The 56,660-nt window shown below is 60.0% G+C and carries 53 protein-coding genes, 4 tRNA genes and 1 riboswitch (2 of these 58 cut by a window edge); of the genes, 41 read left to right on the top strand and 16 right to left on the bottom strand.

The genetic code is table 11. From position 1 onward, the window contains the following. From alaS to QVF59_RS20725, 16 genes are all read left to right on the top strand, one after another. Positions 1-1,952: the 3' portion of an alanine--tRNA ligase gene (alaS, locus tag QVF59_RS20800; RefSeq protein ID WP_287882461.1), read on the top strand. The gene continues 682 nt to the left of window position 1, outside the view; the window shows 1,952 of its 2,634 coding nt (coding positions 683-2,634); its start codon lies off the left edge, out of view; it ends in the stop codon at positions 1,950-1,952. A gap of 95 nt (positions 1,953-2,047) precedes the next feature. Next, entirely contained in the window at positions 2,048-2,791 is a 744-nt protein-coding gene (locus QVF59_RS20795; protein WP_287882458.1) for a substrate-binding periplasmic protein, read from the top strand. 361 nt (positions 2,792-3,152) lie between these two features. Further along, positions 3,153-3,920 carry an oxygen-binding di-iron domain-containing protein gene (locus QVF59_RS20790; protein ID WP_159875518.1) on the top strand — a complete coding sequence of 256 codons (768 nt, stop codon included), beginning with the start codon at positions 3,153-3,155 and terminating at the stop codon, positions 3,918-3,920. A gap of 11 nt (positions 3,921-3,931) precedes the next feature. Continuing rightward, a complete protein-coding gene (locus QVF59_RS20785) occupies positions 3,932-5,449 on the top strand; it encodes a hypothetical protein (RefSeq protein WP_159875517.1) in 1,518 nt (505 codons plus the stop codon). Between the two features lie 11 nt (positions 5,450-5,460). After that, a complete protein-coding gene (locus QVF59_RS20780; protein WP_287882455.1) occupies positions 5,461-6,897 on the top strand; it encodes a hypothetical protein in 1,437 nt (478 codons plus the stop codon). Between the two features lie 18 nt (positions 6,898-6,915). Beyond that, a complete protein-coding gene (locus tag QVF59_RS20775; protein WP_159875515.1) occupies positions 6,916-7,458 on the top strand; it encodes a GTP-binding protein in 543 nt (180 codons plus the stop codon). Between the two features lie 2 nt (positions 7,459-7,460). Next, positions 7,461-8,093 carry a roadblock/LC7 domain-containing protein gene (locus tag QVF59_RS20770; protein ID WP_159875514.1) on the top strand — a complete coding sequence of 211 codons (633 nt, stop codon included), beginning with the start codon at positions 7,461-7,463 and terminating at the stop codon, positions 8,091-8,093. A 49-nt stretch (positions 8,094-8,142) separates the two neighbouring features. Further along, positions 8,143-8,505 (top strand): roadblock/LC7 domain-containing protein, encoded by a 363-nt coding sequence (locus QVF59_RS20765; protein WP_159875513.1) that lies wholly within the window; start codon positions 8,143-8,145, stop codon positions 8,503-8,505. Between the two features lie 338 nt (positions 8,506-8,843). Further along, on the top strand, positions 8,844-10,289 hold the full coding sequence (locus QVF59_RS20760; RefSeq protein WP_287882453.1) for a circularly permuted type 2 ATP-grasp protein: 1,446 nt from the start codon (positions 8,844-8,846) through the stop codon (positions 10,287-10,289). Further along, entirely contained in the window at positions 10,283-11,215 is a 933-nt protein-coding gene (locus QVF59_RS20755; protein ID WP_287882451.1) for an alpha-E domain-containing protein, read from the top strand. The genes QVF59_RS20760 and QVF59_RS20755 overlap by 7 nt, the downstream gene beginning before the upstream one ends. A gap of 36 nt (positions 11,216-11,251) precedes the next feature. Then, positions 11,252-12,040, top strand: coding sequence for a transglutaminase family protein (locus QVF59_RS20750; protein ID WP_287882449.1), 789 nt, complete (start codon positions 11,252-11,254; stop codon positions 12,038-12,040). A gap of 46 nt (positions 12,041-12,086) precedes the next feature. Further along, positions 12,087-12,827, top strand: coding sequence for a proteasome-type protease (locus QVF59_RS20745; RefSeq protein ID WP_287882448.1), 741 nt, complete (start codon positions 12,087-12,089; stop codon positions 12,825-12,827). A 73-nt stretch (positions 12,828-12,900) separates the two neighbouring features. Continuing rightward, entirely contained in the window at positions 12,901-13,524 is a 624-nt protein-coding gene (locus tag QVF59_RS20740; RefSeq protein WP_287882446.1) for a YecA/YgfB family protein, read from the top strand. Between the two features lie 208 nt (positions 13,525-13,732). Further along, the gene (locus tag QVF59_RS20735; protein WP_287882444.1) at positions 13,733-14,560 is read left to right on the top strand and encodes an undecaprenyl-diphosphate phosphatase; all 828 of its coding nucleotides are present in this window, start codon (positions 13,733-13,735) and stop codon (positions 14,558-14,560) included. A gap of 171 nt (positions 14,561-14,731) precedes the next feature. Further along, entirely contained in the window at positions 14,732-15,205 is a 474-nt protein-coding gene (locus tag QVF59_RS20730; RefSeq protein ID WP_159875506.1) for an NUDIX hydrolase, read from the top strand. A gap of 6 nt (positions 15,206-15,211) precedes the next feature. Next, positions 15,212-15,559 (top strand): thioredoxin family protein, encoded by a 348-nt coding sequence (locus tag QVF59_RS20725; RefSeq protein ID WP_287882442.1) that lies wholly within the window; start codon positions 15,212-15,214, stop codon positions 15,557-15,559. Between the two features lie 73 nt (positions 15,560-15,632). Here QVF59_RS20725 and QVF59_RS20720 read toward each other — a convergent pair whose 3' ends face one another. The 3 genes from QVF59_RS20720 to folD all read right to left on the bottom strand — a co-directional run bounded on the left by QVF59_RS20720 (position 15,633) and on the right by folD (position 18,118). Next, positions 15,633-16,238, bottom strand: coding sequence for a hypothetical protein (locus tag QVF59_RS20720; RefSeq protein WP_287882441.1), 606 nt, complete (start codon positions 16,236-16,238; stop codon positions 15,633-15,635). 9 nt (positions 16,239-16,247) lie between these two features. Further along, complete coding sequence (gene purU, locus QVF59_RS20715) at positions 16,248-17,111, bottom strand: formyltetrahydrofolate deformylase (RefSeq protein ID WP_287882439.1); 864 nt, start codon at positions 17,109-17,111, stop codon at positions 16,248-16,250. 155 nt (positions 17,112-17,266) lie between these two features. Beyond that, a complete protein-coding gene (gene folD, locus QVF59_RS20710; protein ID WP_159875503.1) occupies positions 17,267-18,118 on the bottom strand; it encodes a bifunctional methylenetetrahydrofolate dehydrogenase/methenyltetrahydrofolate cyclohydrolase FolD in 852 nt (283 codons plus the stop codon). A gap of 261 nt (positions 18,119-18,379) precedes the next feature. Here folD and QVF59_RS20705 point away from each other — a divergent pair. The 5 genes from QVF59_RS20705 (at position 18,380) to QVF59_RS20685 (ending at position 19,640) form a co-directional block, all read left to right on the top strand. Continuing rightward, positions 18,380-18,456, top strand: a tRNA-Pro gene (locus QVF59_RS20705). A 19-nt stretch (positions 18,457-18,475) separates the two neighbouring features. Next, a tRNA-Arg gene (locus QVF59_RS20700) sits at positions 18,476-18,552 on the top strand. Between the two features lie 49 nt (positions 18,553-18,601). Further along, positions 18,602-18,677: transfer RNA gene (locus tag QVF59_RS20695), tRNA-His, on the top strand. Between the two features lie 50 nt (positions 18,678-18,727). Beyond that, positions 18,728-18,803: transfer RNA gene (locus QVF59_RS20690), tRNA-His, on the top strand. Between the two features lie 165 nt (positions 18,804-18,968). Then, positions 18,969-19,640: a GntR family transcriptional regulator gene (locus QVF59_RS20685; protein ID WP_159875502.1), complete on the top strand. Its 672-nt coding sequence runs from the start codon at positions 18,969-18,971 to the stop codon at positions 19,638-19,640. 64 nt (positions 19,641-19,704) lie between these two features. Here QVF59_RS20685 and QVF59_RS20680 read toward each other — a convergent pair whose 3' ends face one another. Then, on the bottom strand, positions 19,705-20,625 hold the full coding sequence (locus QVF59_RS20680; protein ID WP_287882436.1) for a LysR family transcriptional regulator: 921 nt from the start codon (positions 20,623-20,625) through the stop codon (positions 19,705-19,707). Positions 20,626-20,753: 128 nt separating this feature from the next. Between QVF59_RS20680 and QVF59_RS20675 the strand changes: the two genes are divergently transcribed. Next, positions 20,754-21,608: a pirin family protein gene (locus QVF59_RS20675; protein ID WP_287882434.1), complete on the top strand. Its 855-nt coding sequence runs from the start codon at positions 20,754-20,756 to the stop codon at positions 21,606-21,608. A gap of 64 nt (positions 21,609-21,672) precedes the next feature. Continuing rightward, entirely contained in the window at positions 21,673-22,548 is an 876-nt protein-coding gene (locus QVF59_RS20670) for a pirin family protein (protein WP_287882432.1), read from the top strand. 5 nt (positions 22,549-22,553) lie between these two features. Here QVF59_RS20670 and QVF59_RS20665 read toward each other — a convergent pair whose 3' ends face one another. Continuing rightward, positions 22,554-23,735, bottom strand: a complete 1,182-nt coding sequence (locus tag QVF59_RS20665) for an ABC transporter substrate-binding protein (protein ID WP_287882430.1) — start codon at positions 23,733-23,735, stop codon at positions 22,554-22,556. 210 nt (positions 23,736-23,945) lie between these two features. Here QVF59_RS20665 and QVF59_RS20660 point away from each other — a divergent pair, with 210 nt between their 5' ends. Further along, positions 23,946-26,591 (top strand): PAS domain-containing sensor histidine kinase, encoded by a 2,646-nt coding sequence (locus QVF59_RS20660; protein WP_287882428.1) that lies wholly within the window; start codon positions 23,946-23,948, stop codon positions 26,589-26,591. Further along, a complete protein-coding gene (locus tag QVF59_RS20655; protein WP_287882425.1) occupies positions 26,588-27,196 on the top strand; it encodes a response regulator transcription factor in 609 nt (202 codons plus the stop codon). The genes QVF59_RS20660 and QVF59_RS20655 overlap by 4 nt, the downstream gene beginning before the upstream one ends. 231 nt (positions 27,197-27,427) lie before the next feature. On the opposite strand, the gene QVF59_RS20650 is transcribed toward QVF59_RS20655, so the two are convergent. From QVF59_RS20650 to QVF59_RS20640, 3 genes are all read right to left on the bottom strand, one after another. Then, on the bottom strand, positions 27,428-27,838 hold the full coding sequence (locus QVF59_RS20650; protein ID WP_287882423.1) for a hypothetical protein: 411 nt from the start codon (positions 27,836-27,838) through the stop codon (positions 27,428-27,430). 230 nt (positions 27,839-28,068) lie between these two features. Beyond that, a complete protein-coding gene (gene alr, locus QVF59_RS20645; protein ID WP_287882421.1) occupies positions 28,069-29,136 on the bottom strand; it encodes an alanine racemase in 1,068 nt (355 codons plus the stop codon). Between the two features lie 4 nt (positions 29,137-29,140). Beyond that, positions 29,141-30,451 (bottom strand): D-amino acid dehydrogenase, encoded by a 1,311-nt coding sequence (locus QVF59_RS20640; protein ID WP_287882418.1) that lies wholly within the window; start codon positions 30,449-30,451, stop codon positions 29,141-29,143. A gap of 135 nt (positions 30,452-30,586) precedes the next feature. On the opposite strand from QVF59_RS20640, the gene QVF59_RS20635 reads away from it, so the two are divergent. From QVF59_RS20635 to QVF59_RS20625, 3 genes are all read left to right on the top strand, one after another. Beyond that, positions 30,587-31,075 (top strand): Lrp/AsnC ligand binding domain-containing protein, encoded by a 489-nt coding sequence (locus QVF59_RS20635; RefSeq protein ID WP_045846107.1) that lies wholly within the window; start codon positions 30,587-30,589, stop codon positions 31,073-31,075. Positions 31,076-31,307: 232 nt separating this feature from the next. Next, complete coding sequence (locus QVF59_RS20630; RefSeq protein WP_287882414.1) at positions 31,308-32,432, top strand: methyl-accepting chemotaxis protein; 1,125 nt, start codon at positions 31,308-31,310, stop codon at positions 32,430-32,432. 92 nt (positions 32,433-32,524) lie between these two features. Beyond that, a complete protein-coding gene (locus tag QVF59_RS20625; protein WP_287882411.1) occupies positions 32,525-33,031 on the top strand; it encodes a YbaK/EbsC family protein in 507 nt (168 codons plus the stop codon). Between the two features lie 8 nt (positions 33,032-33,039). Here the strand turns inward: QVF59_RS20625 and QVF59_RS20620 are convergent, their stop codons facing one another. Genes QVF59_RS20620 through QVF59_RS20605 form a run of 4 tightly spaced genes read right to left on the bottom strand, consistent with a single transcriptional unit; the run spans position 33,040 to position 37,115 of the window. Continuing rightward, a complete protein-coding gene (locus QVF59_RS20620) occupies positions 33,040-33,993 on the bottom strand; it encodes an ABC transporter ATP-binding protein (RefSeq protein ID WP_287882410.1) in 954 nt (317 codons plus the stop codon). A 1-nt stretch (position 33,994) separates the two neighbouring features. Continuing rightward, on the bottom strand, positions 33,995-35,542 hold the full coding sequence (locus tag QVF59_RS20615) for an ABC transporter permease (RefSeq protein WP_287882408.1): 1,548 nt from the start codon (positions 35,540-35,542) through the stop codon (positions 33,995-33,997). Continuing rightward, on the bottom strand, positions 35,539-36,108 hold the full coding sequence (locus QVF59_RS20610; protein WP_287882406.1) for a GNAT family N-acetyltransferase: 570 nt from the start codon (positions 36,106-36,108) through the stop codon (positions 35,539-35,541). The genes QVF59_RS20615 and QVF59_RS20610 overlap by 4 nt, the downstream gene beginning before the upstream one ends. Next, entirely contained in the window at positions 36,108-37,115 is a 1,008-nt protein-coding gene (locus QVF59_RS20605; RefSeq protein ID WP_287882403.1) for a thiamine ABC transporter substrate-binding protein, read from the bottom strand. The genes QVF59_RS20610 and QVF59_RS20605 overlap by 1 nt, the downstream gene beginning before the upstream one ends. A gap of 56 nt (positions 37,116-37,171) precedes the next feature. Beyond that, a riboswitch (TPP riboswitch) is annotated at positions 37,172-37,263 on the bottom strand. 178 nt (positions 37,264-37,441) lie between these two features. Between QVF59_RS20605 and QVF59_RS20600 the strand changes: the two genes are divergently transcribed. The 3 genes from QVF59_RS20600 (at position 37,442) to QVF59_RS20590 (ending at position 40,535) form a co-directional block, all read left to right on the top strand. Continuing rightward, positions 37,442-37,777, top strand: a complete 336-nt coding sequence (locus QVF59_RS20600) for a hypothetical protein (protein ID WP_287882400.1) — start codon at positions 37,442-37,444, stop codon at positions 37,775-37,777. 106 nt (positions 37,778-37,883) lie between these two features. Further along, on the top strand, positions 37,884-39,326 hold the full coding sequence (locus QVF59_RS20595; RefSeq protein WP_287882398.1) for a DUF1800 domain-containing protein: 1,443 nt from the start codon (positions 37,884-37,886) through the stop codon (positions 39,324-39,326). Between the two features lie 21 nt (positions 39,327-39,347). Further along, positions 39,348-40,535: a DUF1501 domain-containing protein gene (locus tag QVF59_RS20590; RefSeq protein ID WP_287882397.1), complete on the top strand. Its 1,188-nt coding sequence runs from the start codon at positions 39,348-39,350 to the stop codon at positions 40,533-40,535. Here the strand turns inward: QVF59_RS20590 and QVF59_RS20585 are convergent. After that, positions 40,532-41,200 (bottom strand): BRO-N domain-containing protein, encoded by a 669-nt coding sequence (locus tag QVF59_RS20585; RefSeq protein ID WP_287882395.1) that lies wholly within the window; start codon positions 41,198-41,200, stop codon positions 40,532-40,534. The genes QVF59_RS20590 and QVF59_RS20585 overlap by 4 nt on opposite strands. A gap of 226 nt (positions 41,201-41,426) precedes the next feature. On the opposite strand from QVF59_RS20585, the gene QVF59_RS20580 reads away from it, so the two are divergent. The 3 genes from QVF59_RS20580 (at position 41,427) to QVF59_RS20570 (ending at position 42,913) form a co-directional block, all read left to right on the top strand. Beyond that, positions 41,427-41,639, top strand: coding sequence for a hypothetical protein (locus QVF59_RS20580; protein ID WP_287882393.1), 213 nt, complete (start codon positions 41,427-41,429; stop codon positions 41,637-41,639). 105 nt (positions 41,640-41,744) lie between these two features. After that, a complete protein-coding gene (locus tag QVF59_RS20575) occupies positions 41,745-42,368 on the top strand; it encodes a helix-turn-helix domain-containing protein (RefSeq protein WP_287882391.1) in 624 nt (207 codons plus the stop codon). Between the two features lie 278 nt (positions 42,369-42,646). After that, on the top strand, positions 42,647-42,913 hold the full coding sequence (locus QVF59_RS20570) for a hypothetical protein (RefSeq protein ID WP_287882389.1): 267 nt from the start codon (positions 42,647-42,649) through the stop codon (positions 42,911-42,913). Between the two features lie 401 nt (positions 42,914-43,314). On the opposite strand, the gene QVF59_RS20565 is transcribed toward QVF59_RS20570, so the two are convergent. Both QVF59_RS20565 and QVF59_RS20560 read right to left on the bottom strand, forming a co-directional pair. Next, entirely contained in the window at positions 43,315-43,716 is a 402-nt protein-coding gene (locus QVF59_RS20565; RefSeq protein ID WP_287882387.1) for a hypothetical protein, read from the bottom strand. 412 nt (positions 43,717-44,128) lie between these two features. Next, positions 44,129-45,454, bottom strand: coding sequence for a nucleotide disphospho-sugar-binding domain-containing protein (locus tag QVF59_RS20560; protein ID WP_287882385.1), 1,326 nt, complete (start codon positions 45,452-45,454; stop codon positions 44,129-44,131). 724 nt (positions 45,455-46,178) lie between these two features. Here QVF59_RS20560 and QVF59_RS20555 point away from each other — a divergent pair. The 6 genes from QVF59_RS20555 (at position 46,179) to QVF59_RS20530 (ending at position 55,142) form a co-directional block, all read left to right on the top strand. Beyond that, complete coding sequence (locus QVF59_RS20555) at positions 46,179-47,000, top strand: hypothetical protein (protein ID WP_159875482.1); 822 nt, start codon at positions 46,179-46,181, stop codon at positions 46,998-47,000. A gap of 255 nt (positions 47,001-47,255) precedes the next feature. Then, positions 47,256-48,944, top strand: coding sequence for a sensor histidine kinase (locus QVF59_RS20550; protein WP_287882383.1), 1,689 nt, complete (start codon positions 47,256-47,258; stop codon positions 48,942-48,944). After that, positions 48,941-49,309 carry a response regulator gene (locus QVF59_RS20545; RefSeq protein WP_159875480.1) on the top strand — a complete coding sequence of 123 codons (369 nt, stop codon included), beginning with the start codon at positions 48,941-48,943 and terminating at the stop codon, positions 49,307-49,309. Before QVF59_RS20550 ends, QVF59_RS20545 begins: the two co-directional genes overlap by 4 nt. 108 nt (positions 49,310-49,417) lie before the next feature. Further along, the gene (locus QVF59_RS20540) at positions 49,418-52,159 is read left to right on the top strand and encodes a hybrid sensor histidine kinase/response regulator (protein ID WP_287882381.1); all 2,742 of its coding nucleotides are present in this window, start codon (positions 49,418-49,420) and stop codon (positions 52,157-52,159) included. A 3-nt stretch (positions 52,160-52,162) separates the two neighbouring features. Next, on the top strand, positions 52,163-53,248 hold the full coding sequence (locus QVF59_RS20535) for an HD domain-containing phosphohydrolase (protein ID WP_159875478.1): 1,086 nt from the start codon (positions 52,163-52,165) through the stop codon (positions 53,246-53,248). Further along, on the top strand, positions 53,241-55,142 hold the full coding sequence (locus tag QVF59_RS20530; RefSeq protein WP_159875477.1) for a diguanylate cyclase: 1,902 nt from the start codon (positions 53,241-53,243) through the stop codon (positions 55,140-55,142). Before QVF59_RS20535 ends, QVF59_RS20530 begins: the two co-directional genes overlap by 8 nt. A 78-nt stretch (positions 55,143-55,220) precedes the next feature. Here QVF59_RS20530 and phhA read toward each other — a convergent pair whose 3' ends face one another. Further along, complete coding sequence (gene phhA / locus QVF59_RS20525; protein ID WP_287882378.1) at positions 55,221-56,114, bottom strand: phenylalanine 4-monooxygenase; 894 nt, start codon at positions 56,112-56,114, stop codon at positions 55,221-55,223. Positions 56,115-56,252: 138 nt separating this feature from the next. Here phhA and QVF59_RS20520 point away from each other — a divergent pair, with 138 nt between their 5' ends. Beyond that, positions 56,253-56,660, top strand: partial view of an Lrp/AsnC family transcriptional regulator gene (locus tag QVF59_RS20520; protein ID WP_287882377.1) — the 5' portion only. The gene runs 66 nt beyond the window's last position; the window shows 408 of its 474 coding nt (coding positions 1-408); its start codon is at positions 56,253-56,255; its stop codon lies off the right edge, out of view.

Here is a 56,660-nt window from a genome sequence, read left to right as displayed (position 1 = left end):
TGCCCAAGCCGTCGGTGGATACCGGCATGGGCCTGGAGCGTATCTCGGCCGTACTGCAACACGTGCACGCCAACTACGAGATCGACCTGTTCCAGAACCTGCTGAAAGCCGCCGCCCGCGAAACCGGCGTGGCCTTCAGCATGGACGTGCCGTCGCTCAAGGTGATTGCCGACCACATCCGCGCCTGTTCCTTCCTGATTGCCGACGGCGTGATTCCGTCCAATGACGGTCGTGGCTATGTACTGCGCCGCATCATCCGCCGTGCCATCCGCCACGGTTACAAGCTGGGTCAGAAGGGTCTGTTCTTCTACAAACTGGTAGCCGATCTGGCCGAGGAAATGGGCCAGGCCTACCCGGAACTGCGTCAGAAGCAGGCCGAAATCGAAGACACCCTGCGCCAGGAAGAACTGCGCTTTGCCGAAACCCTGGACAAGGGCATGGCCCTGCTGGAAACCGCCCTGGCGGCCAATAGCAAGGTGCTGGATGGCGAAACCGCCTTCAAGCTGTACGACACCTTCGGCTTCCCGCTGGACCTGACCGCCGACATCTGCCGTGAACGCGAAGTGGAAGTCGATCAGGACGGTTTCGACAAGGCAATGGAAGCCCAGCGCGAACGCGCCCGTGCTGCTTCGTCCTTCAAGATGGCCGGCAATGTGGACTATAGCGGTGCTGACACCGTGTTCAACGGCTACGAATCCACCAGCGTGGATGCCAAGGTACTGGCACTGTACAAGGGTAATGAAGCCGTGCAGCAGCTGGAAGCCGGCGACGAAGGCATCGTGGTGCTGGACAATACCGCCTTCTACGCCGAAGGCGGCGGTCAGGTGGGCGATGTGGGTGAAATCTCCGCCCAGGGCGGCGTGGCTGCACTGTTCGACGTGGCCGACACCCAGAAGGTGCAGGCTGCGGTGTTCGGTCACAAGGGCCGTCTGGCACGTGGCAACCTGAAGGTGGGCGACAGCGTTACCGCCACCATCGACCTGCACAAGCGTGCCGCCACCGCGCGTAATCACTCTGCCACCCACCTGCTGCATGCTGCCCTGCGTCATGTTCTGGGTGAACACGTGGCGCAGAAGGGTTCGCTGGTGAACCCGGAACGTGCCCGCTTCGACTTTGCCCACAACGAGCCGGTTTCCGCCGAGCAGATCGCAGAAGTGGAACGCATCGTCAACCGCGTGGTGATTCACAACGTGGAAGTCAGCGTGGGCCACATGTCCTACGACGACGCCATCAAGGCAGGTGCCATTGCCCTGTTCGGCGAGAAGTACGGCGACACCGTGCGCGTGCTGAAAATGGGCAATTTCTCCACCGAGCTGTGCGGCGGTACTCACGTCAAGCGTACCGGTGACATCGGCCTGTTCAAGATCATCGCCGAAACCGGCGTGGCCGCTGGCGTGCGCCGTATCGAAGCCGTTACCGGTGAAGGTGCGGTAGCGCTGGTGCAGGCGCAGGATGGCGAACTGAAAGCCGCTGCTGCCATCGCCCAGGCCCAGCCGGGTGAACTGCTGTCCAAGCTGGAAAAACTGCAGGCCGAACTGAAAGCCGCGCAGAAACAGGCTCAGCAGCTGAAGGGCCAACTGGCTCTGGGTCAGCTCGACCAGTTGCTGGCCAGCCAGCAGCAAAGCATCAAGGGCGTGGCCTGCCTGATCAGCAAGATCGAGGATATCGATGCCGCCACCCTGCGTGACATGAGCGACAAGGTCATGGACAAGCTGGAAAGCGGCGTGGCTCTGCTGGCCTGCGTGGCCGACGGCAAGGTCAGCCTGATTGCCCGCGTCTCCAAGGACCTGACCGGCAAGGTCAAGGCCGGTGAGCTGGTGAATCAGGTTGCCCTGCAAGTGGGTGGCAAGGGCGGTGGCCGTCCGGACATGGCCCAAGCCGGTGGTACCCAGCCGGAAAACCTGGCCGCAGCACTGGCAAGCCTGCCGTCCTGGCTGGAAGGCAAGCTGTAAGCTATAAGCTGCCGCAAGCAAGCCGCAGGGGCAACCCTGCGGCTTTTGTCGTTTATAGTGTTTATAACCACCCTGCCAACCGGAGAGCACTGCGCATGACCGTCTTCCGCTCCCGCCTGACATTGCTGCGCCAGCGACTACCCTGGCTGCTCCTGCTGTGCGCCTGCCTGTCGCCAGCAGCGCTTGCTGACGGCAAACTGCTGGTGGTCACCGAGAATTCGTCCTGGCTCAGCACCATCGACCCCCAGGGCAATGTCGCCGGGCGCAGTACCCAGCTGGTGAAGGATATTCTGACCCGCGCCGGCCTGAAGGCCAATTTCCAGGTTTTGCCCTGGGCCAGGGCTTACCGCGTGGCGGCCACCCGCCCCAACACGCTGATTTATTCGATCGCCCGTACCAATACCCGCGAAAACCTGTTTGTCTGGCTGGGCCAGATTGGTCATATGCAAAGGGTGTTCTACCGCCTGAATGGCGAAACCGGCATTGCACCCCAATCACTGGAGCAAGTGAAAAGCTGCTGCAAGGTATGCGTGGGCAATCATGATGTGCAGGAAGAGTTTCTGGTCAAGTCCGGCTTTGCGCCAGGCAGCCAGTACATCACCACCAACAGCCAGCAGGAATGCCCGCGTCTGCTGCAAAGCGGTGCTGCCCAGCTGTTGATTGCCGACCCGGACCAGCTACGCAGTCAGTTGGCCAAGCTGAAAGTCCCGGAACAACAATTCCAGGCGATATTCAGCCTGCCGCAGGGCGATCCGCTGTATCTGGCCGCCAACCCCGCTACCGACCCTCGCATTATCCAAGCCATCACCGAAGCCATGCATCCACCGCACGCTCACTAAGCACCGCAGCAAGCCATTCTCCGCCTCTGCCTGTCACAACTACCCACCACGTGCCACCCCGCCCACAGGCCACTGCATCACAACCGCAGCATGGCCACCGTACGTGGCTGCGACAGGAAGTAACTGAAAACACATGCACATTTTACAGTGCATTTTTTCTTATATTCCAAACAAATATTCAGCCTGCATTTTCGTCATCCTTGACTCATATCAAAACGATTTAGAGCCAAATGAAAATAATAAACACCTTCTCACAAGTCTTGATGACAGCGGCAAGCATACTCATGCCGAGTTACGCCCTGTCAGCAGATTTGCCGCTAAAACCCGTGTTCTGGCGGCAATCCTTACGCAAGGAACAGCCATGGCCCTGGTGCTTTATGATGACGGCAATCACAAATGCGTCGCCTTTACCGAACTGGTACAAGGTGAAGGCATTCAGTCCAACCAGTTTGCCATCATCGACAAAGGTGACGGCATGCTGCTGGACCCGGGTGGCAACCTTACCTACAAACACCTGATTGCCGAGCTGGCCGATTATTTCCTGCCCTCGCATACCCGTTATATCTTTGCCTCTCACCAGGACCCGGACATCATCGCCTCGGCCAATGGCTGGCTGCTGATTACCGATGCCCAGATCATCATTGCCCAGGAATGGGTGCGCTTTCTGCCCCACTTCTGCATGCGCGGTGCCACCGAAGGCCGGCTGATTCCCATTCCGCCACGCGGCATGGACATCACCCTGGGTGGCTCCACGCTCAAGATCATTCCGGCACATTACCTGCATACCGTCGGTTTCTTCCAGATCTACGATCCGCTCAGCAAAATCCTGTTCTCCGGCGACATCGGCGCATCGCTGATGGATGGCCACAATGCCGGCAAGCCGGTGGTCGATTTTGATGCCCACCTGATCGACAGTCACATGCTGGGCTTTCACAAGCGCTACATGACCAATAACAAAGCCTGCCGGCTGTGGGTGCAGATGGTCCGCCAGCTGGATATAGAGTGGATTGTTCCGCAGCATGGCGGCTCGTTCAAGGGCAAGGAAATGGTGACACGCTTCCTTGACTGGTTTGAAACCCTGGAATGCGGCACGGACCTGATCACCGCTGCTGACTTCACCCTGGACTGAGCCTGCTGCCCATGGACACCATCGCCGCCCTGTTAAGCCAGTTGAGCGCCTCTCCCGAAGCCATGGCGGCCAGCGCCGTATTGCTGCTGCTGATCGGCACCTTGCTGATCACCCTGCTACGCCGCCAGTCCGGGCCGACCACAACCGACACCAGCCATCAGCCGCAATTACTGCCCGAAGCAGTCATCCGTCGACCGCAACCGTCAGCCACCGAACAGGCCATGATCCAGCCAGCAACTCCTGTAGTAGCGGCTGATGCCGAGGACGATACCAGCCTGGACGAGGATGATGCCGATGAGCAGACCCTGAGCTATGAAGTGGATGATCTGGACGTACTGGCCGAAATCGAAGTATTCCTGGAGTTCGGCTACCTGGAACAGGCGGCCATTGCACTACGCAGCTATGTGGATGGCAGCTCGATCAATGCACCCAGCCAGCTCAAGCGCCTGTCCGAACTGTATCTGGCCCTGCGCTGGATCGACGACTACAGCGACATGCTGGAGCGCCTGCACGAGCGCAGCATGCTGGACCGTCAGCAACTGACCGACGCCGTGTTTCTCGGCCTGCAGGAAGACCCGCAAAACCTGTCCCTGCGCGTACTGGCAGAAAGCAGGTTGGGCCTGGGCATAGAGGAAGTCAACCAGCAACTGGGCGATCATCTGCCGGCGGCAGGTCATGAGGAAATCCTGCTGCGCGCCGTGGTACAGACACCGGGCCAGCCGGCAGTGTCCGCCATAGAAGCTGTACAGCTGGCGGCCCATCTGCCACGCGTCCCGCTGGTGGAAGGCCGTGCCGAGCTGGCACCACTCAGCCCCCGCGAGATCACCCTGCTCACCACCATGCTGCCGCGCCCGCGTCAGGCAAGCATCTTGCTGGCCTGTCACGAACCGGCTGCTGCCCTGCCGGCACTGCAGGACATGGCCAGCGAAGAAGGTGTGTCGCTGTCGCGTCTGATTGACACCCTGCGCGCCTGTTACATGACGCGCCGGCTGTCTTTGTTCTGCCGCTATCTGTGGCAGTTTCATGTCGGTATCGGCAATGCCGGTCACAGCCTGAAACAGCAGTTGTTCCAGCTGGGCTGCCAGTTGGGCGAACACCCGGTCCTGCTGGCACTGGAAAGCCAACCCGACCGACTGGAACTGGAAGAAATCGGACGTCGTTTCGCCTACATCACTCCGATCAGCCAACCGGCAGCACCGCTGCTGCTGGTTACCTCCAGACAGGCCGAAAACACGGCATCACCGCTGAACAACGCACTGTCCGAAGCGGAAGAATTCATCGAGTTCGGCCAGATAGACATGGCGATCCAGACGCTGGAAACCGCGATTCTGGCCAGCCCGGCCGAAGCCGAACTATATCCGCCCTTGCTCAAACTGTACGAACACCTGGGCGATCTGGCCCGCTTCACCTGGCTGACCAGACAGATTCGCGAGCGGCTGGCCAACCCGCCAGATGAAATTACCGCCATGCTCAGCCGTTTCGTGCAATCCATGCAGCAACGCCTGAACCAGCAACGTCTTGCGGCCTGAGAAACCAGACCATGATGCTTAGCAACACCACCCAGCCTCAACTCGTCACCGTATTGCCCGTGGGGATGGACCCCCGCAAGCTGTCGGTATTTCGCATGGCGTTCCGCATGCACCATTCGCACCAGCTTTACCAATTGCTGGATGAAGCCCCCGGCCAGCTACCAGATTTGGCCATTGTGGATGTCGACAGTGTAGACGGCTGGAATGCCTGGCATGATTTTCGGGCCGAGCATCCACACCTGCCGGCACTGATTGTCACCACCACACCTCCCGGAGAAGCTCCGGCAGCAGTACTGCGCAAACCGGTCCGGATTGAAACCCTGTTCCCGCAAATGCGCGAACTGCTCGGCAAGACACAGCGTCCGCGGCCCGGCGCAACCATGCAGGCAACCACGGTAGCGCTGCACCATGAAGTCAGCCTTACGACGCCGCAAACCAGACCTGCCGCAGCGGCAGCCCCAGAGGCCATCAGCGCAGCCGCTGCCTATGTCGCCAGCGTGGCACCAACGCTGTCCGAGGTCATCACCCAGTCCCAGGAGGCTCACCGCGCCGCCACGGCAGCCCTGCAGAATGCCGCAGTGGCACCTGCATCCGACCTGCCGCAGTTAATGGATTTGCCAGATGCCGAGACAGTAACGGACAGCACCGCAGCAAACCACGACAACAAGGTAAACGTGGTGCGCAGCATGCTGCCTCCGGAACGTCCGGCCAGTGCGACGGCAGAACCGCACCTTGATGCCAGCAAGGTCGATTACGCCAAAATCAGCTTTGCCCGGTTCGACCCCAATGCCGGCCTGTTCGGCATGGTGGCCCGCTTGCTGCGCCAGCGCAGCGCTGCCGTGGTACGAGTAAGGGAAATACCGGTACTGGTATTGCTGCCAGCACAGGACAAAGCTCTGTTGTTGCAGCCGCTGGACAGCCTGCAGGCATTGTGTGCGGCCCCCAGCCAGGATGTGGATCAGCAAGCCTATGCCAACGAACCCCTGCCAACGGTCAGTCAGGAACTTCGCCCGCAAACCCTGGCCTGGCAGCTGGCCATCTGGACTTGTCAGGGCCGCCTGATGCGTGGCATCAGTGCCGACACCCCGATCCGCCTGCGCTTCTGGCCTAACCTGACCCGGCTGGCTCCCATTCCGGAAGCCATGCGCATTACCGCCTTCCTCACCCGGACCCCGGTCAATCTCAAGCTGATCACCCGCCTGCTCAAGGTGCCGCCAGAACATCTGTTCAACTATCTGGCTGCCGCCTACGGCATCGGGATTCTCGACCTCCCCAACCGCAGCGGCAATCTGTCGGTCATCACCACCGAGCCGGTAAGGCCCGCCGCCAAGGCCGAAGCCGCCAGCAGCGACAACACCAGCAACGCCCCCGGCGCAGCGGTGGTGAAACCGGCACCGGGCAGTGGCAACCTGCTGTCCCGCTTGCTGAAAAAAGTCATCGGCCTGTAAACAGGAAAACTCGAATCCATGCGTGCTTACGATAACAAGATCATCTTTGCCGGCCCGGTCGGCGCAGGCAAAACCACGGCCATCGGTGCCATCAGCGATATTGCACCGGTTACCACCGATGCCCGTGCGTCTGACATGACACTCAACCGCAAGGACACCACCACGGTGGCACTGGACTACGGCGTGCTGATGCTGGATGAAACCACCAAGGTCCATCTCTATGGCACACCCGGCCAGGAGCGGTTTGATTTCATGTGGGACATCCTCAGCCAGGGCGGCATCGGTCTGATCCTGCTGCTGGACAATACCCGTACCAATCCGGTGAAGGATCTGCAGTTCTTTCTGAACGCCTTCCGCGACATGCTCAAGGACGCCCCACTGGTGATCGGTGTCACCAAGACCGATATGCGCGCCACACCCAGCATCGAAACCTATGCCGCCCTGCTGGAAAAATTTGACATGCGGCCACCCATTTTCGAAATTGATGCCCGCTCCCGGGAGGACGTCAAAAAGCTGGTACTGGCCCTGCTGTTCTCCATTGATCCCGGGCTGGAAAGCTGATCATGTCAGACAACCTTTCGCTCAAGGACGCGCTGTACCCGATTGCCAGCCCGGCCGGGGCCTACTATGCCGTGTCCAGCCCGGAACAGGATGCCGCCCGCGTGCTGCTGACCCAGATTCTGCGGCTGGGCCATTCCGTTCCGCTGACTGAGTCCCTGCTGACCGAGTGGAGCAACAATGACCTGGACAAGGGACTGGAGACCCTATACCGGCTGCAGCGACTGGACTTTGTCCACGGCACCGAAGAGCCGCGCCCTTCGCTGGCAGTCAATCTGGAAAGCCAGCTGCCATCGCTGCTGGCCGCGCTGTCGGACAACGGTCGGGCCCTGCTGGCCGACGACAACGGTCTGTATTACGCCACGGCGGGCTTTCATCACGAATCCGCCGAGGAAATCGCCGCCCTGGCCGGCGACATCATGTCGCTGAACCGTCGCCACGCCCTGCTGCTGAAGAACAACCTCAACATCAGCAGCCTGGCCTGGTCGGTCAGCAATCCTGCCGGACAGAGTGAGCTGGGATTTTTCCCCCTGCATGTCGGGCAGCAGTCTTTCGTGCTGGTGATCGGCGGCATCCCGCGCCTGCAGGACGAACACTTCGTGACGCTGATCGAATTGCTCAGCCGTCGTTACGCTTGAATAAACAGCAGACCCGATACGGGCCACAGAATACCCACTGGAGAAAACCATGCGTGAACAGATGCTCAAGTCCATCCTGAGTGACCTTAACGGTGCCTCGGCCGATATCGAAGCCTCGGCCATCATCTCATCCGACGGCCTGACCATGGCCGCCCTGCTGCCGCAGGATGTAGATGAAGACCGGGTTGGTGCCATGGCTGCCGCCATGCTGTCGCTGGGTGAACGCACCGCCAAGGAGCTGACGCGAGGCGAGCTGGAACAGGTGATGGTAAAGGGCGATAACGGTTACATCCTGATGAGCTATGCCGGCAAGGATGCCGTACTCACCGTGATTGCCCGGCGTGAAGCCAAGCTGGGCCTGATTTTCCTGGATGCCAAGCGCGCCGCGCGCAATATTGCCGAAATCCTCTGACCATCACGGCCCGGCCTCGGGCCATGACCAGCCGGCAGCGATGGGCCTCACGCCCCGTGGCTGCCGGCATTGTCTCTGCCACTGCCCGCCCGCCTTGTGCCTGCACCATTGTCAGGCCGCTTGCGCACCACGCCTTGCCGCCTTGTTTCATTGCGGTGCAGCACCGTCTTCACCCGACATGGTAATTCCCCCTTCCGACCCTGACAGTGCCTGCATCCGGTGCATAAGGGCTCCGACACTGCACCACAGCCTGCCGTATTGCCGGCCACAACGGCTACTCTTTGCCGGGCATGCTTATTGCGTAATGCATTGCACAAGCCATCAAGGGGGAATGCGCGATGCACCGGATCACACCGCTAGACCACACCCACTACGACGAAATGCTGGCACCGGATCAGAACACCCGTCCGTCCTACCAGCACTTCGCCAACTGGCTTAACCAGGCACCGCTGGCCTGGCTGCGCGACAAGCAGAGCGAGGCCGACACCCTGTTTCGCCGCGTCGGCATCACCTTTGCCGTGTACGGCGACGAGAGCGGCTCCGAACGGCTGATCCCGTTCGATACCATTCCACGCATCATCTCCGCCAGTGAGTGGAAAACGCTGGAAGCAGGCTGCATCCAGCGCGTCACGGCACTCAACCGCTTTCTGCACGACATCTACCACGAGCAGAACATCCTCAAGGCCGGCATCATCCCGCCGGAGCAGATTCTCACCAATGCCGGCTACCAGTTGGCCATGCAGGGCATAGATCTGCCACGCCAGGTGTACGCCCATATCGCCGGGGTGGACATCATCCGCCACAGCGACGGCGGCTTTTACGTGCTGGAAGACAATCTGCGCACCCCGTCCGGGGTGAGCTACATGCTGGAAAACCGCAAGATGATGATGCGGCTGTTTCCCGAGCTGTTTGCCAACCACGACATCACGCCGGTGGAACACTACCCCAATATGCTGCTGGACACCCTGCGCTCGGTGGCACCGGCCGAGGTGGATAATCCCACCGTGGTGGTGCTCACCCCCGGCCAGTACAACAGCGCCTATTTCGAGCACGCCTTTCTGGCCAGCCAGATGGGGGTGGAGCTGGTGGAAGGGCAGGACCTGTTCGTCAAGAACGGCCATGTCTACATGCGCACCACCTCGGGCCCGCAGCGGGTGGATGTGATCTACCGTCGGCTGGACGATGCCTATCTGGACCCGCTGGCCTTCAATGCCGGCTCCATGCTGGGCGTGCCGGGTCTGATGTCGGTGTACCGCGAAGGCCGCGTCAGCGTGTGCAATGCGGTGGGCACCGGTGTGGCGGATGACAAGTCCATCTACCCCTATGTGCCGGACATGATCCGCTTTTATCTGGGCGAAGAACCCATCCTGCACAATGTGCCCACCTGGCAGTTGCGCAAGCCGGATGATCTGGCCTACGTGCTGGACCACCTGCCCGAGCTGGTGGTGAAGGAAGTCCACGGTGCCGGCGGCTACGGCATGCTGGTTGGCCCGGCCGCCACCCAGGCGGAAATCGAAGCCTATCGCCTGCGCATTCTGGAAGACCCGGCCAACTTCATCGCCCAGCCCACACTATCCTTGTCCACCTGCCCCACTTTTGTCGAATCCGGCATTGCGCCGCGCCATATCGACCTGCGCCCCTTTGTGCTGTCGGGCAAGAAAGTGCAGCTGGTAGCCGGCGGCCTCACCCGCGTGGCCCTGCGCGAAGGCTCGCTGGTGGTCAACTCGTCGCAAGGCGGCGGCACCAAGGACACCTGGATCCTGAAGGAGGACATCACATGCTAAGCCGAATGGCAGGGTGCCTGTACTGGATGGCACGCAATATGGAACGCGCCGAAAACACCGCGCGCTTGCTGGATGTCAGCTTGCAGATGTCGCTGCTGCATGCGTCCTCGCAGGACGACCTACTGGTGCCGCTGGATGTCACCGGCAGCACGGCGGATTTTCTGCGCCATCACCACACCCCCACCCCGCAAGCCGTGCTGCACTACCTGGCACTGGATGGCGAAAACCCGGGCAGCATTTACAACTGCATGCGCAGTGCGCGGGAAAACGCCCATGTGGTGCGGGTAAAAATCACCACCGAGATGTGGGAGCAGGTGAACGGAACCTGGCTGGAAATGCGCGAATGGCAGGCTCGAGGCCTGGACACCCGCAGCGCCTCGGCCTTTCTGGAATGGGTGCGCGAGCGCTCGCACCTGTTCCGTGGCGCAGGCTACGGCACCATGTTGCGCAATGACACCTTCCACTTTTCCCGGCTGGGCACCTTCATCGAACGCGCCGACAACACCGCGCGCATCCTGAATGTGAAAACCAAGCAGATCAGTGACAACGAGCCGGAAGCAGAAAACATCCTGGACTACTACCAGTGGGCGGCGCTGCTGCGTTCGGTGTCCGGCTTCGAGGCCTATCGCGACATCTACCGCGACAGCATTACCCCGGAGCGGGTGGCCGAACTGCTGATCCTGCGCCACGACATGCCGCGCAGCCTGCGCGCCTGCTTTGGTGAAATCAACAAGGTGCTGGGCCGCATCGAAGGCCATGCCGGGCGCAGTGCGCGGCGGCGCGCCAGCGAAATCCAGGCGCGGCTGACCTACAGCAGCATCGAGGACATCTTTGCCGACGGGCTGGAACAGACACTGGACAGCCTGATCGACGACATCATCCTGCTGGGCAACACCATTCACCACAGTTATCTGGAAGCTGCCTGAGCACAGGCCGGTTCGCATCATCAGAAAGGGATAGCCATGAGACTCGCCATCAGTCATGAGACGCTGTACCGCTACGACAGCCCGGTCCGTCACAGCACCCAGTACCTGCGCCTGACGCCGCAAGGCGGCAACGGCCTGCAAATTCTGGACTGGCAGCTGGAACTGCCGGTGGCCGCCCATCGCAGTACCGACAGCTACGGCAATATCCTGCATGTGCTGACGCTGGACTACCCGCACCAGGAAATCCGCATCAAGGTCAGCGGCACAGTGGAGACCGATGTCACCGCCCCGCTGAGCGACGATCTGCCGCCACTGTTTTTCCTGCGCCAGACCGAACTGACCACCCCGGACGAGGCCCTGCGCCGCTTTGCCGCCGCTTACCGCCAGCCCGTACCCAGCCTGGGCCAGCTCCAAGCGCTGGTGGAAGGCATTCGCGAGCACATGCCCTTTTTGCCTGGCGAAACCCAAAGCCATACCCCGGCTGCCGCCGCCTTTGCCAAAGGGGCTGGCGTGTGCCAGGACCACACCCATGTCTTCCTCAGCTGCGCCCGCCAGCTGGGCATCCCGGCACGCTATGTCAGCGGCTATGTCTACTCGCCGGCCCACGCCACCGACCACGTCTCCAGCCATGCCTGGGCCGAAGCCTGGGTGGGTGGGGCCTGGCACAGCTTTGACGTGGCCAATGCCGTAGCCGCCAACGAGCACCACCTGAAACTGGCCATCGGCATGGATTACCTGGATGCCTGCCCGGTACGCGGCGTGCGCTTTGGCGGTGGCACCGAAAGCATGAGCGCCCAGGCGCGCGTCTGGCTGGACGGACAGTAACAAGCCAGCTAGATTGGTTTAACTCCACTTTTCAAGTAGCTGCATCATGACTTACTGCGTCGCCATGAATCTTGCGTCCGGCATGCTGTTTGCCTCGGACTCCCGTACCAATGCCGGGGTGGACCACGTATCCACCTTTCGCAAGATGCAATTTTTCCAGCAACCGGACGAGCGGCTGCTGGTGATGCTGTCCGCCGGCAACCTGGCCACCACCCAAAGCGTGGTCAGCCTGCTGCGCCAGCGCGCCAACGCCAGTAGCGGCAAGGGCGAGCGCAACATCCTGAATGTACCGTCGATGTACGACGCCGCCTGTCTGGTGGGCGATACCCTGCGTGAAATTGTCGAGCGCGACGGCCCCACCCTCAGCCAGTCCAAGATCGAAGTCGGCTGTTCCTTCCTGCTGGGCGGGCAAATCCGGGGAGAGGCACCACGGCTGTTCAATATCTATCCGCAGGGCAATTTCATCGAAGCCACCCAGGACACACCGTATTTCCAGATCGGCGAAGCCAAGTACGGCAAGCCCATCATCGACCGGGTGGTCAGCTATGACACCCCGGTGGAAGACGCCGCCAAATGCGCGCTGATCAGCTTTGACTCCACCATGAAGAGCAATCTGTCAGTCGGCCTGCCCATCGACATGCTGGTTTATGACAAGGACGACTTCGGCCCCGGCATCCACCAGCGCATTACCGAGCACGACCCCTACTTCCAGCAATTGCACACCGGCTGGGGTGAGGCCTTGCGCGAAGCCTTTGCCGCCCTGCCGCCGATGCGCTGGAAGGAATAAGACCACAACGTGATTGGTCAGCCAGGGGGCTGATCGGTAATAATGCGGCATTACCACTGAAAGACCACTGTTGATGAAACACGCTCCGCTGACTGAGGCCGACTACCAGCGCCTGTCTGCCACCCTGCAACGCTTTGAAAGCCTGCAGTGCATGAACCTGGAAAAGCTGGACGGTTTCTTCACCGCCCTGCTGTGCGGCCCGGAAGCCATCAGGCCCACCGAATGTCTGCCACTGATCCTGGGCGAGGCCTTTGACGACGAGCAGGCCTTTCGCAGCGAAAAGGATCTGGAGAAATTTGTCTCGCTGCTGATGGGCCACTGGCTGGACATCACGCACACCCTGCAACAGGGCGCAGAATTCCAACCCTGGCTGGATGCCGATGAACAAGGCGTGGTGCACGGCAATGACTGGGCCGAAGGCTTTGTCGAAGGCATGCAGCTGCTACAGGACGACTGGAATCTGCTGTTTGACGATGCCGAGCATGCCGGCGCGCTGGAAGCCATCATGGCCCTGGCGTTCGAACGCCATCCCGACCCGGAAATGCGCCCCTACATCGACAGCAGTGATACCACCCAGCGCGAACAATGGCTGGCCGCTATCTCCCCTGCCGTGCAGGAAATCCACCAGTTCTTTGCCAGCATTCGTGCCGCCATGGAAGCCGAGCTGGAGCAGGATGCGCTCGATCCCAAGCACTGAAAGCTGCTGACAACATACCTGCCGTGGCCTGGTGCCTGCTTGCCCTACGGCGGATAGTGTCGGCATCGGCGCACCGTATCCTGGGTGCCCTGCCAGGTTTTGTTAGCGACACCCAGCCCCGCAGCCATCCATGACACGTCATCAAAACGACATCCTTGCATGATAAAACTGTGCGTTTTCATTTTTTGCGCACACCGCCCCCGTCACGATGAATCCTGTTGAAGCACTGCTGTTTGCGGTTATCCAAGGTATCAGCGAACTGTTTCCGGTCAGCAGCCTGGGACATGGCATCCTGATTCCGGACTGGCTGCACTGGTCGCTCAATCGCAGCAACCCGGACTTTCTGCCCTTCATGGTCATGCTGCATCTGGGGACTGCCCTGGCCCTGCTACTGTTTTTCTATCGCGACTGGTTGCAGTTGATTGCCGGCTTCATCCGCGCCAAAGGCGGCAGCAGCAACCCGGAAGCACGGCTGATGTGGCGACTGCTAGCCGGTACCATCCCTGCTGGCCTGCTGGGGCTGCTGCTGGAAAAACAACTGCGCGTACTGTTTGGCAGCGCCACTGCCGTACTGGTTTTTCTCAGCATCAATGGCCTGCTGCTGTTGTGGGGTGAGCGTCTGGGTCAGCGTCGGGCACACAAGAGCCTGGATGAGTTGAGCATTACGGGTGCCATCAAGATCGGCAGCGGTCAGGCACTGGCGCTGTTGCCGGGCATTTCCCGCTCTGGCGTGACCTTGATCAGCGGACTGGCGCATGGCCTGGATCATGCCTCTGCCGCCCGCTTTTCCTTCTTGCTGGCAACCCCCATCATCCTGGCGGCCGGGATACTGGAAATCCCCAAGCTGGCCCACGCCGGCCATGCCCAACCCTGGGGTCTGCTACTTGCCTGCGGTGCCGTTGCCGGCCTGTGTGCCTACGCGAGCACCTGGTTTCTCATGCGTTATTTCAAGAAAACCGAAATCGAATCGCTGCGCCCCTTTGGCTGGTATTGCCTGCTGCTTGGCCTGGGTGGACTGGTTTACCGCCTGGTTTGACACGCCGTGAACTTGACTCCGCCTGACGCTGCGGTCAGGCATGTATGCCACGGATCAAGACATTACAGGTATAAAGAAGCATTGACTGTTTGTCGCTACCGGAGGCTTACATTAGAATAGCCAACAGAACTGGGCCGCCATTTGCGGCCCGTATCTGTTATATAGAGACGCATGAGAAATCTGGACGACAAAAAGCCCGATCAACGCCTGCCGGCTGATCTGGCAAGACGTGCCACCGCCATTATCGAATTGCCGGATGGTGTGCTGGTCACCGCAGCACGTGGCAGTCGCTACAACCTGCCTGGCGGCAAGGCCAACCGGGGCGAATTGCGCTCCCAGGCCCTGATCCGCGAAATTCGGGAAGAAACCGGGCTGCGCATCAACTCCATGCTCTACCTGTTCGACCACATCACCCCCCACAATGCCCACAAGGTATACCTGTGCATTGCGCAGGGCCAGGCAAAGCCACAAGGTGAAATCGAGCGTATTGCCCTGGTTTCCTCCCCGGAAACCGATCTCGACCTGTTTGTGGAAAGCCGCGCCATCCTGCGGCGCTACGCCCGCTTGCGCAATGAGGAAACGGCCAAGGGGCAGGCCTTGCGTGCCATTCTGGGGCTGGCCCGTTACATCGCCAAGGTAGACTGAACCATCATGGCCAGTACTCCCTGGCTGCTGCTGGACGAGTTTGGTTTCTACCAGCGGCTGGCCGCCCTGCCCGGCAATACCCTGGTCCTGTTCGGCCAACCCGGTTGCTCAGCCTGTCGCGCATGGCGGCAACTGCTGCAGGATTGGCAGCCCGACGGCCTGCAGCAACTGGCCTATGTTGATGTACAGCAAAGCATGGCACTGGCCCATGCCTTCGAAATCTTTCATCTCCCTACCCTGTTGCTGTTTGTCGACGGCCACTATCACGGCCAATTGCGCAGTGCCATGCAACGCCAGAGCGTGCAACAGGCCCTGAGCACACTGCTGGCCAGCCCAGCGGAGGAAGAGCCCTGAGCAGGACGCTTGCCGCAACAGAAAAGGGCTGCCCGCAGGCAGCCCTTTTCTGTGACAACGACAACACAGTTACTTACAAATCACTATTGCCCTTGCTCACAGCCGGGGTATCGCTGGCAGGTGCCGTCGCCTCACTGACCGGACCCAGCATGTCTTGCGGAATGGTCACCCAACCCATGCTGCCCGCCAATTGCAAGGTCATGGCCAGTGTCAGCATGGCAACCGGGGCAAACAGCATCACCCCCAGTAGCACCCGCACGCGGCCTACACCGGAGACAAGAGCCAGCCCGTTGACCATCAGGGCAATGGTCAGCAAGGACAGGGCCAGATCCGCACCCAGCGCGACGTCATCCGGCAGCCAACTGGTCAGCGGCTCGACAAACTGCAGGCTGTTGCACAGCACGATCAGGCTAAACAGCGAACCGGACGGCTGCCACTTGGCCAGCCGCAGCCATACCGTCATGAACTGGGTGAACAACAGGGTTTCCAGCCAGGTAAACAGCAGCATGAACAGCATGCGGCCAGCGATATTGCCACCCAGCTCGCCGGTGCCGCCACTGGCGACAAGTCCAAGCACGGTAAGCAGCAGTGCGGGTACCCAGCGTGGATACTGATACTGCTCCAGTGGCCCCACCCGGAAACGCAGCAGGCCCAGCAAGTCATCAATCAGACGGTGCATGGTGCCGGCTCAGTCAAAGACAACGGTCTTGTTGCTGTAAGACAGGATGCGGTCGTCCAGATGCCAGCGCACGGCACGGGACAGCACCACTTTTTCCAGATCACGGCCTTTCTGGATCAGGTCTTCCACATCGTCGCGATGCGAAATGCGGGTGACCTCCTGCTCGATGATCGGACCTTCGTCCAGATCCTCGGTCACGTAATGGCTGGTGGCACCGATCAGCTTCACGCCACGGGCAAAGGCACGGTGATACGGCTTGGCCCCATCGAATGCCGGCAGGAAGCTGTGGTGGATGTTGATGACGCGGTCCGGGTAGCGCTTGACGAACTCACCGGACAATACCTGCATATAACGCGCCAGCACGATGAAATCGACACCGGCTTCTTCCAGCAGGCGGAACTGCTCGGCCTCGGCTTTCTCCTTGTTGTCGCGGGTAACCGGCAGCACATGGAAAGGAATGCCGTTGAATTCCACCAGCCGGCGGCAATCTTCGTGATTGGAAATCACCAGCGGAATATCACAGTTCAGCTCGCCAATGCGCCAGCGGTGCAGCAAATCCACCAGGCAGTGTTCGTACTTGGACACAAAAATGGCCATGCGCGGCTTGCGGCTGGACAGGGAGACCTTCCAGTTCATATTGTGCTCGGAGGCAATCGGCTGAAAAGCGGCGGCAAACGCGTCCATCGGCAGGGTAAAGCCGGCCAGATCCCACTGGATGCGCATCAGGAACAGGTTTTCACTGCCGTCCTGATGCTGGTCAGCGTGCATGATGTTGGCGTTGTAGGTCATCAGGAAATTGGCCAGGGCCGCTACCAGGCCCTTCTTGTCCGGTGCACTGATCAACAGCGTGGCCGACTGGGGGGAATTGCTCATTATTACAGTCTCTTTGTCTTTACATGATCAACGGCAGCCTTGCGGCTGTCACTTGCCAATTCTGTTCTGCCCGTACCCACACTGCCAATGACAAACGCCACACGCGACAGGGGCAAGCCCCTGCAGCCTGTGGCGCTGTATGCCGGTGAACGGGATCAGGCGTTCAGATTGGCCGAATCCAGCGTATTCTGCAACAGCGTTGCCACGGTCATCGGACCGACACCACCCGGAACCGGGGTGATGAAACTGGCGCGCTCGGCAGCAGCGGCAAACTCCACATCGCCGGCCAGCTTGCCGGTATCCAGACGATTGATGCCCACATCAATCACCACCGCACCGGGCTTGATCCACTCGCCCTTGATAAAGCCGGGAATTCCCACCGCAGCCACCACGATGTCGGCCTCGCCCACTTCGCGCGCCAGATCCTGCGTAGCACTGTGACACACGGTAACGGTGGCACGCGCCAGCAGCATTTCCAGCGCCTGCGGACGACCCACGATATTGGAAGCACCCACGATCACGGCTTTCTTGCCCTTGGGGTCGATGCCGTATTCTTCCAGCAGGGTCATCACACCGCGCGGCGTGCACGGACGCAGCAGCGGCATCTTGATGGCCAGCCGGCCCATATTATAGGGATGGAAACCGTCGACATCCTTTTTGGGGTCGATGCGCTCGATCACGGCTTGCGGGTCGATCTGCTTGGGCAGCGGCAGCTGAACCAGGATGCCGTCCACGGTGGCATCGGCATTCAGGGTATCGATGATATCCAGCAATTCCTGCTGGCTGGTTTCAGCCGGCAGATCGTAGGCAACCGAACGGATGCCCGCCTTTTCGCAAGAGCGCTTCTTGCTGCCTACATATACGCTGGAGGCCGGATCGTTACCGACCAGGATGACCGCCAACGCCGGTGCGCGCTTGCCTGCAGCCACACGCTGCTTTACACCTTCGCCTACCTTGGCGATGAGTTGTTCTGCTACTGCCTTACCATCAATGAGTTGCGCCGCCATGCCTGATTCCGTATGGAACTTGAAAAGAGGCGGCAATTTTCTCATTTTTTGGCTTTTTACGAAACCACAAAAATACATTAGGAATAATTTCACGTAAAGAAAAATTAGCAAAATAAGCATCTATATATCATGCAGTTAGTCATGCCAGTGTTACAGCCGAATGTCGGCTCCACCATAGCCAGCCCACAAGCACCCAAAAAAAGATTGCAACACGGTGTTGACAGAAAACAGGCCTGTCCGTATAGTTGCGTTCTCTGTCGTCGGGGCGTAGCGCAGCCTGGTAGCGCACCTGATTTGGGATCAGGGGGTCGCGAGTTCGAATCCCGCCGCCCCGACCAGAAAAAGCCCGATACGTGTGTGCCCGTAGCTCAACTGGATAGAGCACCGGCCTTCTAAGCCGGGGGTTACAGGTTCGATTCCTGTCGGGCGCGCCAGTGCTCAAGCAGTACTGGCAACAGTTGTAGTAGAATGCAGTACCCTGTGGTGGATGTAGCTCAGTTGGTAGAGTCCAGGATTGTGATTCCTGTTGTCGTGGGTTCGAGCCCCATCATCCACCCCACCCTCTTTCAGACGGTCAGCTCATGGCTGACAGGTCAACCCGCTTCGGCGGTGGATGTAGCTCAGTTGGTAGAGTCCAGGATTGTGATTCCTGTTGTCGTGGGTTCGAGCCCCATCATCCACCCCAGTCTTGCAAGAAAAACCCGGCTTCGGCCGGGTTTTTCTTTTCCAATGGCAAAATCTTTCACTTTTGCGACAAAAACCTTCGCAATGCCCTCTTGTCTGACAATGGAAGCACCGTATAATCGAATACATTTGCATTTATCCGATTGACTGACAGACCCTAAAAACCATGACTACCCTGCAGCCGATCAAGCGCCAGACGCTGACCAGTGCCGTAACCGAATCGCTTCGCCAGCGACTGCTTTCCGGAGAATTCGTCGACGGACAGCAATTGCGCCAGGAAGCGCTATCCAATGAATACGGCGTCAGCCGCGTGCCGGTACGCGAAGCCCTGCGCCAGCTGGAGGCCGAAGGGCTGATCCAGATCATCGACCACAAGGGTGCCGTGGTTTCCAAGCTGTCGCTGGAAGACGTGCTGGAACTGCTGGAAATCCGCGCCATGCTGGAAGGATCGGTGCTCAAGGCATCGATTCCCTGTCAGACCCCGGCCGACATTGCCCTGGCCGAGCAGACCCTGCATGAATTCGAAGTAGCCCTGCAAAAGAACGACGTGCGCCACTGGGGTGAGCTGAACTCGCGCTTTCACCTGGCCTTGTACCGCGCAGCCAAGCGCCCCAACACGCTGGCGCTGATCGAACAGCTGCACAACAAGACCGACCGCTACACCCGCATGCAGATCCTGTTTACCCGCACCATGGAGCGCGCCCACGAGGAGCACACCCGGCTGCTGGAACTGTGCAAGCAAGGCGCAGCCGAGGAAGCCGCAGAGTTCATCCGCTTCCACATCCTGTCTGCCGGCCACGCACTGGAGCACTACCTGCAGGGGCAGCAGGGCCACTAAGTCCGGCCACACACCACACCCGCCACGACCAGCCCAGCGCTGGTCGTTTTGCTTATGGCACGGGCTAAACCCCTTGGTACGGCTGGTAGCTGCTGCGCCAGTGCTCTGCCTCTGCCCGCAGGCAATCAGCCAGTTGCAGGGTAGCCGGTCCGGCAACCGGCGGATCCGCCAGAATCAGATATAGCGCCGCCTTGCGCAAACCACCATGAGCCAACGGCAATGGCTGCAACCGCCCGGCGGCCACGCCGGCGGCAATGCGGTGCCAGGCCAGCCAGCCAAAAGCAAAGCCCTGCTCCACCGCGGCAATGGCCGTATCCGGCTGCGATACAGTCCAGCGCTGCCACGCCCCCAGCCAGCCCTCATCGCGCGGCTGTCGCTGACCCGAATCACGCAGCACCACCTGCACATGCTGCTGCAAATCCTCCATCTCCAGCTGCCGGCCCAAGCCATGCAGGGGATGATGTGGCGCGGCACAGGCAACAAACTCCGCCTCCAGCAACCAGTCACCCAGAAATCCCTGTGGCACCCGTCCCGCCACGGCCAGTTCCACCTGCTGGCCATGCAGCGCATCATCCGCGCCGGACATCACCACCTCGTGCATTTGCAGGCGGGTACTGGGGCAATGAGCGGCAAACTGCCCCAGCGCAGGCAACAGCGCCGGCGTAGGAAACAAGCTGTCCACAGCCAGCCGCACTTCAGCCTCCCAGCCCTGCTGCAAGGAACGCGCCTTTTCCTCCAGCCGCAGCGAAGCTGCCAGCACATTCTGTGCATCCCGCAGCAATACCTCTCCCGCCGGCGTCAGCTGCATGCGCCGCCCTTGCGGTCGCAACAGCTCTACCCCGAGCTGCTCTTGCAGCCTGGCTACTGCATAGCTGACCGATGACTGGCTGCGATGCAGTACGGCGGCCGCTTGGGCAAAGCCACCCTCGCTGACAATGCACTGCAAAACCTGCCATTGCTCCCAGGTGGTTCTGGCCTGTTTCATTTATCTAATTTTCCGATTGATTACTACTAATTTTTGCGCTTTTTTATTCAAATTTCCACTGCAATAATGCAAACCATGTTCAACGGCCAGGGCACCCAGCACTGCCGGCCCAAGCAAGGAGATGTACGATGAGCAAACACACCATCAGCCGCGAAGTAGAACGTCTTGTCAATGGCATGGAGGTATCAGACGGTGCCGGCGTACGCCTGCTACGGGTACTCACGCATGATCTGCAACGCCGGCTCGACCCTTTCCTGATGCTGGACGAATTCCGTTCCGATAATCCGGACGACTATATTGCCGGCTTCCCGGACCACCCGCACCGCGGCTTCGAAACTGTCACCTACATGCTGGATGGCCGCATGCGCCACCGCGACAGCACTGGCCAGGAAGGCTTGCTTGGCCCGGGCGGCGTGCAGTGGATGACCGCAGGCCGTGGCCTGGTGCATTCGGAGCTGCCAGAACAGCAGGATGGCCTGATGCATGGATTCCAGCTGTGGGTGAACCTGCCAGCCAAGAACAAGATGATTACACCGTGGTATCGCGATATCCCGACTGGCGAAATCCCGGAACAGCAAACGGCCAGCGGCAGCCTGCTACGGTTGATTGCCGGCTGCGTGGATAGCCAGCCCGCTGCCATCCAGCGTCTGGATACCGAGCCACTGTATCTGGACGTGCATCTAGCTGCCGGACAGGGGGAGTTCATCGCCATCCCGGCAGGCCATAATGCATTCATCTATGTTTATCAGGGTGAGCTGGAGGCAGGCAGTCATGGACAAGCGGTCAAGCAGCGCCAGATGGCCATTCTGGCCAATGATGCTGCAGCCGGTGGCATCCGCGTGACCAGTGACGCACCAGCGCGCTTCCTGCTGGTGGCCGGCAAACCTTTGAACGAGCCGATTGCCCAGTGGGGGCCGTTCGTGATGAATACCCGTGCCGAACTGGAAGCTGCGGCTGACGATTTCCGTAACGGACGTTTCTGAACCAACACGCAGGCAGCGGCTGTCGCCCTCAAGGTGGCAGCCCTGTCGGCAGGAGCCCATCACCATGCATACATGGAGCGAACGCATCAGCGCCAAGATCAGCGATATCGGCTTTCCGGTGCGCCGCCTGCTGCCCAGTCGCAGCGCACGCCATATCGGCCCTTTCATCTTTCTGGACCACATGGGGCCGGCACACTTCAACCTGACCGTGCGTGACAATGACGTCCGTCCGCACCCGCATATCGGACTGGCCACCCTCACCTATCTGTTCAGTGGCGCACTGATGCACCGCGACAGTCTGGGCAGCGTGCAGCGCATTGAGCCGGGCGCGGCCAACCTGATGCTTGCCGGGCGCGGCATCGTGCACTCGGAACGCATCCCGGATGACATTCGCAGCAATGGTATGGCAGTAGAAGGCTTGCAACTGTGGTTGGCACTGCCGGTAGAGCTGGAAGAATCCGCACCTGCCTTCATGCACTATGGCAGCAATGAGCTGCCGACCTGGCAACAGGATGGTAGCCGGATACAGCTGGTACTGGGCAGTGCCTGGGGGCGCAACTCCCCGGTTGCCTTTCCTGGTGAAGCCTTGTATGCCGTCGTTGAGATGGCTGCCGGTGCCACGCTGGAAATACCGACAGGCTTTGCCGAGCGTGGCATTTATCTGGCCAGCGGCAGCATCAGTCTGGCAGGAGAAACCCTTCAGGCCGGCGAGCTGGGCCTACTGCCCGCTACCACCGCACCGCTGCTGTTCAAGGCTGAGCAAGCCAGCCGCCTGGCCTTGCTGGCCGGCCCGACGCCGGATGCCCACCGCATTCTGGACTGGAACTTCGTCTCCACCCGGCTGGAGCGCATCCGCCAGGCCAGGGACGACTGGCAACAGGGGCGCTTTGCCCCGGTGCCGGGCGAAACCGAGTTCATCCCGCTACCCACGCGCGGCTGAAGCGCTTACTGGTGCGGCTTGTCGGCCGGGTAGGCATACACCACCCGGCCACGTTCCACCTTGCCGATCACCGGCACATTCAGCTCCAGCGCCTCGTGGTCGTTGCGGCTGAATGGCTGTTTGTAGGTGGTGATCACCCCTCTAACCGGCTGATGCAGGTTTTCCAGCGCACGCACAATGGCAATGCCATCCAGCGAGCCCGCCTGACGGATGGCCTCGGCCATCAGCTTCATGCCGTCATAGCCTTGTGCCGCCGAGGGCGGTGAAGGAATGCGGCGGGTGTGGAACAACCACTGGTAGCCATCCAGAAAATCGCGCCGTCTTGGGGTGTCGTCTTCGGCCGGAATATAGCTTTGCACCATGCGCGCGCCCTCGCCATTGGGGCCGGCATTATCGATGAAGTTGGACATGGACAAGGTCCAGCTGCCGATGATGGGAACCTTCCAGTCCATGCGCGCCATGGTGTTGGCCAGCTCGGCCAGCTCCGGGCCGATGGCATAGGTGAGAATGGCCTGGCTGCCGGCATTGCGTGCCTGCAGCAGTGCATTGGCCATGTCGCGTTCCTGCAGGTTGAAGCGCGCCACATAGCTGGGCTTCAGTCCGTTCTGACCCAGCGCACGTTCCAGCTCCATCAGGCCCTGATAGCCGTAATTGGTGTTGTCGGCAAAAATGGCCAGCTTGCGATAGCCGGAACGCTGTACCGCCTCGCGCACAATCAAGGGCGCTTGCAGGTCGTCTGCAGCCGCCACCCGGAAAATATAATTGTCGGTGTTGCCATGCAGCGGAAACTGCCGGGTCAGGATGGCGGCGGTGGCCACCGCCAGCATCACCGGCACCCGCGCGTCCTGATAATTCTTGCTGGCCGCCAGCGCCACCCCGGTATTGACGAAGCCCACCACCGCCACCACCCGGTCCTGGGTGAGCAATTGCTGCGCCACCTTGATGCCGCGCGCCGGGATGCCGCCGTCGTCACGCTCCACCAGTTCGATGGGCCGCCCCAGTACACCGCCACTCTTGTTGATCTCGGCAGTCGCCAATCGGATGCCGTTACGCATGCTCAGGCCCATCGGGGCAGAACCGCCGGTAAAAGCCCCGGGGACGCCGATGCGAATGGGTTGCGGTGCGGCCAGCACCAGGCTGCACACCAGGCCCAACCATACTCCGCCGATTATGCTGATGCTGCGCATGCTGCTTGTCTTCCTGCCTGATCAAAACCAGCCGCGAGATTACCCCCGGCAAGGGCATGGACTCAAGTAGCACGCGAATTTGCGCAAGCACAGGCCACAACTGCGGGCCAACCCTTACAGTCAGGCCAGCCGGCTTGTCGTACACTGGAGCAAATGATTCCGGCCAGTGCATGCCACCGGATTTTTCGACCTCTTGCCCACCGCCTCCCTATGCGCACACCCCGCTTTTACGCGTTCCGCAAACGCAGTGGCTGGTATCAGCTGTTTCCCAATACCACCATCGTGCTGTTCTTCCTCACCATGGGCGTAATGCTGTGGACACTGGATGCACGCGAAGCCGAGCAGCAAAAAAGCAATCTGGCCCGCGATGCCCTGTGGGCAGAACAAACCCTGCAACTGAAGCTGGAAGACAATCTGGCCCAGCTGACCGACCTGGCCCGCAGCATGGGCAGCGGCGAAACCGACGAGGCCGGCTTCCAGACCCAGGCCTCACAGCTATTGGCCAACACCCCGGAAATGCTGGCGCTGGCGCGCAGCGACAGCCACGGCATCCTGCGCTGGACCGCACCCTATGAAGATGGCCCGCTGGCACCCGGCGGCAACATCCAGGCAAGGGAGGCCTTCAAGCTGGCCCAGCAAAACGGGCGCTTTGCCTACAGCGCACCGTTTCGGCGCAGCAATGGCAGCTGGCGCTACGAACTGCACATTCCGCTGTACCAGAGCGGCCAGTTCAACGGCATGCTGGTGGCCATGTTTGATGCCGACAATGTGGTCAGACGGCTGCCACCGGCCTGGTTCAGCGAAAAATACCAGCTAGAACTACAAACCCGCGATGGCAGCACCATTGCCTACAATGCCCAGAACCGCCTGCGCAGCGGCGTGGCAGAAAAACTGGAACTGCCCGGCACCGGGCTGGTGATTACCGCCCGCCCGGTAAAAGGCGCGATGACCCAGGCCCGGCTGCTGCAGCTGGGACTGATTGCCGGCATGGTGCTGCTTACCCTGCTCAGCCTGCTCAGCCTCAACCGCCATATCCGCGGCCGGGTGGAGGCCGAGCGCGAGCGCGACCGGGTATACCGGCTGTCGCAAGAAATGCTGGGCGTGGTACGGCGCGACACCACCATCCTGCAACTGAATCCGGCCTTTGAAAAAGGCTTGGGCTACAGCGCGGACGAGCTGTTGGGCACCTCCTTCCTTAACTACCTGCTGCCGGAAGAGCGGGAAAGTGCGCGCGACAGCTTCGAGCGCCTGTTCGATACCGGCGGGGCCGACCGCTTTGTCCAGACCCGTATTCTCACCCGCAGTGGCGAAATCCGCTGGATCGTCTGGGCACTCAGCCCCCTGGCCGACAGTGGCGTGGCCTATGTATCCGGCCGCGACATCACCGCCGAGAAACAGGCCGAACAGGCACTGCGCCAGGAATCCGCCTTCCGCAAGGCGATGGAGGACTCGCTGGTGGTGGGCATTCGCGCCATCGACCTGCACGGGCGTATTACCTATGTAAACCCTTCTTTCTGTGCGCTGACCGGCTATAGCGAACAGGAACTGCTGGGCCTGGCCCCGCCCTACCCCTACTGGCGGCAAGGCCCGCAGGGAGAAGGCAATCGGCGTGACCTGGACGATACCCTGGCCGGCGATGCACCGCCCGAGGGCTTCCAGTCCATCCTGCAGCGCAAGAATGGTGAGGTGTTCGATGCCCACATTCTGGCCTCACCACTGATTGACGCGCGCGGCCACCATACCGGCTGGATGGCAGTACTCACCGACATTACCGAACGACTGGAAGCACAACGCCGGCTGGAAGCCTCGCACGACCGTTTTCTCACCGTGATCGAAGGGCTGGATGCCGCCGTCGCCGTGGTAGACCCGGCCACGCTGGAGCTGCTGTTCTGCAACCAGCGCTACCAGCAATGGTTTACCCCGGATCAGCCGGCGGACAGCCAGCTGGGCTATTGCGACTTGCGCCTGGTGGAGCTGATGCGCAGCGCCCGCGACGTGGACATGGAAGTGTGGATGGACCCGCCCTCGCGCTGGATTTCCATGCGCCGGCGCAGCATACGCTGGGTGAATGGCCGCATTGTCTCCATGACCATCCTCACCGACACCACCCAGCAGCACGACGCTGAAGAACGCTACCAGCAGCAGATGCAGCAACTGCAATCCACCTCGCGCCTGGTCACCATGGGCGAGATGGCCTCCACCCTGGCGCACGAACTGAACCAGCCGCTATCGGCCATTGCCAACTACCAGGCCGGCTGTATCGAGCGCATCCGCCAGGGCAAGGCCACCCCGGAAGCACTGTTGCCGGTGATGGAAAAGATTACCGCCCAGGCCGAACGCGCCGGCACCGTGGTGCGACGCATCCGCGAATTCGTCAAACAAAGCGAGCCAGACCGCAAGACCTGCCAGCTCACCGACATCATCGAAGCCTCGCTGGCCATTGCCGATATTGAAGCCCGCCGTCAGGCCGCCACCATCGACATCCGGCTGGACAAGGACCTGCCGCCACTCTATGTCGACCCCATCCTGGTGGAACAGGTGCTGCTCAACCTGATCAAGAACGGCATCGAAGCCATGCAGGACTGCACCCCGGCCGAACGCGTGCTGCATGTGGAAGCGCGCCAGCTCAACCCGCGCCGCATTGAAGTGGCCATCAGCGACCACGGCCACGGCGTGCCGCTGGACCTGAAAGAACGCCTGTTCGATGCCTTCTTCACCACCAAGGCCGAGGGCATGGGCATGGGCCTGAACATCTGCCGCACCATCATCGAGTTCCACGAAGGTCAATTGTGGGTGGAAGACAACCCTGGTGGTGGTAGTATTTTCCGATTCACGCTACCGGTGTCCGAAACATGAGTGCCAGCTCTCCCCAGGTTCACATCGTCGATGACGACGAAGCATTCCGTGACTCGCTGGTTTTCCTGCTGGAAAGCCATGATTACGCCATCTCCTGCCACGCCAGCGCCGAGGCCCTGCTGGAAAGCTTCCAGCCGCGCGGGGCCGGCTGCCTGATTGTTGATATCCGCATGCCCGGCATGAGCGGGCTGGAACTGTTTGACGAACTGAGTACACGCAATAATCCCTGGCCGGTCATCTTTATCACCGGCCACGGCGATGTGCCGATGGCGGTGCAGGCAGTCAAGCGCGGCGCACACGACTTTCTGGAAAAACCGTTCAACCAGCAGGCGCTGCTCAATACCGTGGACAGTGCACTGGCACTGAGCCAGCAGCAGCAGGTCAGCAGCGCCGCCCGCGACCGCTTTGCCGAATGCCTGTCCTCGCTCACCATTCGTGAGCGCGAAGTACTGGACAAGGTGGTGGAAGGCAAGATGAACAAGGTAATTGCCGACGAGCTGGGCATCAGCATCAAGACGGTGGAAGCCCATCGCGGCAAGATGATGGACAAGATGAAAGTGCGCTCGATTGCCGACCTGGTGCAGGCGGTAATGGCCAACCGCTAGTGGCTGGCCTGGGGAAGCCCTGCAGAATCAGGATAATCCCTAATGGAAACAGAGGTTTCCATTGCGTAATATGTCAGTTCACCCTGCCTGTTTCCGCACCCTTGACCGCGGACACAGGCCACGCTTGCACGGCGTCGACATGGGGTGAAAGTTAACCCTCCGTCGGAGCCTGGCTCTGACCCTGCAGACCCCGACCAGTCACACTGGCGGGGTGTTTTTTTGTCTGTACCCTTACCCAGCCTTCCCTGGCTCAGATGCGCAAGTCGTGGCTGCGCGCGAACTCCACACCATGTACAGGCCAATCGCCCAGACCGGAGGAGCAATGGGATAAAGCAGCATGGAATACCACAACATCATCATCTTGCTCTCGTCATGTAACAAGGCCGACAGCAGCGACGGCAGGCCAAGGGCAAGCACTGCCAGCACATTCATGATAGCCAGCAGCCAATGCCCACGGCGATAGCGCTGCTCACGCGCCGGTTGCCGGACCAGGGGCGAAACTTCGTGTTTGGCAAACAGTACCAGCACGGCAATAAACACCAGCAGGTAGGACAGCGGCCCCAGGACAAAGAGCACCGTGCTGAATACCAACTCGCTCAGTGCCAGTACCGGTATAAAAAGATTCCATTTGGCCAGACGCATCACACCCCCGTATTCATTGCGATCCGCCCTGCTGACAATGACAGGCCGACCATAAGCACCGCCAGCCATAGCCCAGGCGAAATATGTGACCGCACGAGCGATTTAAATTTATTTGTCATTAAATGGCAGCATGTCACAGGGCAATGACAAGTGCAACAATGCACGGCAGGCAAAAAAAATGCCCGGCATCACCGGGCGAGAGACAAAGTACTACACAAAGCACAAGGAAATCAGCGGTACCGGAAATGTGCGCGTTTCACATTGCACAGTACTTCATAGGAGATAGTGCCGGCCTGGGCCGCCACTTCATTGATATGCACGGTGTCACCCCACAGCTCCACCTCGCTGCCGATGCCGGCTTGCGGCAGGTCGGTCAGGTCCACCGTCATCATGTCCATCGACACCCGGCCAATCACCCGCGAGCGCACGCCATCAATGGCCACCGGGCTGCCAGTGGAGGCCAGACGCGGGTAGCCATCGGCATAACCGCAGGCAATCAGGCCCACGCGGGTGGGACGCTCGGCCACGAAACTGGCACCGTAGCCTACCGGCTCGCCGGCGGCCAGTTCACGCACACCAAACACGCGCGATGTCAGTCGCATCACCGGCTTGAGCGCAGCGCCCTGATCAAAACCGGCAGGCAGCGGGGAGGCACCGTACAACATGATGCCGGCGCGGTTCCACTGACGATGCGAACGCTCGTGGCACAGGATGCCGGCAGAGTTGGCAATGCTCTCCTCACCCGGCAGATAACGGCAAACGCTGTCAAAGGCTTCCAACTGGGCATGAGTAGCCGACAGCTGCGGTTCGTCAGCACGGGCGAAGTGGCTCATCTTGACGATCTTGCCCACCTTGCCACTGGCCATCAGCTTGCAGTGGGCGGCGGCGTAATCCTGAGGGAAGAAACCGGCACGGTGCATGCCGGAATCCATCTTCAGCCACACGGTATAGGGCTTGGCCGGATTGGCCTGCAGCACCATGTCCAGTTGTTGCTGGCTTTGCACCACAAACCACAGATCGTGCTGCTCGACATCGGCCAGCTCAGCCGCTTCGAACACACCTTCCAGCAGCACGATGGGCAAGGTCACCCCGCCTTCGCGTAGCTGGATGGCCTCTTCCAGACAGGCTACGGCAAAGCCGTCGGCTACATCGGCCAGCGCTGCGGCACAATGCACGGCACCATGGCCGTAGGCATTGGCCTTGATCACGGCAAGTGTCGGGCCTCCGGCCAGTTGCCTGGCCAACAGATAGTTATGACGCAGGTTTTCCAGCCGGATACTGGCAATCAGCGGGCGCATCGACTCAGGCCCCGGCGTTGGCGGTACGGCTGTGCATCGGCACCACCAGGGTTTCGCCCTGCTTGGCGTAACGCTGGATGGACAGGCCGTCCACGCTGATTTCCGGTTGTACACCGACAATCTGGTCGGCCAGCACCTTGCCGGAACCGGCGCTCATGGTCCAGCCCAGCGTACCGTGGCCGGTATTGAGCGACAGGTTGGCAAAGCGGGTGGCACCGATGATGGGCGTGCCATCCGGGGTCATCGGACGCAGGCCGGTCCAGAAGGTGGCTGCCGGAATGTCGCCGCCGTCTGGATACAGGTCGCCCACCACCATTTCCAGCGTTTCGCGGCGACGCGGGTTGAGGTCCAGGTTGTAACCGGCCAGCTCGGCCATGCCGCCCACGCGGATGCGGTCGTTGAAACGGGTGATGGCCACTTTGTAGGTTTCGTCCAGAATGGTGGAAACCGGAGCCATGGCGGGGTTGGTGATCGGCACGGTCAGCGAGTAGCCCTTGACCGGGTATACCGGAATATCAATGCCCAGGTTTTGCAGCAGGTCACGCGAGTAGCTGCCCAGCGCCACCACGTAATGGTCGGCAGTCAGCATTTCGTCGCCGATGCGCACGCCGGTGATGCGGCCGTTATGGGTTTCGATGGCGCTGATGTTGACGCCAAAGCGGAACTTCACGCCCTTGGCGGCAGCCAGTTCGGCCAGACGGCTGGTAAACAGATTGCAGTCGCCGGTTTCGTCGTTCGGCAATTGCAGGCCGCCGGTCAGCTTGTGCTTGACCTTGGCCAGTGCCGGCTCGATGCGGGCACAGCCATCCGGGTCCAGCACATTGAAGTCCACGCCGCACTCTTTCAGCACGGCGATATCCTTGGCCATGCCTTCTACTTGTGCCTGCGAGCGGAACAGCTGCAGAGTACCGCCCTGACGGCCTTCGTAATCCAGGCCGGTTTCGGCACGCAGGTCCTTGATCATGTCGCGGCTGTATTCCGCCAGACGCATCATGCGGCTCTTGTTGAGGGCGTAGGATTTTTCATTGCAGTTGGCCAGCATTTTGGCAATCCACTGCAACTGGTAAACGCTGCCATCCGGCTGGATGGCCAGCGGCGCATGGCGCTGGAACATCCACTTGATGGCTTTGGTAGGGATGCCGGGGGCCGCCCACGGGGCGGAATAGCCCGGGGAAATCTGGCCCGCATTGCCGAAACTGGTTTCCAGTGCCACACCGTCCTGACGCTCCAGAACAGTCACCTCAACGCCAGCCTTGGCCAGATACCATGCAGTGGATACACCCACCACGCCGCCACCCAGTACGATTACCTTCATTTCCTCTTTCTCCGTGCCGCGCATCATGCGCTTAGTGATTTTGTGTAGTATATTTATTTCAATGCAGTTTTATTCACCAAAGTATCAGTAAATCTCATTCAAATTTCTTGTAAAAATTAAGATTGGTAGTGAATCATGAAAGTGAAACATACCCACGCCCGTGAGCTGGACAAGATCGATCTTAAGATATTGAAATGGTTGCAGAAAAATGGCCGCATCGCCATGACGGAGCTGGCGGAAAAGGTGGGCCTCTCCACCACGCCCTGCACCGAACGGGTAAGGCGGCTGGAGCGCGACGGCGTGATAGAAGGCTATTACGCCCGGCTTAACCCGCACGCCATGGGCGCATCGCTACTGGTGTTTGTGGAGATCAAGTTGTCGGCCAAGTCGGGCAATATCTTTGATGCCTTCCGCCGTGAAATCCAGAACATCCCGGAAATCCTGGAATGTCACCTGGTATCCGGTGAATACGATTACCTGATCAAGGCGCGCATTCCGGACATGTCGATGTACCGCAAGCTGCTGGGGGAAATCCTGCTGCAACTGCCCAATGCCAATGAATCACGCAGCTATGTGGTAATGGAAGAAGTCAAGGAAACCCATATGCTGGCACTGCCGGAATAGGCGGCAGCCAGTAAAGGTCGGCAGCAGGCTGTACCTGCTGCCAGCACAGGCCTTTTCTGACTTGCCATCCAAAACCCCGGCCACGTATACCGGAGTGGTTTACTGCAATTTTTCATGCAAGAAGTCATTGCAACGGTTTGCACAGGCCCCACACCATGCAGCACACTCGCCGGCATTGGGGTGAGGCCGCTGGCGCAAACGTGCCGCAGCTTAACCACAACCGGAGCACCCCATGTTCGGATTCAAGCGCGACAAACAGGACAAGCCTGCATACCTCAGGCAGCTACACCAGTTCAGCGCCATGCTGGATTACGTGGACAACCTGATCATGCTGGCGGACACCACGCCGGACAACACCATTTTCTACATGAACCGCACCGCACGCGATGCATTGGCACAGCATCGCAATATGATGAACCAGAAGTTTCGCTCCGGCGTGGATGTCAACAATGCCTTCATGCACAGCATCCATCAGTTTCACCGCGACCCGGAACGAATCCGCCAGATCCTGCGCGATATCGCAGCGCGGCGCATCAACCACCACGAGGCGCTGATTCCGGTTGGCAGCGTCACCTTCAAAACCAAGGTGTTTCCCATCTGGGACGAACAGGACAGCAACAAGCTGCTGTGCTTCATGGCCAGCTTTCAGGACATTTCCTCGGAACTGGAAGCACAACGCTTGCGCGATGCCAATGACCAGCGCCGGCTGTTTCTGGAAGATCGCATCGACGAGTTGTCCAGCAATATCCAGGCCATGACCACCACCATAGAAATGGTGGCCCAGCGCACCTCCTCCGCCTCCAACTCCTCGGAGGAAATGCTCAAGCGTGCACGCGATGGCAAGGGCATGATCGAAAACAATGCCACGGCCATGCGTGCGGTCAGCAAGCTGGTAAGCAGTACCGCAGATAATCTGGGTTCGCTGGGCCAGCAATCGGAAACCATCGGCCAGATTGTCAGCGTGATCAAGGACATCGCCGACCAAACCAATCTGCTGGCCTTGAATGCCGCCATAGAAGCCGCACGGGCCGGGGAGATGGGGCGCGGCTTTGCCGTGGTGGCGGACGAGGTACGCAAGCTGGCCGAGCGCACCACCAAGGCCACCCAGGAAATCGGCACCATGATTCGCGACATCCAGCAGGAGGTAAGCAGCAATATCAGCGCCATGGACAAAGGGCGCGAACAGGTAAAGACCACAGAACGTGACTTTGCCGCTGCCGAGGCGGCCATCGCCGCCATTGTTGAAGAAATCAACCGGGTGCGCGATGTGGTAATAGAAATCGCCAACGCGGCTGAAGAACAGGCAGCCACTGCGCAGGATATCAGCGACAAGCTGGGAGAAATCGCCCGTCACTGATACCGACACCACCCGGCAGGCAGCCCTCTTGCCAGCGCTACTGCCTGCGTTTACTGTGAGGGCTGTTCTCTCCAGCCCTTTTCTTTAAATTCATGAGCCTGCAATCCGTCCGCGATTTTTTTGCCAGCCGCCAACTGGACATCCCCATCATTGAACTGGAAGTCAGCACCGCCACCGTGGCGCTGGCCGCCGAAGCCCACGGCGTGGAGCCGGGGCGCATTGCCAAAACCCTGTCTTTTCGCCTGAATGGCGGCGAGGTGATCATTCTGGTCACCCGTGGCGATGCCCGCATCGACAACCGCAAGTTCAAGGAAGCCTTTGGCAAGGGCAAGATGCTGGCAGTGGAAGAAGTGGTGGAACTGACCGGCCACCCGGTAGGTGGTGTCTGCCCGTTTGGCCTGGCCCAGCCGCTACCGGTATATATGGATGCCTCGCTGCGCGACTTTGACGAGGTACTCCCGGCTGCCGGAGCCATTCACAGCGCGGTACGCATCACCCCGGCGCTGATGGCCGAGATTACCGATGCCCGCTGGGTGGATGTGTGCCAGCCCAGTGCCGATAGCGGCAGCGTCAGCACACTCACCGCCGCAGCCAGTTAAGCCGCTTTTCAGGCGGCGGCATAGCGCAGCATGGCGCTGCGGTCTATGCCTACCGCCAGCGTACCGCCCACCTGCAAGTTGGCACCATAGCGCGCCAGCTCACGGGCCGACAGGGTCAGCGTCAGCTCCCCTTGTGTGCTGGCCACTGTCACCCGCACGCCATCGGCCAGCTGGATGATGCGTTGTACCTGTGCCAGCGGCTGGTCCGCGCCCAGGCACAGGGCCTGCTCCGGCACCACGCCCTCCTCCAGCACGTTTTCATAGCCGATAAAGCGCGCCAGCCACGGTGTGGCCGGTGCTGCCAGCAGTTGCGCCGGGCTGGCACATTGCACAATGCGGCCATCCTTGAGCACGGCCACCCGGTCGGCCAGGGCAAACGCCTCTTCCCGGTCGTGGGTCACCAGCATGGCCGGCATGCGCTGACGCTGTAATTGCTGGCGGAACTCCAGCTGCAACTGGCGGCGCAGGTCGGCATCCAGGCTGGAAAACGGCTCGTCCAGCAACAGCAGCCGCGGTGTGGTCACCAGCGCCCGCGCCAGTGCCACGCGCTGTTGCTCGCCACCGGACAAGGTCCACACCTTGCGCGTTTCCATGCCGGCCAGCCCCAGTTGCTGCAAGCAGGCGCGCGCCTGCTGCTGTGCCGCCGGGCGGGCCAGGCCGCGCTCACGCAGGCCGAAGCAGACATTACCCAGCACATCCAGATGCGGAAACAGCGCAAAGTCCTGAAACATCAGCGCAAAGCCACGCTGTTCCACCGGCACCGCAGCCAGGTCCTGCCCGGCAAACAGGATACGCCCGCTATCTACCGGCTCCAGCCCGGCAATCATCTTCAGCAAGGTGCTCTTGCCGCCACCGGACGGCCCCAGCAAGGCCAGTACCTCGCCCTCGGCCAGTTGCAGGCTCAGCCGGTCGGCCACCAGCTTGTCGCCAAAGCGCTTGCATACCCCATCCAGTTGCAGCATGTCAGGATTCCTTTTTGAATTGGCGCTCGGCAGTCGATGGCCATTCGATCGCCACAAACGCCAGCAAGGCCAGCAGCATCAGCACGGCGGACAACAACATGGCCAGCGCGGCATTGTCCGGACCGGGACGGCCCAGCCGCTGGTAAATCAGCGTGGTGAGCGTCAGCCACTCCGGGCGCGACAAAAATAGCGTGATGGCAAACTCGCCCAGCGCGGTGGCGGCGGCAAAAGCCAGGCCACGGCGGAAAGCCGGTTGCAGCAAGGGCCACAGCACGCGGGTAAAGGTTCGCAGCGGCGATGCGCCCAGACTGCGTGCCGCCTGCAGCCAATGCGGCGGCAGGCTGTCCAGCGCACCGGCCAGGCTACGGGCAACAAAGGGATAGGCCAGCAAGGCATAGGTGGCCAACAGCAAGGCCAGGCTGGCCGTCCATTGCGGATAAAGCAGCAACAGGCCAAACGCCAGGCACACCGGGGATACGATAAAGGGCAGAAAGGCCATGGCGCGCAAGGCCAGGCTGGTGTGTGCGGCCAGTGCATGCAGGCAGCCCAGCCCCGCCGCCAGCAGCACCGCCAGCGCGCTGAAGCGGGCAGAGTTGACCAAGGCCAGACGCACATCTTCATCCGCCAGCATCTCCGGCCCCAGCAGCCACCAGGCCTGAGCGGCCTTCCACAGCACGGCCAGCAGCGGCAAACCGCCAAACAACAGCAGCACCGCCAGCGCGGCCAACAGTTGCAGCCATTGTGCGCCATGCGGTGGGCGCGGCGGCAGCGGGTCCACCTTCAGCGGTGCAGCCAGCCTGCGTTCCAGCCAGGCATACAGCGTGGCCATCAGCCCGGTCACCAGCAGCATCAGCAAGGCCAGCGCACCGGCATCCGCCAGATTCAGCTCGTAAGCCACCAACTGGTAGATTTCCACCTCCACCGTGGCATAACGCTGTCCGCCCAGCAGCAGCGCCAGACCAAAACCGGAAAAGCAATACAAAAACACCAGGCACAGCGCCGACCACAACCAAGGCCGCACTGCCGGCCACTCCACCCGCCAGAACACCCGCCACGGCGTGGCGCCCAGTGTGCGCGCCGCCGCAATCCGGCTGGCCGGTATCTGGGACAAGCCTTCACACGCGGCACGAATCACCAGTGGCAGATTGAAAAACAGATTGCCGTACAGCAACAGCCAGGGCGTGTCCTGCAGATTGATGCCAAGCAAGCCTTGCGGGCCGAACAGCGCCAGCACGCCCATGCCCGCCACCAGCGTGGGCATGACAAAGGGCAGCATCAGCAGGCGCAATGTCAGGCTGCGCCCCGGAAACTGATAGCGCGCCAGACACCAGGCCAGCGGCAGGCCCACCAGCAGCGCGGCCACACAGCTGGCCGCAGCTTGCAGCAGGGACCAGACAATACGCCATTGCAGGTAGGAATCGGCCAACAGGCCAACAGAAAACTGCCCCTGCCCCTCTTGCAGCAAACGCAGCAAGGGCAGGATGGACATCAGCAGCAAAAAGGCCAGCGGCAACAGCGCCAGCGCAAAGGTACGGCGGCGCGCTGTCATGCATGGTCCTGCTGGAAAGGCCAGTCGGCCACCAGTACGTCTTCCGGACCGTCCTCCGGGTCGTCCACCCGCTCCAGCCAGCGAAAGCCCAGCCGGGCCGCCAGTTGCTGCGAGGGCAGATTGTCCGGGCTGATGGACAAGACAAAACGCTTGACCCCGGCGGTGTGCGCCGCCCAGTCGGCACAGGCCAGCAAGGCTTCGGTGGCATAGCCCTGACGACGGAATGCCGGCAGCACGGTATAGCCCAGCTCCACATCACCGCGCCCCTTCAGATAAGGGTGGCCCGGGCAGGTATGAAAGTTGATATGCCCCACCAGCTGGCCGGTTTCGCGCAACAGCATGGCGCGCATCGACCATGGCGCATAGTCCGGCTCGTTTTCCATCTGGTCCAGCCGCAGCGACATCACGGCCGCTTCCTCCAGCCAGCAGATGGGCAAGGGTGCGCCCAGCCAGCGCGCCGCTTCGGCCAGCCGCGCCTGCATGCTGGCCCGCAGCATGTCCGGCGTCAGATGACGCAGGATCAGCCGCGGGCTGAGGATGTCGGCAATCACGGGGCCAGTCTGCATTACTGGCCGGACTTCAACACGATGCGGGTCCACTTGCCCACCCAGGCGGTGGTCTTGGCGGCAATCTGGCGGCTATCCGGCGTGGTGTGCGCCGTCGGCTTTTCTGCATGCTGGAATACCGGGTCCAGCGCAGTGCCCGGCTGCACCGGGTACATCCACATGCTGGTGGGAATATCCTTCTGCACTGCGTCCGAACGCAGGAATTCGACAAACTTGCGCGCCAGTGCCGCTTCCTTGCCGCCCTTCACCAGCGCCGCGCCTTCCACTTGCTGGAACACGGCACCGGGCAACAACAGGTTGCCCGTTGGCGAAGCGGTCAGTTTTTCCTTGCTGTAGAACACTTCCGCCGCCGGGCTGGTGGCATAGCTCACCACGATGGGGCGGGCACCGCCATTGCGGGAGAAATCGGTGTAATAGGCTTCGGTCCAGCCCTTGCTCACCTTCACGCCGTTATCACGCAGCTTGCCCCAGAAAGCCATGGCCTTGGCCTCGCCCATGGCGGAAATGGTGGACAGCAAGAATGCCAGGCCGGGGCTGGAGGTGGCCGGGTTTTCCACCACCAGCAGGTCCTTGTAGGCCGGGCGGGTCAGGTCATCCAGTGTTTTGGGCAGCGGCAGCTGCTTTTTGGCAAACCAGGCCTTGTCGTAGTTGAGCGTGACATAGCCGTAATCGATGCTCACCGCGCCGGGCAGCGACACCACGCCGCCCTTGTCGCTCATCGGCAGCAGCACGCCAGCGGCCTCGGCCTTGCCAATCAGGGTATTGTCGATGCCGTACACCACGTCGGCAATCGGGTTGGCGCGGGTCAGGATCAGCTTGTTGACCATCTCCCCGGCATCCCCTGCCTTGATGATGCTCAGCTTGACGCCGTTCTGCTTTTCAAACTCGGCCAGCAGCAGCTTGGCCACGGCAAAAGAACTATGGGTGAGCACACGCAGCTCGGCTGCGTTTACCAGTGATGCGGCCAGCAGCGCAGCCAGCAAGGTGGTGGTTTTGAACAATTGCATGACATTCTCCGTGCGACAAAGCGCAATCGCAGGAGCAAGCGAAACAACAGACGGGTTGGCCTTCTGCATCACGCTCCCTCCGCTGGCATTATCCAGTTCAGGTTCTAGGGTGTTTCTCAGCCCGCGCGGGGCACCCCTGGTGATTGGCGGCATCCTTCAGATACCTGCCGACATGTTCGCTTACAAGGCGTTACCCGTTTTTCACGAAAATTAACACCCTGCCGCCAACAAACAATGGATTGTACACACTTTCCCGCCATGATGAATTCACAACAACAGCACGCTTGTTCAACCAGAATCACCAGATAACCCGAAGGAGCACTACCATGAAACTGTATACCCGCATCATGCTGATCAGCCTGTCCGCCGTCACCTTTGCCAGCCTGTCCGCCAGCGCATCGGCCGAAACCGAATTGCAAAAACAGCACCCGCGCCGCGCCGAGGTGAACCACCGTCTGGCCAATCAGGACAAGCGCATCCATCAGGAACGCAAGGAAGGCGAAATCAGCAAGCAACAAGCGCACGAACTGCACCAGCAAGACCGCGCCATCCGCCGCCAGGAACGTGCCGATGCCCGCAAGAACCACGGCCACATCACCAAGCAGGAACAAAAAAACCTGAACCAGGAAGAAAACACGGTCAGCAAGGAAATCGGCAAGTAAAATCCAGCCATGGGCAGGCTGCCTGCCAGCCCATTCTTACCGCCCCGCAGCACAGGCCGCGACTGCCAAGCCGTGTTGCGGGCCGGTTTTTGCTGCGAGGCCATCCGTGAACATTGTCATCCGTCTGCTACTGCTTGCCATGCTGCCACTGCAAGCCTGGGCCGGCATCGGCGAGGCCGGTGCGCGCCACTTGCTGTCCCGAACCGGTTTCGGGGCCAATCCAGCGCAAATTGCCCTGTATGCACCGCTCAGCCGCCAGCAGGCGGTGGACCGGCTGCTCGATCACCTCAGCTATAGCGCCCTCACCACCCCTCCCGCCTGGGTCAACGAACCGTTTGAACGACCAGGCAAACCCAATCTGACTGAAGACGAAAAGAAAGCCCTGCAAAAAGAGCGCAACGAACATGCGCAGGAATTGCGCAGCTGGTGGCTGGAGGAAATGCGCATCAGCCCCAGCCCGCTGACCGAAAAGATGACGCTGTTCTGGCACAACCATCTTGTTTCCGGGCTGGACAAGGTGGGCGTGCCGCAGCTGATGTATCAACAGAATGTGTTGCTGCGCCGTCAGGCGCTGGGCAATTTCGGCCAGCTATTACATGCCATCGCCCGCGACCCGGCCATGATGCGCTACCTGGACACGGTGAATAACCGCAAGGGCCAGCCCAATGAAAACTTTGCCCGCGAGGTGATGGAACTGTTCACCCTGGGCGAAGGCCATTACAGCGAGCAGGACATCCGCGAAGCCGCCCGCGCCTTTACCGGCTGGTCGCTGGACAAGGACTTCCAGTTTGTCTACCGGCCGAACCTGCATGACAACGGCGACAAGACCATCTTTGGCCAGCAGGGCAATTTCGATGGCGACGACGTGCTGGACATGCTGCTGCGCAAGCCGCAAACCGCCCGCTTTGTCACTCTCAAGCTATGGAAATACCTGGTCTCCCCCACCCCGAACGAGGCCGACATCCAGCGCCTGTCCGCGCTGTTTTACCGCGACAATTATGAAATGCGCCCGCTGCTGCGCGCCATGCTGCTCACCCCGGCCTTCTGGAACAGCCAGGGCCAGCTGGTGAAATCGCCGGTGGAACTGACCGTGGGCACGCTGGTGACCTTCGACCTCACCCCGCCGGACTGGCGCGCGCTGGCCGGACTCAACCGCCAACTAGGGCAGGACGTGTTCAACCCGCCCAATGTCAAGGGCTGGCCCGGTGGCGATGCCTGGATCAACAGCACCACCCTACTCACGCGCAAACAGTTTCTCGACCGCCTGAGCCACGACGCCGCCCCCATCCGCAACAGCTTTGTCATGGCCGATGGCCAGATGGACGAACAGCGTGGCCGCGAAGCCCGCATCCGCCGCTTGGTGCAGGCCGGGCTGCGCCCCCTCAAGCTGCAACCGGACGAATGGGCCGCCATCTACCACGTCAACACCGCTGCCGATGCCACACGCTTGCTGCTGGCGGTGCCCCCGGCCCAGCCGCTGCCTGCCGACATGACTGGCGCACAAGCCATTGCCCCGCTGCTGCTGGACCCGGCCTATCAAGTGCACTGAACCGATCACAAGGAAACCGCCATGTTTCAACGCCGCGAATTTCTCAAAGCCATGGGTGCCGGCCTGCTGGTATCGGTACTGCCCAATCTCAGCTATGCACTGGCCCCGGCCGGCTACCAGCGCCTGCTGGTACTGGTGGAACTCAAGGGCGGCAATGACGGGCTGAACACCGTCATCCCCTACAGCAGCGACGACTATTACCGCCTGCGCCCCAGCATCGGCATTGCCCGCCCGCAAGTACTGCAACTGAGCGAACAAGTGGGCCTGCACCCGGCCATGCAAAGCCTGCTGCCGCTGTGGCAAAAGCAGGAAGTGGCCGTGCTGCAAGGCGTAGGCTACCCGGAGCCCAATCTGTCCCACTTCCGCTCAATCGAAATCTGGGAAACCGCCTCGGCCAGCAATCAGTATCTGGGCGAAGGCTGGCTCACCCGGCTGTTTCGCAGCCAGCCCACCCCGCCCGGTTTTGCTGCCGATGGCGTGGTGCTGTCCAGCCAGAACCTGGGCCCGCTGGATGGCGGCGCCCGCGCCGTGGTACTGAGCAATCCGCAAGACTTTGCCCGTCAGGCCAGGCTGGCGGCAGACCAGCAAGCCGGTGCCCACAGCAGCGCGCTGTCCCACATCCTGAAAGTGGAAGGCGACATCCGTACCGCCGCCAGCGCCCTGCAACAAGCGCCCATGAAACCACCGGCCAACCCGGCCGACGCTCCCACCGCACCTCCCAAGGCCGCAGGCGGCTTTGCCCAGGCCATCAACACCCTGGCTGATATTCTGCAAAACGGCACCCGTATTGCCGTGGCGCGCATCACCCTTACCGGCTTCGACACCCACGGCAACCAGCAGCCCACCCAGGCCCGCCTGCTGGGCGAACTGGCCGACGGCCTGGCCCTGCTCAAAACCCGTATGCAGGCCCAAGGCCGCTGGGACGACACCCTGGTATTGAGTTATGCCGAATTTGGCCGCCGCCCGCGCGAAAACGGCAACCGCGGCACCGACCACGGCACCGCCAACAGCCACTTTCTGCTGGGCGGACGCGTCAAAGGCGGCCTGTACGGCCAGACCGCCCCACTGGCCGGGCTGATCGATGGCAACCTGCCCTACGCCATCGACTTCCGCCAGTTGTACAGCACCGTGGTGCAAGACTGGTGGGGGAAAGACGCCACCAGCCTGTTCGGCCAGCGCTTTGGCCGGCTGCCGCTGCTACGCGCCTAAGCCCGCAGCGCCTGCTTTTGCATGCGCTCAGCCAGCCGCAAATGGCAAGCTGCCGCCAGTTTGATCAGCTCACGCGTGCTCACCGGCAGCGTCCCACCCGCCGCCACGCGCTCAGCCAAAGCCGCCAGCGTGCTCACTTCGGTCTGCAAGGCCACCGTTTTGCCGGACGGCCGCCGTTGTCCCTGCTCGGCCTGATAGTGCAGGGAAACCAGCCAGCGCGACTGCTGCCAGTCCGCCTGCCCCGCCAATACCGACTCCCACACCGCCTGCCCCACCTGCCGCGCCGCTTCATCAGCCAGGGCATAAGCCAGTTGCAGCTTGTCGTGGTCTGGCCCGGTCTCCTTGCGCAAGACCGGCAGCAAGGTATCGTCCAGCCAGTGTTGCAGTTGTCTTGCCTGTGGCTTGCCGCAGTTGCACAGGACATCGCGCAGTTCTGTTTCGCTCAGGGTGAGCAGGGCCGGGCCGCTGGCGGGCGTCAGCAGGCAACCGGCCTTTTTGCCCAGCGCGGTTTGCAGGGCGGTTTCATCCCGGTATTTCAGCAGTTTGGCGATATCCGCCGCGACAAAGCACGGGCCTTGTGCCAGTGGAAAAACACCAAGGGTTTTCTTGTTGAAGCGGAACTGGATGGGCGGAGAGGTACTACTGAGAGGGGGTGCTTTTTTCATGTCGGAAGCTCCATGTGGCAGACAAGGCATCATCATCAGCGGCAGACTGAGGCGCGCAAGCATCAGGAGCCGCATACACCAGACAAGGCTTAATCCTGCTTGCGCCGGGTACGGCAGCGGAAATTGCAGATCACACGGGCAGCACTGTGCAAGGCAAACTGCCGCATGGCGTTTTGCCCGGACAACACGTACCATTCGGCATGTCTGGCATGGTGCTCCTGCCGCAATGCCAGCGCAGCCGCAGCAAGCCGCGTTGTTCACGCAGCGCGACATGGCCGTCGGCACGGTGCCGGTTCTCCTTGAAGAATGCTTGTTTGAGTCAGTAGATGTGCTTGGTTGCGCTGCCTTTGTGTTGATCAGGCATGCACAAGCTAAGCGTATCGAACAGTATCGTCAACACATCAAAAATCAATACCGTTTCGCGCTTGAAACAAAGTAAGAAACTTGAACAAATAATTTTTAATTATCAAATACTTAGATTCACTTCCTTAAACTTCAAAAACTGTATCAAAAACGATACTATTTTCATTGAAGAACCGTACTGATGGAAAAATTATTTTCGGCTGCGGAGATAGCCAGCATGGCGCTGCAAGGGCTTCCAAAGACCAAAGCAAACGTGATTGCTAGAGCTGAGAGAGAAGGCTGGTACTTTGAAGAGCGCAGAGGGCAAGGCGGCATCAAGCGTGTTTACGCCATTCCAGAACAGTACCTCCCCCAGCCGCAGTGGCGTGAAGTCCATCGCGGCATAGCAGCAGAAACAGCCTCCCCGCCCTACTGGGCGGAAAATATGGTGCTGTTCCTGCTGACCGGCACAGAATCCACAGCCCCCGTCCACATGGCGTTCAGTCGCCACTGGATACAACAGCAGCTACAAGTGAAGGCGGACGACCTGCAACTGATGCAAGTGCCGGGCGACTCCATGGACGGCACACTGAACAGCCGCGATGTGGTGCTGGTCAACAAAGCAGACAAGCAGCCCGCTAACGGATTATTTGTACTGCGACTGGATGGCGTACTGGAGGTAAAGCGCTTGCAACGCTTGCCGGGTGCAAAACTGAAAGTGAGCGGCAGTAATGAAGCCTACGACCCATTCGAGATTGACCTGACACAGGCAACACCCGGTTTTGAAATCGTTGGGAAGCTGGTTTGGCATGGGCGAGTGCTTTGATGCGTCGTCTCTCAACGGCGCTCCCCAAAGCCATGCGAAAGCTGCCCTGGTGAAGGCAAACCTGCCTTCATCCGGCAGCAATGGAAACGGCGCAAACCTGCGCCGTTTTTCGATTCCCTGCCAATAAAATTCTCGCGCTGACGGCGACAAACCCAAACCCGTACCCGACAGGGCCCATTAGCGAGTCGGTTCGGTAACTTTACTCAGAGCACACAGACCCGTTTTACTCACTGGACAAGCCGCACCTCCATGTCTACGCATGCTTCCCTCTCATCAAAATGAAAAAAGTTCTTTGCTCCATTGCCCTTACGCTTTCCGCCTGCTCAGGCCACGCGAATGAAGTCTGGACTGTGCAAAAAAGCATGCCGGTCTTCAAAGAACCCAATGACGACCTGAAAGCCCCCATTTTCGTGTTGCAATCCGGAGAGAAGTGCATTCCTCTGGATCATGCAGTCGCCAAGGTCTATGCCTACACCCAGGTGCGATGTGGCGAGCGAGAGGGCTGGGTTGCTGATGATGATTTTCTGAAACAATCCCCTCATTGAGTCGAGATGCGAGTAGATATATCCAGCTTACGCAACGGAAATCACAGCATTTTGCCTCCGCTCACGCGGATGATATTTTGCACGCCGCTTCCGCGCGGCAGACGGGAAAGAGGGCTTGCCTGGCCAAGCCCTCCTTCACCTCCAAGGCCACCCCGGCAAGCATGGCCTGCGGCTGCCCGACAGGTCCCGCCCGGAGCGAGGCGCGCCTGAACTCGCGATTTGCTAAGGTCCAATCGCTCAGACAGGCAGGCGCTTAACACCTCGCTCCGGCCACCCGTCGGCATGCTTGATGGGGCCCATGGGCGCGTTGGTGCGGTGGGGAATCAAGCGATGTGGGTGGCTTCGTGTGCCGAATCAAAACTACTGAAAGCGGAACTTCTGCTTTCGACCCTAAGCGGTCATTAACCTCGTATCGAAGCCAACCAATCTTTAAAAAATTCTTTTTGAAGTGCCACAGGGGACGGGATGACATCAGCTCCTTCTTCGAAGATGCGTACCAGATTTTCTCTGGTTGCTGGCTTTCCCATTTCCATCTTGTATGCAACTTTTCCTTTTCCCATGTCACGAGCCATAGCGGATGGGTACACGTTAATACTGGCACCGTAACAAAACGGAATCAGCCCTTCATTCTCTAATTCCAATCGAATCGTACAAAGAGCCTCGAAGTAGTCGTGAGCCTCTGATGAAATAGTCTTTCCTCTGTACTCACATACAAGGCGAAACAGCCCATTTGCCTCGTCCTCTATGAATTTCGCAGTTTCATCATCTGCACCGCCAATCAAGAATATTTGATGTTGAATCATAAAACTCCGGGTCTGTCAGGAGAACAACGATACGCTCAAGCATTAAGAGAGAAAGTCAGCTTCTGGCCGATACCAGTCATGGCCGCGCATTTGCATAAAAAATCTCTTGGCCTGCATCAGAAACTCATCTACTACGCAGTGATTCGCTATCGCAAGCACCGCACCAATACAACCGGGTCCCGTCAGCGCGAACCAAAACAGGCGTGCCGCACAGGGTAAGTAGCGGTCGGCTGTTTGCAGCGGCACGACGTTAGCGCGCCGCAAGTTCCGGCCTCGCCCTTGGCGGGATGGCTGGGGCGGGAGTTCCCGACGCTGCAGGTCTTGGCAGAAGCAGACGAATGGGTGACCGATTTAAAATAGTGGCCTTCCAACCGTTAACCGTCATCAATGTAGCTAGCGGTGAGGGGGGTATTCACTGTTCAGATTTTCCGACAGGCTCTAAGCCCTCAAAAAGAGCTGCCTTAATCTGATCTAGCAACAAGGGCAATCCAGGCTCTTGAGGCATCTTTTGCGCAATACGTGAGCATGACTGGCTGATCTCATGAGAGGTAAGCAGGTTTTGCAGCTTTTTTTGCATCCGGGTGGAAGACAAAAGTTTTGCCGGGAGCACATCAGCAACGCCCAAGCGTTTGGCGCGTTGCGCATTATCAAACTGGTCGTACGCAAATGGTACGATTAGCTGTGGAATCCCGGCATGAAAAGCCTCTGCAATGGTTCCGATACCGCCATGGTGAACAATAGCCGCCACGCGTGGCAGAAGCGAGGCGAAAGAAACATGTGCTTGCCACATGATGCTGGCAGCTAGCGAATCTGGCAGTTGCGATGCATGGGGAGTGACAAAAATCCCACGTCGCCCAAGCTGTTTCAAGACCTTGGCTGCAGCAGCAAAATAAGATGATGCGTGTCGGTGCCCAGTACCCGGAGTGAACACAATTGGTAGTGTGCCATCGGATAGAAAATGCTCTAGTTCTGGTGACAGTTTGTCCTGGCTGGGTTCGCTGTTTCTAACAAAGCAACCTTCGTAGAAAGGTTGTGGCCAATCCTGCTGAACGGCAGCATACCAGGATGGAAACAGGCCAACCGAGGCATCCGGTACTGTGAGCATATGCTCAAAAAAGTGCGCTACCGCAGGCAAGCCGTGCTGAGATCGGACCGCATTCAGGCTGGGTAATGTGACCGGATCAATCCAGGCTTTATGAATCACTTTCCATAACAATTGCTTCCAGGCTATGGGCATCCATGCTGGTATTTGCAGCGATCCAGCAGCAAGCATGTCGTGGCTGCTGCATAGATTTGATGGTGCCAAGTAAGCTGCGACAATCCTCAGATTGGGGCGTACTGATCTAGCCAATGCGCTCATTGGAAGCAAAATCGGGTGGCTTAGCACAACACAGTCTTCATTGTCTTGCAATTGCCGGACAAGGTGGCTAACGGCACCTAGGTGTGGAACAAGTCCGCGCCAGATTACTTCCCAGCCTTTACGTTCATCCCACAGCTTGGGGTCGTCCAGAAGCGCCTGCCATTCGTCAAAGGTACTAAAGGTTTGAAATGGCACACCAGATGATGCAATGAGGGTCTTATGTAAATGTGGCACCAGCATCATGATGCGGTGGCCACTTTTTTGGAGCTCTTGGCTGAGGGTAATGAAGGGAAGTATGTCACCGCCAGTTCCGCTGGCTGCAACGATGATGAGCGGTTTTGTGACTTGCGGGGTTGCAGTTGGTGGTATGGCTGGCATAAAGGTGTTCTCTTGAGTGGATTGCCTTCTTCCATAAGGGAATTGGCCAGGCAGTAGTCTTGGGGCTGCTATTGTTATTTTATACCATTGCCATAATTAGCAAATAGGGGGTGGTTACCACTCATTCGCTTGATATGTTATCAGCGGAGAAAAGGAGGGCTTAATCGCCTGCAATGTTTGTGCGATTTGACCTTAGCAAATCGCGAGTTCAGGTGCACCTCGCGCCGGTCGGGCCCTGGCGGGCAGCCGCAGGCAGGCCATGCTTGTCTCAGGAGCTAAGGGGGTTGGAAGGGGCCTTTGGTCACACAAAGGCCCCTTCCCAGCCGCCGCGCGGACGCGGCTGGAAAATCATCCTCCGCATCTGCGAATACAAACTGTGCAGAAGTGGGAATTGGTCGGACAGGGAAACAGGGAATCAGAACAGAACAGGAAGTCAGCCTCTGCTCCACCGCAGCGTGAACAAAAAAAGGGCCTGGGCAAATTGCCCAGGCCTGGCTTGATGCACGATTAAAGCCGCAGATTGCAACGGGACAGACTCACTCGCAAACCCGGCGCCACCGGGTATGCCCCTAGCTATATGCAAACACCGTGCCAGCTTTTTTACCGGCATGGCGTCGGGAAAAACCGACATTTTTTGCTGCATCGCACCAACAACAAGCCTGCCATGCACTGATTTCAGGATTTCCTGCACAACGCTGCAGCATGAGTACGCTATGATTAGCGCATGAATACGCCAGCCAACACCAATAAACCCGCGTCACCGCCAGAAGCGGAACTGCGCACACCGGAAAACGAGAACACCCTCGCTACCATGGCCATGCCGCTGGGGGAAACGGTGTTGACGCTCAGTGCCAGCGCGGCGCCCATTTATGGCATCCTGCACCGCAGCCGCGCCATGACAGGTCAATCAGATTTCTTCCGTCTGCAGTTTCGTGGTTTTGCCAGGATAGAAGGCAATCAATGGCAACATTACGCCAATGATGATGCACGCTTTCATACCACTTATAACTGCGCCTGGGTACGCGTGGATCACCCCAGTCACTCGGTCACCTTCGGCCCCAAGAATGGCGTGAACTGCACCGAAGCCTTTGCCGGACAAGGGCTGGATACCTTTCTGTTTGCCCAGACCATTGCCTGGGTCAAGGGTATTTATCCCGACTACGCCATCAGTCCGGGGATGATTGCCATTACCGGCAATGCCAGCGAAGAAGAGAAACTGCGCCGCAATGCCTTTTACGCCAGCCAGGGTTTCCAGTTTGACTGGCAGGATGCTGCACAGCGTACCGGCTTGTATTTCAAGGACAAGATCAGCCGCCTGCTGGGCGTATGGGACAAGGAGCATATTCAGGAAGTAGGCGGCGAAGCCATGTTGCAATCACTGGCAATGCAAGATGAGTCTCGCCTGGCGCTGGAAGAAAAGGTGGCGCTACTGGAGTCGGCTCACAGCAGCATGAAATCGGCCCTGCAAAAGGAGCGCAATACCTCGCAGATTTTGATGGGTGTGCTGATCATCGGCGTGATGCTGGCGCTTTGGGCAGTGATTTGATCTGATACCTGCGGTAATCGCTGTCGTTTTTAAAAGTTGAATCCTATAAAAAAACATGAGCATGCCCTAAGTCAAAGTGCAATCTGCACCGGGCAGCTAGCATGGAGCCTGGCTGGTGAAAGGAAACAGGCCGCAGTCCCTGCCCCACACATGCGGCAGCAGAAAAAACAATAAGACATGCGGCCTGAACATCAGCCAGTACAACAAAAAATGAAATGGCTGTTTCCGAATTGGAAAACAGCAAGCGGGGGAAAGATGAAACAAGAGAAACGCGGCCTTGCCCGGCTGTTCGAGCACGGCCTGGGTGCCCTGAACCTGGAGTGGATGATTCCGCTGTTCAGCCTGTTCCTGGTAGCCATGATCTGGAGTACGGTGCTGTGGCAGGTGAATACCGACAAGGTACGCAGCCAGCTGGAAATGCAGCGGCAAAGCGAAAACCTGGTCCGGGTGTTCGAGGAACACATTTCCCGCACCATCCGTGCGGTGGACCAGTCGGTACTCTTCCTGAAATACCAGTACGAGTCCGAAGGCAACAAGATGGACATCCACAGCTATCTGGACAAGGGCATCATCCAGAGCCAGCTGTTTGTCGGTCTGTACATTATCGGGCCGGATGGCATGCTGCAGCTGTCCAGCGTCCCCAATACCAAGAGCATGAACCTGAGTGACCGCGAACATTTCAAGGTGCATATCGCCAAGGATAGCGGGCAGTTGTTCATCAGCAAGCCGGTGAAGGGGCGGGCATCGAAAAAGTGGTCGCTGCAATTCACCCGCCGTATCAACAAGCCGGATGGCAGTTTTGGCGGCGTGGTGGTGGTGTCGGTAGACCCCTTCTATTTCACCAACTTCTACAAAGACCTCAATATCGGCAAAACCGGTGTGGTTACACTGGTTGGCCTGGATGGCATTGTCAGGGCGCGCACCAGTGCCGGTGGCACCGGTATCGGCATGGATATCCGCAGCAGCAACCTGTTCCGGCAATGGCCGGGCAAGGATGGCGGCAATTATCAGCAGCAAAGCAGCATCGACCATGTGCAGCGCTCCGTCAGCTTCCGGGCGGTGGACGGCTATCCGCTGGCGGTGCTGATGGGGGTGGGCGAAAACGAGGCCATGGCCGACTTTTACGAACACCGCAATGCCTATTTCCTGGTTGCCGCCATTGTCAGCCTGCTGATCTGCACGGCAGGCTTCGTGATGTACCAGATGGTGCTGCGCCTGAAAAAGAGCAAGGTACAAGCAGAATCAGCCAACCGCATGAAGTCGGAGTTTCTGGCCCACATGTCGCACGAACTGCGCACGCCTCTCAATGGTATTTTGGGTTGTTCGGACTATCTGCAGGCCTCGCTGAGCGATCCTGGCGATCTGGAAACCGCCAGCATGATCCACAAGAGCGGACAACATCTGCTGACGCTGGTGAACTCCATTCTTGACATGGCCCGCATCGAGGCAGGACGCATGCCGATGGAAATTGTTGAAGTCAACCTGGCCCATATGCTGCGCGACACGGTGGAGCTGTTCCGCCCCAAGGCAGAAGGCAAGGGACTGCAACTGGACTTCAGCTACCAACAGGCGGCAGACTGCCCGGATACGGTCAGGCTGGACCGGACCAAGTTGACGCAGGTGATGAACAACCTGCTGCACAATGCGGTGAAATTTACCGAGCAGGGCCACATACAGATTGATGCCAGAGTCAGTCCACACCAGCTGCAACTGGACATACGCGATACCGGCTGCGGCATTCCGGCCGACCAGCAGCAACTGGTGTTCGAGCAGTTCCGCCAGGCAGATGCCTTCCTGACCCGAACCCAAAGCGGTTCCGGTCTGGGCCTGGCACTGGTGAAGGAGCTGGTACGGCTGATGTCCGGCAAGGTTGGTTTTGAATCACAAGTCGGCGTGGGTACGGTATTCCACGTCAGCATTCCGCTGGAAGGAAAACAAGCATGAGCAAGCTGGACACCATTCTTGTCGTTGATGATGACGAAATCAATCGCAAGGTGGCAGGCCTGTTTCTGCAACGCATGGGCTGGAAGACAGATCAGGCCGCCAGCGCCTTCGAAGCGCTGGAGCAATTGCAACAACACGACTATCACTGCGTACTGCTGGATATCAGCATGCCGGGCATGAGTGGCATAGAGCTGTGCCGCAAGCTGCGCGCGGAGCCGCGCTGGCAGGACTTGCGCCTGATTGCCTACACCGCCCATGCCATGAGTGACGAACAGGATGCCATGCTCAAGGCCGGCTTCAATGCCATCGTCACCAAACCGCTGACGCGTGACAGTCTGGTAGCCGCACTGGCCAGCCCGGAATAAAGCCGATTGACCAGGCGGCATGCACAATATGCGATGAGCGCCCTTTCCCAAGACATAGCCGGTGGAACACAGTTGAACGTGCAAGAACAACAACAGCAGTCCCTTCCCGTGTCGCACACCAGCACGGCTGCCTTCGCGGGCAGCAGCACGCCTTGGCATGACGCCTTGCTGCAACAACTGGAGCAACAGGGAGACTTGGTACAAGACTGCACCGCAGACGGACGGATACTGTACGCCAGCATCCGCTGGCAACAGGCGCTGGGCTATAACCAGGCAGAACTTGGCGATCTAAACGTATACCAGTTGCTGGCAAGCGACAGCCAGGCTGCATTCCGGGCGCAATGCCAGCGCGTGCTGCAAGGTGAGCAGGCCCAGGCCACCGAACTGGTGATGACCGACCGCGTCGGCCAGGCACTGTCCTTGCAAGCCAGCTTCTGCAGCCTGCCACCAGCGGCAGGTAAAGACCGCCTGCGAGTGGTGCTGCGCGATGTCACCCAGCAGAAGAAACAGGAACTGTGGCTCTCCACCCTGCTGGACAATATGGACGACGGCATCATTGCCATGGACATGCAGGGCTGTCTGACCTACATGAACCAGGAAGCCGAACGCATCCTGGGCTGGCGTTTTACCGAGCTGCACGGCCAGAAGGTGCATGATTGCATTCACCATCACCGTGCCGACGGCAGCATTCTGGAGCTGGAAGACTGCCCCCTCTATCAGGCATTGCAGCGCAAGGACATATACCGTTCCAGTGAGGAATTGTTTTTCAGCAAGGATGGGCGGGCGGTGGAAGTGCGCGTCAGCAATACCCCGCTGCTGCTGCAGGGACAACTGGTTGGCAGCGTCACCACTTTTGCCGACATCAGCGCCATCCGCCAGCGCGAGCAGCAAATGCTGCAGGCCACGCGTGCCGCCGAAGCCGCGGCGCGGGCCAAGAGTGAATTCCTGGCCACCATGAGCCATGAAATCCGCACCCCGCTCAATGGGGTGATCGGCATGATAGACCTGCTGATGGATACGCCGCTGGATGCCGAGCAATCCGATTTTGCCCGCACCATCAAGATGTCGGCCGACACCCTGCTGTCCATCATCAACGACATCCTGGACTTCTCCAAGATCGAAGCGGACGGGCTGGAAATCGAAAACATCGACTTTTCCTTGCGCCAGTTGCTGGAAGGCACGGTGGACATCGTGGCCAACAAGGCACACAGCAAGGGGCTGACACTGGCCAGCTTCGCCACGCCCGAGGTGCCGGACAGCCTGCTGGGCGACCCTACCCGCCTGCGTCAGATCCTGCTGAACCTGCTGTCCAATGCCATCAAATTTACCGAGCATGGCATGGTGCTGGTTTCCGCCACACTGGAACAGGGACGGGACGAGCAGACCATGTTGCGCCTGTGCGTCAAGGACTCCGGCATCGGCCTGTCCGACCAGGCCCGCAGCCGGCTGTTCCAGCCCTTCTCGCAAGCAGACAGCTCCACCACGCGCAAATATGGCGGAACCGGACTGGGGCTGGCCATCTGCAAACGTCTGGCCGAAGCCATGGGCGGCAGCATTGGCGTACAAAGCACGCCCGAAGTCGGCTCGGAGTTCTGGATCACCCTGCCGCTGCAGGCAACCGGTCATGACTACTGCCTGCAGAGCAGCACGCCCCCCAGCCAGCACCTGGTATTGCTGGCCGGCGACAGCAGCAATAACCAGCAGTTGTGGAGCCATTACCTGGATAGCTGGGCCCTGCCCCATCACTGTGCCGGCAGCCTGGCCCAGTTGCTGGAAACCCTGCGCCAGCTGGCTGCTGCCGACAGTACCCCGGATGTACTGTTACTGGTGGAGCCGCTGTCGGATGCCACCTTGGAACAGGCGGTGCAGACACTGGGAGTGGAAGGCATTCCCATGGTGGTCTGTCTGCACGAGCAGGATGGCAACCGTAAGACCAGCCTGTTGCAACAAGGCATTGCCGTACTGCACAAGCCGATGAAGCAATCCACCCTGCTGGATGCGCTGACCGTGCAATGGACACCGGGCAATATCCGCCTGCATACCCCGCAAGCCGACACCATGGCACCGACCAATCCCGTCCCGCACCAGCATTATCATTACCGGCTGCTGCTGGCCGAGGACAATCCGGTCAACCAGCGCGTTGCAGCCAGCATGCTGCACAAGCTGGGCTACCGGGTAGATGTGGTCAGCCATGGCGGCGAAGTGCTGCAGGCGCTGGAACAACAGCATTACGATGCCATCCTGATGGATTGCCAGATGCCGCACTTGGATGGCTATGCGGCCACCCGCATCCTGCGTCGTCAGGAAAGCGAAGCTGCGCAAGGCCAGCACCTGCCCATCATCGCCATGACGGCCAATGCCATGGAAGGGGATCGCGAACTGTGCATCGCCGCCGGCATGGACGACTATCTGGCCAAACCCATCGAATACGCCAGACTCAAGGCCCTGCTGCAGCAATGGCTGCCACTGCATCCGGAAACTGCCGCGCCGCCTGCCACCAGCGCCGTCAGTCCGCCGAGCAGCTTCACCGTACAGCGCCTTACCGAATTCCTGGGTGATGATCCGGTCGGCATCGCCGAAATGCTGGATATCTTCCGTGACTCCCTGCTGCGCTGGCGGGAACGCCTGCGGCTGGACATCCAGCAAGGCGGCCAGGGACTGCGCCAACTGGCACATGAGCTCAAGGGCAGTGCTGCCAATGTAGGAGCCGATGTATTGGCGGCACTTGCCGGACAGTTACATGCCGCAGCAGTAGACAACAATCTGGAAACAATTCGCAGCATCGCAGTACAGATTGAAAGCGAAATGGATGCCCTGCTGGCCTTCATTGCCGCTTATGGAAAGGACTGAGCAATGTCTCATGTCATCGTGGTGGACGACAACGACACCAACCTGCTGCTGCTGCGCCACATCCTGCAACGGCTGGATGGCGTCACCGTGGATACCTTTGCCGACCCGCAGCAGGCGCTGGCCTGGTGTACCCAGTTCGAACCGGACCTGATCCTGCTGGACTACATGATGCCGGAGATGGACGGCCTGGAATTCATGCGCCGTTTTTTCGCCCTGCCGCACCGGCAAGAGGTACCGGTTGTGATGGTTACCGCCGATACCGAGCGTGATGTACGCCACCTGGCCTTGCAGCAGGGCGCGCGCGACTTCCTGACCAAACCGGTGGACAAGGTAGAGCTGACGGTGCGGGTGCGCAATCTGTTGGCGCTGCGCAAAAGCAGCCAGCAACTGGCCAACCGTGCCGCCTGGCTGATGGAGGAAGTGAAGCTGGCCACGGCGGAAATCCGCGCCCGCGAAAAGGAAGCCATCCTGCGCCTGTCGCGGGCGGCCGAATACCGCGATCCGGAAACCGGTGCCCACCTGCTGCGCATGTCTGGCTATACCCGCCTGATTGCCCGCCAGCTGGGCCTGCCGCAACAAGAACAGGAAATGCTGCAGGAAGCCGCCCCCATGCACGATATCGGCAAGGTTGGCATTCCGGATGCCATCCTGCTCAAGCCGGGCAAGCTCACCGAGATGGAAATGGCGGTCATGCGCCAGCATCCGCTGTTTGGCCATGAAATACTCAACGGCTCGGTCTCCCCGCTGCTGCAATGCGCTGCCGTGGTGGCACTGAGCCATCATGAAAAATTTGATGGCACCGGCTACCCGCAAGGACTCTCAGGCACGGACATTCCACTGTGGGGCCGCATCGTGGCGGTCGCCGACGTCTTCGATGCCTTAACTTCCTCACGCCCCTATAAACAAGCCTGGCCGCTGGAAAAGGCCAGGCACTACCTGGAAAGCCACAAGGGCATGCACTTCGACCCGGCCTGTGTCGATGCCCTCATTGCCCAGTGGCCCGACGTCATGATCATCCGCCAGCAATACGCCGACGAACACGAGGCAGCCAGCCAGACGCACCAGCCACCGGGAGCGCCACATGCTTGAAGCTGCTACCTTTAATGAACTGAAAATCAGCGGCAACCTGCCCTCGCCCAAGGGAACGGTGCTGAAAATCATGCAGCTGAGCGAGCACAACAATGTGCCGCTGCCCGAGCTGATTGCGGTACTGAACACCGACCCGGTCATGATTGGCCGCCTGCTCAAGCTGGCCAACTCGGCCTCCTTTGTACGCAGCCGCCCCGCCGTGGCACTCACGCCGGACGTGCTGATGTCCATCGGACTGAATGCCGTGCATCAGGTTGCCCTCACCTTTGCCCTGGTAGCCGAACACCGCCGTGGCCAGTGCCGGGAATTCGACTACGATTTCCACTGGTCGCGCGCCCTGGCCTGTGGTGCCTCCATGCAACTGCTGGGCAGCCAGCTGCGCATTGCCCCGCCCGGCGAGCTGTTCACCATCGGCATGCTGTCTTCCATTGGCCAACTGGCCATGGCCACGCTGCACCCGGAAGCCTATGGCGCGCTGATTGCGGAACAGGGTGGCCCCTATGCACAAGGCCTGGCCCGGCACGAAGAAGCGCGCTTTGGCTACCACCACCTGGACATCGCCACCGCCTTGCTGCGTGACTGGGGCTTGCCGGCCATGTTCTGCGATGCCGTCAGACTACACGAAGACCCATTCCTGCCCAGCAACGCAGACAGCTCACGCGCAGCACGGCTGTGCCTGTGTCTGCATCTGGCCACGCGTCTGGCTGATCTGTGCTTTCTTGCCGGCGAAGCCCGCATCCACGGCTATGAAGAACTGAAAAAGCAGGCCAGCCGGCTGGAGGTTGACCCCAGCCACTTCCCGCGCCTGTGCGACGAAGTACTGCGCGAATGGCGGGAATGGAATGCCCAGCTGTCCATTCCCACGCCGCAGCAGGAGTCGTTCTCCCTGCTGGAACGTCGCCAGCAGATCGCCCCGCGCCCGCCCGAGCCGGAAGAGGAACAGGAAGCCCTGCACATTCTGGTGGTGGAAGACGAAGCCAGCCAGCGCATGATGCTGCAGCGCCTGCTGCAGATTCTGGGCCATCAGGTTGACGTGGCCGCCAACGGCCAGGAAGCCTTTGAACTGGTACTGGAAAAACAGCCGCAACTGGTGATTACCGACCTGGCCATGCCCGAGGTCGATGGCCTGCAGCTGATCCGCCGCCTGCGCGCCATTCCCGAAGGACGCCAGCTTTACATCATCGTGCTGACCATCATGGATGATGAAGACAATCTGGCCGCCGTATTCAGCAGCGGTGCCGACGACTTCATCAGCAAGCCGATACCGCCGCGCATCCTGCAGGCCAGGCTCAAGGCCGGACAGCGCATCATCCAGGAGCAGCGCAGCCTGCGCCAGGAACAAGCCTTGCTGCGCCGCCATCTGGAAGAATTGTCCATCGACAACCAGCTGGCACAGGAGGCCGCCCAGACCGACGGCCTCACCGGCCTGTACAACCGTCGCTATGCCATGCGCTACCTGCCGCAGATCTGGGACGAAGCCAAGCTCAGCCAGCAGCCTCTTTCTGCGCTGATGCTGGATATCGATCACTTCAAGGTGGTGAATGACGAGCACGGCCACGATGTGGGCGACACCATCCTGCAGCAGTTTGCCGGCATCCTGCGGCTGTTCTGCCGTCGTACCGACATCATCTGCCGCTTTGGTGGCGAGGAATTCCTCATCATCCTGCCGGATACCCGGCTGGCCACCGCCATACAGGTGGCAGAACGCATCCGCTCCACGCTGGCCAGCCGTAATATGGTGGCTTCCGGGCTGGCATTGAGCCTGACTGTCAGCATTGGCGTGGCAGAAAAATCCACTGCCCACGGTACAGTGGAAGCACTGATCAAAGCGGCGGACCAGGCCTTGTACCAGGCCAAACGCACCGGCCGCAACCGGGTGGAAGCCGCACCCTGAGTCAGGAGCAGAACCACACAAGACAAAGGCCAGCTGCCACTGATGGCGCTGGCCTTTGTCATGCACGCAACGCGTGTGTCAGAGATCGTCGGTTTCCGCCCAGCCTTCGCGACTGCCGGCATGGAACACCTGGTCGGCAGCATCGATATCACCCGCTCCCAGCACCGGCATGGCCTGCAAAGACTGATAGATGGGGCTGAAGTCCACCGCGGTGGCATCGAACAGCTGCTGGAAACTGTCGATGACAAAGTAGGTTTTCTGGAAGGTGTCGATGCGATAGCGGGTGCGCATCAACCTTTGCAGATCAAAGCCGACACGGTTGGGACTATCGCTATCCAGGCAGTACAGCGACTCGGACTTGCTGGACACGATGCCGGCACCGTAGATACGCATGCCCTCGGGTGTGTTGATCAGGCCGAATTCCACCGTGTACCAATACAGTCGGGCCAGCACCGGCAGAAAACCCAGATCCTTCGCCTTCATCCCGCCCTGGCCATAGGCCTGCAGGTAATCGGCAAATACCGGGTTCATCAACAGTGGAACATGGCCGAACAGGTCATGAAACACGTCCGGCTCCTGCAGGTAATCCAGCTGATGCGGTTCGCGCAACCACCAGGTCACCGGAAAACGGCGATTGGCCAGATGCTCGAAAAACACATCATCCGGAATCAGGCCCGGTACCGCCACGAGGCGCCAACCGGTAGCAGCCAGCAGCTTGTGGTTGAGGCGTTCGAAGTCTGGCACCCGGTCGGCGTCCACTTCCAGCTGCTGCAGGCCCTGCATGAATTCATCACAGGCGCGGCCAGGCAACATTGCACTCTGGCGCTGGTACAGCGTGGCCCAGGTGGCGTGGTCTTCTGCGCTATAGCGTTGCAGCGGCTGTGCCAGGGTGTAGTCGATCGCATCATGGCCCAGGCCCTGGTTCTTGCGGGTGGTGATGTCGGGGACGACGAAATTGCTGCGCTCGTTCATGGCGGCACATCCGGTAGGTGGGGATGCTTTCAGTGTAGAAGCTGCCGCGTGCGGCAGGTCCGCAAGTTTTGCCATTATTGCTGATTTTTTGCATACTTCCCGCATAAAACAATCAAACCACGCGGAGAAACTGCACAAATGGAACTGGATCGTTTTGACTGGCAGATTTTGCTGGCCTTGCAGCAGGATGCGCGCAGCACCCATCAGAAGCTGGCCCAGCAGATTGCCCTGTCAGCCTCACAGATTGGCCGCCGCCTGCAGCGCATGGAAGAAAACGGTGTGGTACAGGGTTATCAGGTGAACATCCTGCCGGAAAAAATCGGCCTGTCGGTGATGGCCTTTGCCCATGTCAGCCTGGAACGCCACAGCGAGAGTTCGCTACGCGAATTCGCCCAGGCCATCGATGCGCTGCCGGAAGTACTGGAATGTTATGCCACCGCCGGCGAGGCCGACTATCTGCTGCGCATCGTGGTGGAGGACCTGCCCTCCTTGTCGCGCTTCGTGATGAACCGGCTGATGCAGCTGTCGCTGGTGCGCAGTGTGAAG

This window comes from Aquitalea sp. (assembly GCF_030150775.1).
In the GTDB taxonomy this organism is placed as follows: domain Bacteria; phylum Pseudomonadota; class Gammaproteobacteria; order Burkholderiales; family Chromobacteriaceae; genus Aquitalea; species Aquitalea denitrificans.
This window is presented reverse-complemented; position numbering and strand designations above follow the sequence as displayed.

Coding starts and splice junctions, on each gene's coding strand:
- QVF59_RS20675 (WP_287882434.1), top strand. CDS start 20,754: ATGAGCAAACACACCATCAGCCGCGAAGTAGAACGTCTTGTCAATGGC.
- QVF59_RS20775 (WP_159875515.1), top strand. CDS start 6,916: ATGCGTGCTTACGATAACAAGATCATCTTTGCCGGCCCGGTCGGCGCA.
- QVF59_RS20535 (WP_159875478.1), top strand. CDS start 52,163: ATGTCTCATGTCATCGTGGTGGACGACAACGACACCAACCTGCTGCTG.
- QVF59_RS20555 (WP_159875482.1), top strand. CDS start 46,179: ATGAATACGCCAGCCAACACCAATAAACCCGCGTCACCGCCAGAAGCG.
- QVF59_RS20685 (WP_159875502.1), top strand. CDS start 18,969: ATGACTACCCTGCAGCCGATCAAGCGCCAGACGCTGACCAGTGCCGTA.
- QVF59_RS20670 (WP_287882432.1), top strand. CDS start 21,673: ATGCATACATGGAGCGAACGCATCAGCGCCAAGATCAGCGATATCGGC.
- folD (WP_159875503.1), bottom strand. CDS start 18,118: ATGGCGGCGCAACTCATTGATGGTAAGGCAGTAGCAGAACAACTCATC.
- QVF59_RS20725 (WP_287882442.1), top strand. CDS start 15,212: ATGGCCAGTACTCCCTGGCTGCTGCTGGACGAGTTTGGTTTCTACCAG.
- QVF59_RS20660 (WP_287882428.1), top strand. CDS start 23,946: ATGCGCACACCCCGCTTTTACGCGTTCCGCAAACGCAGTGGCTGGTAT.
- QVF59_RS20625 (WP_287882411.1), top strand. CDS start 32,525: ATGAGCCTGCAATCCGTCCGCGATTTTTTTGCCAGCCGCCAACTGGAC.
- QVF59_RS20795 (WP_287882458.1), top strand. CDS start 2,048: ATGACCGTCTTCCGCTCCCGCCTGACATTGCTGCGCCAGCGACTACCC.
- QVF59_RS20530 (WP_159875477.1), top strand. CDS start 53,241: ATGCTTGAAGCTGCTACCTTTAATGAACTGAAAATCAGCGGCAACCTG.
- QVF59_RS20635 (WP_045846107.1), top strand. CDS start 30,587: ATGAAAGTGAAACATACCCACGCCCGTGAGCTGGACAAGATCGATCTT.
- QVF59_RS20755 (WP_287882451.1), top strand. CDS start 10,283: ATGCTAAGCCGAATGGCAGGGTGCCTGTACTGGATGGCACGCAATATG.
- QVF59_RS20780 (WP_287882455.1), top strand. CDS start 5,461: ATGATGCTTAGCAACACCACCCAGCCTCAACTCGTCACCGTATTGCCC.
- QVF59_RS20790 (WP_159875518.1), top strand. CDS start 3,153: ATGGCCCTGGTGCTTTATGATGACGGCAATCACAAATGCGTCGCCTTT.
- phhA (WP_287882378.1), bottom strand. CDS start 56,114: ATGAACGAGCGCAGCAATTTCGTCGTCCCCGACATCACCACCCGCAAG.
- QVF59_RS20545 (WP_159875480.1), top strand. CDS start 48,941: ATGAGCAAGCTGGACACCATTCTTGTCGTTGATGATGACGAAATCAAT.
- QVF59_RS20760 (WP_287882453.1), top strand. CDS start 8,844: ATGCACCGGATCACACCGCTAGACCACACCCACTACGACGAAATGCTG.
- alr (WP_287882421.1), bottom strand. CDS start 29,136: ATGCGCCCGCTGATTGCCAGTATCCGGCTGGAAAACCTGCGTCATAAC.
- QVF59_RS20740 (WP_287882446.1), top strand. CDS start 12,901: ATGAAACACGCTCCGCTGACTGAGGCCGACTACCAGCGCCTGTCTGCC.
- QVF59_RS20620 (WP_287882410.1), bottom strand. CDS start 33,993: ATGCTGCAACTGGATGGGGTATGCAAGCGCTTTGGCGACAAGCTGGTG.
- QVF59_RS20630 (WP_287882414.1), top strand. CDS start 31,308: ATGTTCGGATTCAAGCGCGACAAACAGGACAAGCCTGCATACCTCAGG.
- QVF59_RS20665 (WP_287882430.1), bottom strand. CDS start 23,735: ATGCGCAGCATCAGCATAATCGGCGGAGTATGGTTGGGCCTGGTGTGC.
- QVF59_RS20750 (WP_287882449.1), top strand. CDS start 11,252: ATGAGACTCGCCATCAGTCATGAGACGCTGTACCGCTACGACAGCCCG.
- QVF59_RS20640 (WP_287882418.1), bottom strand. CDS start 30,451: ATGAAGGTAATCGTACTGGGTGGCGGCGTGGTGGGTGTATCCACTGCA.
- QVF59_RS20785 (WP_159875517.1), top strand. CDS start 3,932: ATGGACACCATCGCCGCCCTGTTAAGCCAGTTGAGCGCCTCTCCCGAA.
- QVF59_RS20560 (WP_287882385.1), bottom strand. CDS start 45,454: ATGCCAGCCATACCACCAACTGCAACCCCGCAAGTCACAAAACCGCTC.
- QVF59_RS20680 (WP_287882436.1), bottom strand. CDS start 20,625: ATGAAACAGGCCAGAACCACCTGGGAGCAATGGCAGGTTTTGCAGTGC.
- QVF59_RS20575 (WP_287882391.1), top strand. CDS start 41,745: ATGGAAAAATTATTTTCGGCTGCGGAGATAGCCAGCATGGCGCTGCAA.
- QVF59_RS20585 (WP_287882395.1), bottom strand. CDS start 41,200: ATGAAAAAAGCACCCCCTCTCAGTAGTACCTCTCCGCCCATCCAGTTC.
- QVF59_RS20605 (WP_287882403.1), bottom strand. CDS start 37,115: ATGCAATTGTTCAAAACCACCACCTTGCTGGCTGCGCTGCTGGCCGCA.
- QVF59_RS20550 (WP_287882383.1), top strand. CDS start 47,256: ATGAAACAAGAGAAACGCGGCCTTGCCCGGCTGTTCGAGCACGGCCTG.
- QVF59_RS20770 (WP_159875514.1), top strand. CDS start 7,461: ATGTCAGACAACCTTTCGCTCAAGGACGCGCTGTACCCGATTGCCAGC.
- QVF59_RS20730 (WP_159875506.1), top strand. CDS start 14,732: ATGAGAAATCTGGACGACAAAAAGCCCGATCAACGCCTGCCGGCTGAT.
- QVF59_RS20590 (WP_287882397.1), top strand. CDS start 39,348: ATGTTTCAACGCCGCGAATTTCTCAAAGCCATGGGTGCCGGCCTGCTG.
- QVF59_RS20655 (WP_287882425.1), top strand. CDS start 26,588: ATGAGTGCCAGCTCTCCCCAGGTTCACATCGTCGATGACGACGAAGCA.
- QVF59_RS20615 (WP_287882408.1), bottom strand. CDS start 35,542: ATGACAGCGCGCCGCCGTACCTTTGCGCTGGCGCTGTTGCCGCTGGCC.
- QVF59_RS20720 (WP_287882441.1), bottom strand. CDS start 16,238: ATGCACCGTCTGATTGATGACTTGCTGGGCCTGCTGCGTTTCCGGGTG.
- QVF59_RS20765 (WP_159875513.1), top strand. CDS start 8,143: ATGCGTGAACAGATGCTCAAGTCCATCCTGAGTGACCTTAACGGTGCC.
- purU (WP_287882439.1), bottom strand. CDS start 17,111: ATGAGCAATTCCCCCCAGTCGGCCACGCTGTTGATCAGTGCACCGGAC.
- QVF59_RS20570 (WP_287882389.1), top strand. CDS start 42,647: ATGAAAAAAGTTCTTTGCTCCATTGCCCTTACGCTTTCCGCCTGCTCA.
- QVF59_RS20565 (WP_287882387.1), bottom strand. CDS start 43,716: ATGATTCAACATCAAATATTCTTGATTGGCGGTGCAGATGATGAAACT.
- QVF59_RS20600 (WP_287882400.1), top strand. CDS start 37,442: ATGAAACTGTATACCCGCATCATGCTGATCAGCCTGTCCGCCGTCACC.
- QVF59_RS20735 (WP_287882444.1), top strand. CDS start 13,733: ATGAATCCTGTTGAAGCACTGCTGTTTGCGGTTATCCAAGGTATCAGC.
- QVF59_RS20745 (WP_287882448.1), top strand. CDS start 12,087: ATGACTTACTGCGTCGCCATGAATCTTGCGTCCGGCATGCTGTTTGCC.
- QVF59_RS20610 (WP_287882406.1), bottom strand. CDS start 36,108: ATGCAGACTGGCCCCGTGATTGCCGACATCCTCAGCCCGCGGCTGATC.
- QVF59_RS20580 (WP_287882393.1), top strand. CDS start 41,427: ATGCCAGCGCAGCCGCAGCAAGCCGCGTTGTTCACGCAGCGCGACATG.
- QVF59_RS20650 (WP_287882423.1), bottom strand. CDS start 27,838: ATGCGTCTGGCCAAATGGAATCTTTTTATACCGGTACTGGCACTGAGC.